This window comes from Streptomyces sparsogenes subsp. cuspidosporus (assembly GCF_039532705.1).
Classification (GTDB): domain Bacteria; phylum Actinomycetota; class Actinomycetes; order Streptomycetales; family Streptomycetaceae; genus Streptomyces; species Streptomyces sparsogenes.
Genome location: NZ_BAAASD010000058.1, coordinates 1 through 43,391, shown reverse-complemented (window position 1 = coordinate 43,391; position 43,391 = coordinate 1). Strand labels below are relative to the sequence as shown.

The window sequence follows — 43,391 nt, the reverse complement described above, 5'->3', positions numbered from 1 at the left end:
ACATCCAGGCCGTCCTCGCCCTCGCCCGGCGCCGTGTCAACGTGCTCTGGGCTCTCATCCGTGACGGACGGTGTTACCAAGTCACACCACCCGTCACGACAGCGGCTTGACATCAGCATTGGGAAGCTTCCCGCGTCGCTCGCCAAGAAACTCAAGAGCGATGTGGTCGCGGGCGACGGGGACAAGGCGAGCACGGACCGGACGCTGATCGTGGGCACGCTCAAGATGCTCAGCAGGGCACTGGCCGTCGGCACGGGGCCGCGCGGCCTGGATCCCGATTCCGTCTTCATGCATCAGCTCAAGGCGGAAGGGCGCGCGGAGCACCGTTTCCCGGGCGGCGGCGGTACGTACCGGGGATATCAGTCGCTGTCGACGGTGCTCGGGATGAGCGACGGCCATCCGCCGTTCTCGCCGCAGTTCATGCGGACGATCGGCCGCGACATGATCGACTTCGATCGGACCCGGCCCGGGCTGAAGCCCCAGCCCATCGTCCCCGGAAGGCCCTACGAGCCCCCGACGTCCACCGACCCCCTGCCCGACCTGGGCGGACTGCTGCACCTGGGCTGGCTGCTCACCCCGGCCACGTACGCCCCCGCCCAGCAGGGCAACGGGCTCGACCGGCCCACCGACTACCTGAACGGCCTGATGAAGGCGGCGGCCTTCAGCAAGGAGGCCTCCCAGGCCCTCCTCAAGGACAACCTCGGCTATCTGCTGCACGACCGGCGCGAGAAGTGGGCGCGGACGGATCACGGCACCACGCTGGGGCTCGCCATGAAAGCGGCCATGTCGGACCGCGACAAGGAGTCCATGAGTCTTTTCGCGGAGGCCAGGAAGGTCCTGGGCAAGGACATCCGCGCCAACGTGAAAGCCGACGGCGGAAAGCTCAAGGTAATGAACCTGGGCCAGTTGGAGCAGCTGTCCGGGCTCAGGTATTCCCTCGGGCTCATCATGGGATCGCATCTCGAAGACATCGACACGAGTTTCGCCGGCAAGAATTCGGCCGCGCAGGACTACGACGCGCTCCTGGCCTATGTCGCCCTGGACAACGAGGCGTTCTGGGCCCTGGCCAACAACCAGATCGCCCGCACCCGCATGGGCCTCGACGCACAGTACTCATCCGGACGCGGGGCGGAAGAGATGCTGGCGCAGCGCATGGGCATGCTCGGGCACCTCTTCGCGCTGCGCCAGGAGATGCTCGGCGCGGTCGGAGAGCAGTACAAGAATCAGTCCGACGCGAAGGGCGACCTCGTCAAGGAACTCGTCGGCACCGGAATCGGATACCTCCCCATCCCTTACGCGAACCTGTTCGGCAAGGGGGTCAAGGAAATCTACGAGGAGGGGGTGAACTACGGATACGGCAAGGCCGGAGACTGGCTCACCCAGCAGGCGCAGAGAATCCTCGAGGACAAGAAGCTCAAGAACCAACCGCTTCCTTCCTTCGAGAACGACCAGGCGGCCGGCGATGAGCTCGTGTACCAGATGCTCAGGTCCACCCTGGTCTCGCATATCACGCGATTCCCCGAGGTCGACCCCAAGGAACTGAAGGAACAGAGCTTCATGAAGAAGCCACCGGAGCAGTGGGGCGACCCGGAGAAGGACGACTTCACCACATACTGCCGGGACAAGAACATCCCCATGGACACCTCGGTGGACAAGGCCAAACTCAGCATGGACAACGCTCATCGCGACGCGGTCAACCACTTCGCCGACCCCAAGGAATGACCGCCATGCGCATCATCTACGACGACGGCCGGTCGGAACAGGAACTCCAGCTCCACCTCGGCCGCCCCGACGCCACCACCGCCGACCTCGCCGCCGCCCTCGGCGAGCCCGGCCACGCCCTGGCCGTCGACGAGCGCCCCACCCAGCCGGACGTGGCGCTCACCGAGTCCGGCATGGTGCACGGCTCGAGGGTCACGCGCACCAGCAGGGTGCCGCTGGCCCGCAGGCCCGCGGCCGTGCTGCGACTGGTCGGCGGGCTGGAGGCGGGCCGCAGCGTGCCGTTGGAGCCGGGGCGGACCGTGGTCGGGCGGGGCGCCGAGGCGGACGTGCGGCTGTCGGCCACCGGTGTCTCCCGGTCGCACGCCGCGCTGGAGGTGCTGCCCGACGGCAGCGTGTCGGTCACCGACCTGGAGTCGGGGAACGGCACGGACGTGGCCGGCACCCGGATCTCGGAACCGGTCCGCGTCCACCCCGACGACCTGGTCTCCTTCGGCGGCGAGGCCCTGGCCCGGATCCTGCCCCCGGATCACCTCGGCCCCGTGCAGCGCGTCAACGCGGTGCGCGAGGCGGGGCCCGCCGGGACCCTGCCGTTCAACCGGGCGCCGCACGGTGGCCGGGCCCCCGAGCCGTCCCCGATCGCCGTGCCCGAGCCACCCCCGCGCGCCGACAAGCCTCCGTTCAGCATCTCCAGCATGCTGGGCCCGCTGCTGATGGCCGGGGCGATCGTGGCCCTGACCCACGACATCCGGTACGCGGCGATCGCCGCCCTCACCCCGCTGATGTTTCTGGCGAACTTTTTCGAGGAGCGGGTGCGCGGCCGGTTCAGCCTGCGCCGTGGCATGCGGGACCACGCCGCCAAGGTGGCCGAGTTCGAGAAGACCGTGGCGGAGCGCCACGCGGCGGAGGTCCGGGCCCGCCGGGCCGCCCACCCCGATCCCGCCGAAGTGGCCCACCGGGCGAAGGCCCCCGGTCTGAGGCTGTGGGAGCGCCGCGCCGACGCGCCGGACTTCCTGCGGGTCGTGGCCGGCACCGCCGATCTGCCCTGGAACCCGTCGCTGGCCATCGGCTCCTCGGGGCAGGCCCCGGAGGCGGCGGACATCCTGGCGGAGCGGGACACGCTGCCGCAGGTGCCGGTGGTCGTCGGGGTGGCGGCCGGTGAGGCGGTCGGCTTCGAAGGGGACCGGCCGGCCGCGCTGGCCGTCGCGCGGGCGCTGCTGTGCCAGGCGGTGGTGGACAGCGGACCGGCTGATGTGACCCTCGCGCTGTTCACCGACCCCGAGCGGCTGCCGGACTGGGACTGGACGAAGTGGCTGCCGCACGGCGCGGACCCGGGCTCGGGGTCGGCCCGCCTGGTGGCCGTGGGCGCCGAACAGACACACACGCTGGCCCGTGCCCTGCTCGCCGCGTCGCGGGGCGAGGTCCCGGACGGCCGCCGGCGCCGCCCGGTGCTGCTGGTGGTGGTCGACGGCGCCACGCTGCTGGAGGGCCGGCCCTGCCCGCTGCGCGAGCTGCTGGCCGGTGGCGCCGTACCGTGCGGCGGGCTGGTGCTGACCAGGCGGCTGCCCGCGCTGTGCACCTCGGTGGTCACCGCCACCGCGGAGGGCGTGGGGCGGGTGCGCGACGTGGCCTCAGGCGATGTCGTCGACAAGGTGCTGCTGAACGGCATGCCGTTCGACCAGGCGCGTGCCACCGCCCGGGCGCTGGCCCGCTTCGAGGACCCGGAGCTGCGGGTGGAGGGCGCCGGGCTGCCGGACCGTATCTCCCTGCTGCCGCTGCTGGACCTGGCCGCCGTCTCGGGGGCCGAGGTCGGCGAGCGGTGGCGCAGGCGCGTCCCCGACCTGCGGGTGCGGGCCGTGCTCGGGGTCAGCGAGCGGGATCTGTTCACCGTGGACCTGGACGACGACGGGCCGCACGCGCTGATCGCCGGGACCACCGGTTCCGGCAAGAGCGAGCTGCTGCGCACCCTCATCGCGAGCATGGCGGTCGACGCCGACCCCGAGCACCTGACCTTCGCGCTGGTGGACTACAAGGGCGGCGGCGCCCTGGACGAGTGCGCCGAATTCCCGCACACCGTCGGCCTGGTCACCGACCTCGACGAGCAGCTCAGCGAGCGCGCCCTGCGGTGCCTGGAGGCCGAGATCCGCCACCGCGAGCTGCTGCTGCGGGAGACCGGGCTCAGCCATGTGCGCGACTACCAGCGGATGCGCGACAACGAGCGTCCCGATCTCGAGCCGATGCCCCGGCTCGCCGTGGTGATCGACGAGTTCGCCACCCTGGTCAAGGCGCTGCCGGACTTCGTCGACTCGCTGGTGAGCATCGCCCAGCGCGGCCGCAGCCTGGGCGTGCACCTGATCATGGCCACCCAGCGGCCCGCCGGTTCGGTCAACGACGCCATCAAGAACAACGTCAAACTGCGCATCGCCCTGCGCCTGGAGAGCGCCGAGGACTCCCGCGACGTGATCGACAGCCCGGCGGCGGCCGGGATCGGCAGCAGGCAGTGGGGCCGCGCCTACTACCGGCTCAGCGCCCGGGAGGTGCTGCCCGTGCAGACCGCGCTGTCCACCGGCGTCACCCCCAAGGCCGCGGTGACCGCCCCGGTGACCCTCGCCCCGTTCCTGCTGGGCCTGCCGGCGGTGGGCCCGGCCACCGAGGAGCCCGACGGCGACACAGACCTGCGCCGCCTGGTCACGGCCGCCCAAAAGGCCGCCGCGGGCGCCGGGTTCGCCCCGCCCCGGCGCCCCTGGCCCGACCCGCTGCCCGCGGTCGTACGCTCCGCGGACCTGCCCGCGGCCGCCGAGCGCGGGCTCCTCGGAGAGGCCACCGGCCTGCCCGCGTACGCGCTCGCCGACGACCCCGACCGCCAGCGGCAGTACCCCGTCGGCTGGGACCCGGCTGAGGGCAACGTCCTGATCTACGGCGGGGGCGGCTCCGGCACCACCACCGCGCTGGCCGCGCTCGCCCTGACGGTCGCCGGCTCCCAGCCGCCCGACCGGTGCCACCTGTTCGTCCTCGACCTGGGCGCCGGGGACCTGGCGCCGCTCGCCGCCCTGCCGCACACCGGGGCGCACATCGGCTCGGCCGAACGCGAGCGCATGCTGCGGCTCGTCCGGCTGCTCCGCCGCGAACTGGACGAGCGCAAGGCCCAGGGCGCCGCCGGCCGGCCCGACTGGCTGGTGCTGCTGGACAACCTGGGCGCGCTGATCTCGGACCTCGACAAGGACGTCGCCGGGATGAACACCCTAGACGAACTCGCCCGGGTCTACGCCGACGGCCCGGCCGTCGGCATCCGCTTCGCGGTCACCGCCGACCGCTCCGGCGCCGTGCCGTCCGCCTGGGCGTCGCTGACCCGGCAGAAGCTGCTGATGCGGCTCGCCGACCCCACCGAGTACGGCTACTTCGACGTGCCGCGCGGCTCGGTGCCCGGCTATGTGCCCGGCCGCGCCGTGGTGGCGGACAGCCGGCAGGTGATCCAGATCGGCTGGCCGGGCGAGGACCTGGCGGCGGCCGTCGCCGACACCGCGGCCCGCTTCCCCGACGCGCCGCGCACCGCCCCGCGGATCGGGCTGCTCCCCACCGACCTGTCCCGCGCCGACCTCGGCGCGGAGCTCTCGGCCGGCGGCGAGCCGTGGTGGATCCCGGTCGGCCTGGACGCGGACACCCTCGGCCGCGCCGGGCTGCGGCTGTACGAGCACGAACACGCCCTGGTCGCCGGGCCGCCGCGATCCGGCCGCAGCACGGCCTTGTGCACCATCGCCCACCTGGCGCAGGCCGCCGCCGAACCGCCCGCCGTCGTCGCCTTCGCCCCCCGCCGCTCCCCCCTGCGGGACCTGCCGGGCCCCACGGTCCTGGTGGACCGCTACGACGGCCTGGAAGAGGCCCTGGCCGGCTGCCCGGGCCCCACCCTCCTGCTGATCGACGACGCCGACACGGTGGACGACGAGACCGGAGTCGTGGACCGCTGGCTGTCCTCGGCCGGCCCCGGCCGCCATCTGGTCGCGGCGGGCCGCGCCGAAGCCCTCCGCCGGGGCTACGGCCACTGGACCCAGCGGGTGCGGGAGAGCCACTGCGGTGTGCTCCTCGTCCCCGACCACGACCTCGACGGGGACCTGTTGGGCGCCGTGCTGCCCCGGCACGACCGGATGGCGGCCCTGCCCGGGCGCGGCTACCTGATCAGCGACGGCGCGGCCGCCGGCGTCCAGGTGGCCCGCTGACCACCACCCCCGCCGTGTCAGCCGGCGCGGCACGGCACCGCGACGGCGCGTGTCCGCCGTGCGCCGGGTGCCAAGGACCCTGCGCCCGGCGCCAATGACACCCCACAGCCCCGGCAGAAGAATTCCTGTCGGACAACATCAGGAAAGAGAAAGAGGAATCGCAGCATGTCAGGAGCAGCAGGAGCGGGCACGGTCAAGGTCGACGAGGCGGCGCACACCGCGAGCCGGAAGTTCCTCACCATCATCGACGGAGGCTTCCAGCACTCGATCGACCAGCTGTCCTCGGCCGGCAGCGTGCTGAGCGACCCGACCCACTGGAGCGGACGCCACGCGAACGAGTTCCGTTCCGCCTGGCAGGGGGCGCAGGCCGACCTGAGGAAGATCAAGCAGGCGCTGGACGAGTTCCAGCGGAAGTTCGACACGGTGCTGAAGGAGATCTCCCGGGCCGGCGGCAACGGCTGAGTCCGCACCAGGCCCGGGACGGCGGCGTCCCCGAACGAACATGGCGTCCCTGAGGAAGATTGATGTCTGAGAGAGCACCGGCCCGGCCCGAGGCCGGGGAGCTGACCGCGGCCGACCTCGAGGAGCTCGGCGCGAAACCGCTGCTGAAGGCGGACCCCGCCGACATCGGCCCCTACCGGGTGCTCGCCCGGCTCGGCGGGGGCGGGATGGGCCGGCTCTACCTCGGACGGGACGCGGGCGACGCCGCGGGCTACCGGGCCGAGTCCCTCGTCGCGATCAAGGTGATCCGGCCGGAGTACGCCGAGGACCCCGGGTTCCGCCGCCGCTTCGAGCGCGAGGTGGAGGCGGTACGGCGGGTCCACGGCACCTACACGGCGGGGCTGCTGGACTCCGGGTTCGACGACGAGGAACGCCTGTGGATGGCCACGGCCTACATCCCCGGGCTCTCGCTGGCCGACGCCGTACGCCGCTTCGGGCCGCTGCCCGCCCCGGTCGTCTGGCGGCTGGCCTGCGAGATCGGGCAGGCGCTCGGCGCCATCGCGGCCGCCGGGATCGTGCACCGCGATCTCAAGCCGTCGAACGTCCTGCTGGGCGGGGACGGTGTGCGCGTCATCGACTTCGGTGTCGCGCACACCGCCGACACCAGCGCGCTGACCATGACGGGCCAGCAGCTGGGCACCCCCGCCTTCATGTCCCCCGAGCAGGCGAACGGACGCGAGGTGGACACCGCGTCCGACGTCTTCTCCCTCGGCTCGGTCCTGGCGCTGGCCGCCGCCGGCACGGCCCCCTTCGGCGAGGGGGCGACCGGCGATGTCGTCCATCGCGTGATCTACGCCCCGCCGGACGAGGCCGTGCTGGCCAAGGTGGCCGAGACCGACCCGGAACTCGCCGAGCTGATCACCGGCTGTCTGGCCAAGACCGCGGCCGAGCGGCCGACCCCGCGCCGGATCGCCGAGCTGGCACGCGGGCACGAGCTCGCGCTCACCTGGCCGGCCCCGGTGGCGCGGGTGATCGAGTCCCGAGCCACCTGGATGGGCCCGACCGCCGCGGTCCCGCCCATGGACCAGCTGACGGTTCTGCGCCGCGCCGCGCCCGAGCGCGCGGCGGGGGAGGCGACCCGGAGCCGGCGCCCGCTCGTGCTCACCGGAGCGGCCGTCGCCGCCGTCGCCGTCGGAGCGCTCGCCTTCGCCGTACCGAGGATGGGCTCCGCCTCCGAGGAGCGGGCCGAGAAGCCGGCCGCCTCCCCGCGGAGCGCGTCCGCCACCCCCTCCCACCCGGCCCCGACCGGCAAGGCGCCCAAGAAGGGCGGGAAGCACCGCACGGAGAGCCCGCCGGCCCCCGGCTCGACCACCGTGATCGTCGTCTCGCCGCCCACCGGCCGGCCGGCGGACGGCGTCCCGTCGGGGGAGGGCGCCTCGCCGCGGCCACAGCCGCGACAGCCGGGCGACAAGGCCACCGCCCCCCACAAGGCCCCGGCCCCGACCGGCGAGCCGCAGCCGTGGAAGTCCTGCGACGCGTACGCGGGGACGGCGCTCACCCAGTTGGGGGACCGGAACAGGCGGGTGGTGCAGGTGCAGTGCATCCTCAAGGGCCGTGGCTACGACATCGGCCCCCACGGGATCGACGGCCAGTTCGGAGCCGACACCCTGGCCGCCGTCAAGAGCTTCCAGCGGCACCACGGGCTCAGGGCCGACGGCCAGGTGGGCGTGCACACGTGGGCCGCCCTGCGCGGCTGAAGGGCATGGGAGCCCGGGGCCCGCGCGCCGCCTCAGGGGCGCGGGTGGCGGCGGTACTCGCCCGGGGGGACCCCGTACGCCTTCCTGAAGGCCCGGCTGAACGCCGCGCCGTCCGGGAAACCCCACCGCCTGCCGATCTCCCCGACGCCCCGCCCGGCCAGCGAGGCGTCGGCCAGGTCCGCCCGGGCCCGCTCCAGCCGCCGCTCCCGGACCCAGTCCCGTACGGTCAGCTCCTCCCGCTGGAACAGCTGGTGCAGATACCGCACCGAGATGTGGTGGGCCGCCGCGATCGTCGCGGGGGACAGATCCTCGCGGCCCAGGTTCCGCAGGACAAACCCCTTCACCTCCCGCAGCAGCGCCTCCTGCCGGGCCCGGGCCGACGGCAGACCCTCCTGGAGCAGCCCCTCGGCCTCGGCCAGATGCGCCAGGAAGGCCACCGCCAGGTCGACCGCCGCCGAGCCCAGCCGCCCCGTCTCGGACAGCCGGGGCCACGCCGCCTCCTCCGCGAACCCCCGCAGAAACCCGCCCAGCAGCGCCCCCGGGCCGGGGCGCGCGGGGATCGGCCGCGCCGTCAGGCTGCTCAGCGCGTGCCCGGGGACCGGTACCAGGTGCTCGGGCAGGTGGAGGATCACCGCCCGCGCGGGCCCCTTGGCGAGCACCGCCGTCGCACCGGACGGCGCGGCGGCGTCGTACAGCAGCAGATCACCGCTCTCGCAGTCGACCGTGTCGCGGTTCCGCTCGAACCTCATCGTCCCGCCCACCACCAGCGCGACCTGCCAGCGCTCGGGCGCCGAGCGCGGGACCGGCTGGGGCACGCGCGGGGACGGGGGCGCCGGGGGACGCAGTACGGACACCCGCACCCCGCCGAGTCGCAGCCGCTGCCCGTCCGCCACACACATGTTCATCGTCTTTCCGTTCCGACCATCTCCCTTGTCGGGAGTCCCCCATCGACGAGATCGAGTTCACCGGCCCCGGGATTGTTCGGCAGCCCCTCCCGCCACACCGAACAACGGCGTGAAACGACTGTTCGGCCCGGGACCTGCGGACCGGGGCACCGCCCGCGCCCTTGCGCCGTCAGGTTCGTCCGATAGTGTTGAATGTCCCGGTTTGGGGAGTGGGGTGGGATGGCGTGGCAGGAGGGCGTGTCATGGCGCGTCGTGAGAGATACGAGCTGATCTTCGTACACCCGGACGCGGCGGCTGGGCCGTCCTCGGCCCCGGCCGCCGAGGACGTCTCCGAGGACGTCGTGGTGGTGCACCGGACCGACAGCAGCGGGCCGGGCGGGCACCCCGTGTACGCGGACGACACCGGCATCGTCCGCGCCGAGATCAGCGACCGCGCCGAGGTGCGGATGCTGGCCAGCGGCGGACACCAGGTGCACTCCTCCACGGTCCGCGCCCGGCCCGTCACCTGAGGGCGCGCACCCCCGCGCACCCCGCCGTACGCCCGCGGACCCGGGCCGTACGCCGGCCGTACGACCGCCGAACGCCGGGCCGTGGGCCTGGCGCCGGGGGATTGTCGTACCCGGCCACTAGGGTGCGGCCATGGGATACCGGAGGGTCGACAGGGGGCCTGGCGATGAGTGATGTGCTGGCGGCGGAGGGCGCGGCCGGGGTCGAGCCGCAGCTCGAGCGGCACCGGACGGAGCTGACCGGTTACTGCTACCGGATGCTGGGCTCGGCGTTCGAGGCCGAGGACGCCGTGCAGGAGACCATGGTGCGGGCCTGGCGCGGCCTCGACCGCTTCGAGGGCCGGTCGGCGCTGCGGTCGTGGCTGTACCGCATCGCGACCAATGTGTGCCTGGACATGCTGAGTGGCAGCCGGCGCCGCGCCCGCCCCATGGACCTGACGTCCGTGGGGACGGCCTCCTCGTCCCTGGGCCCGCCGCTCCCGGAGACCGCGTGGATCGGCCCGGCCCCCGACAGCCGCGTGGTGACGGAGGACGGCGACCCGGCCGAGCTGGCCGCCCAGCGCGAGTCCGTGCGGCTGGCCTTCGTCGCCGCGCTGCAGCACCTGGCCCCCCGGCAGCGGGCGGTGCTGATCCTCCGCGAGGTGCTGGCCTGGAAGGCGAGCGAGGTCGCCGAGCTGCTGGACACCACCGTCGTCTCGGTCAACAGCGCCCTGCAGCGCGCGCGGGCCACCATCGCCGCGAGCGGGATCAGCGCCACCGACCCCGTCCGGCCGCTGGACGAGGAGCAGCGCGCCCTGCTGGCGCGGTATGTCGACGCCTTCGAGCGCTACGATCTCGACTCGCTCACCTCACTGCTGCACGAGGACGCGACGCTGTCCATGCCGCCCTACTCGCTGTGGATGCGCGGCCATGCCGACATCCGCCAGTGGTTCCTGGGCACCGGCATAGGCTGCTGCGGCTCCCGGCTGATCCCGACGGTGGCCAACGGCTCGCCCGCCTTCGGCCAGTACCGGCCCGCCTCGGACGGCGGCCACGAGCCGTGGGCGCTCCAGGTCGTCGAGGTGTCAGCCGGCCGGATCACCGCGCTCAACTCCTTCCTGGACACCGCCCGCCTCTTCCCCCTCTTCGGTCTGCCCGCCCGCCTCGACCCCACAGGCCCCCTCGCCGCCCGGTAGATCCGCCGCCGACAGTACGGCGTCGAGACCCGCCCGGGCGAGGAGGGCTCGCAGCTCGCCGCTCGCGCCGCGGAGCCGTATCCTCCGGCCCAGGCGCCGGGCGGTGAGCCGCAGCCGGGCCAGCGCCTCCAGCACGGCCAGATCGGGGGAGCGCACCGCGCCCACGTCCACGATCACCGGACCGGTCCCCGCGCCCCGCGACGCCAGCTCGCGCAGGCGCGCGCACAGCCCGGGCACCTCGGCGCGGCGCACCGCACGACCGAGGACCAGCACGACCGGGTCGCCCGCCCCACCGGCACCGGGCCCACCGGCAGGTGACCGGCCGGCACCGGGCCCCTCGGTTTCGGCGCCACCCGCCTCCGGGCCCGGGTCGTGCGGCGCCGGCGCCTCGTCATGAGCCGTCACCATCCGCCTCCTCTTCGCGTGTTCACCCTGGGAAGACGGGGCGGCGGAGGGAAACTCATCGCTCCGGGGAGAAGCGCGTCCCCGGGCCCTGGCCGGGCGCGGGGCCCGGCTGGCAGGATCGGCCCATGGCGAGTGATCGGCCCGGAAGGGCGGCGGCCGGGCCCGCCACCGCGGCGCGGAGGCTGCGGGCGGGGCGGGAGGACGAGGCCGAGGCGCTGAGCGAGCTGGCCCTCAGGTCGAAGGGCCACTGGGGTTACGACCGGGGGTTCCTGGAGGCATGCCGGGAGGAACTGCGGCTGTGCCCCGGCGAGGTGGCGGCCCGTCGGACCACGGTCGCCGAGCAGGACGGCCGGATCCTGGGCTTCGCCACGCTGGAGGGCGACGGCCCCGAGGGCGAACTGGGCATGCTGTTCGTGGATCCGGAGGCGATCGGCGGGGGAGTGGGGCGGCTGCTCTACCGGCATGTGCTGGCGGAGGCGGGCCGGCTCGGCTTCACCCGGCTGACCATCGAGGCCGATCCCCACGCCGAGCCCTTCTATCTGGCGATGGGCGCGCAGCGGATCGGCGAGGCGCCCTCCGGATCCATCCCCTCCCGGGCGCTGCCGCTGCTGGCCGCCTGGCCTTGACTGCCACCACCCTCCTGGGTGACGGCGTGGACCGGTGGGGCGCCGGCCGTGCACATCGGGAACGTCGGCGATTTCAACGCCCAGTTCGCCGACGGCTCGCCGCATGTGCGGCGAGCCGGGGGCCATTACTCCTGCCTGGCCGCCTTCTACAGCCCCGAGCCGCGGATCCTGGTCCTCCCGGGGCAGGCCCATGACTTCTGGACGCGGGAGCTGTCGCGGGTCCTGGAGTGGCCGGACGTGGAGGTGTACGACGAGGTCGCGGCGGACGACGGCGGGATGGCGCGGGGGCTGCTGTCCCGGCCGGCGCTGCTGGACCGGATCCGGCGGTCCGGCCTGCCGGTGATCACCTGGGGTCGCACTCCGGAGTCCGAGCGCCTCCTGACGCGATCCGGAGCACGGGACGGGACCGGGGGCGGGCCAGGGGAGGTCTCCGGGGCCGGGCCGGACGGCCTCGGCCGGGCGCTGCGCGTGACGCGCCGTTACGAGTCCAAGGCGACGGCCCACCGGCTGTTCCGCACCCTGGCCCCGGCCCATCCCGGCATCGTCGTCCCCGCGCAGGAGCGGGTGGCCTCGCGCCGGCGGGCCGCCCGCGCGCTGGCCGCCCGCACCGCCGCCGGGGCGGCCGCGGTGGTGAAGACGGAGTACGGGGTGGGCGGCTCCGGCACCCTCGTGGTGACGCCCCGGCAGGTCGCCGAGGCCGGGGGTGCTCGGTCCCTCGCGGGACACCTGCCCCGGGGCCCGCTGCTGATCGAGGATTACGTCGAGGGCGACGGCTCCGGCTCGGGGCTCTGCCGGAATCTGACCTTTGACGCCGTCGTGGACGGTGAGGGGGCGGTCCACCCCGTCGGCGTGGGCGTGATGGCCATCGAGGGGACCGGCTACCAGGGGGTCACGGTCGGCCCGGGCGTCGTCCCCGACGCGCCCGCCGAGGTCGCCGGGCGGTTCGCGTCGGCCGTGGGCCGGGCGCTGGCCGCCGAGGGCTACCAGGGCTGGTACGACGTGGACTTCGTCATGGACGGGTCGGGCCGGCTCGCCCCGGTCGAGATCAACGTCCGGCTCACCGGCCCGGCCGCGGCGTTCGTGATCCAGGCCAGGCTGGCCGGGATCCAGGGCGGCCGGCCCCTCATAAGGACCCTGGACCGGCTGCCGCTGGGCGCCCGGCTCCCCGCCGCGGCACTGGCCGACCACCTGGGCGAGGTGTCCCGACGGTGCCGCTCGCTGGGGGTGACGCTGCTGCCCACGGTGGTGACGGCGGCGTTCGAGCCGGATCCGTACGTCGGGGTGGCGCTCGCGGCCCGCACCCCGGGGGCCCTCGACGCGGCCGAGGCGGTGGTGCGCTCGGCGAACGACGCGCTGGGCCGGATGTTCACGGACCTCGGCGTCAGCTCCGGTCCGCCTCCCGGCTCACGTCCCGGCTCGCGTCCCGGTCGGCGTGCCGGGGCCGGGTCGCGACGAACGCCACGACCACGGCGGCGGCGATCATGAGGGAGACGTTGAAGGTGTAGACCAGGGCTGCCTGCCGCGACCAGTCCGTCTTGGCCGCGAGCCGGTAGTAGTTGTCCTGCGGCCACCACGCGATCAGCAGCCAGGCGACCGCCAGGTGTGCGGCGCTCGTCAGACCGGGGGAGTGGCCCTGGCGGGCCATCAGCGGCCGCCCACAGAACAGGAAGCCCATCCCCAGCCCGAAGGCCAGCGACTCGGCGACGTACAGCCCGGTGAACAGCGCCGCCCAGGGGTGGGGTACCAGCGACAGGTCGGTCGAACAGGGCCAGAAACTGTCGGTGAGAGACCAGGACAGAAGGGAGAAGAACACCGTGAGCGCCATCATGCTTCCCCACGTCCCGCATCCCTCGCCCTCGCCGTGGTCCGCGGGCAGCGCCCCCTTCCCGCTGGTCCGGCGGCGGCCGCCGGCGCGCTGGGCCGGAAGCGGAACGCCGGTCCGGTCGAGCTTGCCGGCCCGGGTCCGGGGCAGCGAGCTCACCGGGACCACCGTCCGCGGGCCCCGGGCGGACGGCAGCCGGGTGGACAGGAACAGCCTCAGCTCCCCCGGGTCCACCTCGCCGCCCTCCACGGGGGTGACATAGGCGGTCAGCGTCTTGTGGCCCTGGGCGTTCTCGACGGCGGCGACCAGGCACTCCCCGACCGCCGGATGGCCGCGCAGCACCGCCTCGGCGTCGGCGTGGGAGGACACCCGGCCGAGGTGTTCCAGCCCCCCGTCCTCGCGCACCCGGCCCAGATCGCCGGTGCGCAGGTACTGGTCGCGCTTGAACGTCGGGCCGTCCCGGTAGCCGCGGCCCACGACCGGGCCCCTGATGCCCAGCTCGCCCCGGGCGCCGCGGGCGGTGGGCGCCCCGTCCCGGCCGAGCACCGCGACGGCGGCGCCGGGGAACGCCGTCCCGATCGGCGAGACCCGCTCGGGGTGCTCGGTGACCGCGGGGCGGTCGGGCAGTTCGAACCAGGTCCCGGACCCGGCGGCCTCGGTCACGCCGTAGACGTTCAGGATCCGCACATGCGGCCCCAGGGTCCGGCGCAGCGCCTGCTGTTCGTCCAGGTGCCAGCTGTCGCCCGAGACGGCGATCAGCCGTACGGCCGCGAGGTCCGCGCCGCGCGACCGCAGGTGCCGGTGCAGGCCCCGGACGGTGGGGACGTCGCACACGACGACGGTGACCGACTCGTCGACGATCAGCCGGTGCAGCGGGGCGGCGTCGCCCGCCCGGTCCGGGTCCTCGTCCCGGCCCGCCAGCACCAGCGTGCCGCCCGAGCACAGCGCGCGGACCCAGTCGGCGGTGAATCCGGCGAACTCCGAAGGGGTGGTCTGCAGATGCCGGTCCTCGGGGGACAGCCGGTAGACCACCCGCCAGCCCTCGTAGGCCCTCACCAGATTGCGGTGCTCGAGCAGCACGCCCCTGGGCATCCGGCCGGCCGTGCCGGAGGTGTACAGCACACACGCCAGGTCCGCGGCGCGGGCCCCGGTGTGGGCGAGCGGGTCCGCGGACCGGTCGGCGATAGCCTCGGCCTGGGTGTCCAGGCAGATCACCGGCCGGCCCGCGCGCACGGTGTCGGACACCATGACCCGCAGCGACTCCCGGGTGAGCACGCCGAACAGCTCGGCGTCCGCGAGGATGTGCCGCAGCACCGACGGCGGCGCGTCCGGCTCGACGGGCACATACGCCCCGCCCGCCTTGAGCACCCCGAGTATCGCGGTCAGGACCTCGGCGTCCCGGCCGAGGCACACTGCCACCAGCCCGCCGGGGGGCAGCCCCGCCTCCCGCAGATGGCGGGCCAACCGGTTCGCCCGCTCGTCCAGTTCACGGTACGTCAGCCGCTGTTCGCCGCTGACGACGGCGACTGCGTCGGGGGTGCGGCGGGCGTGGTCCTCGTAGAACTGGTGGACGCGTCTGGTCGACTCCTGCGGCATTGTGTCCCCCCGGCGGTCGTCGGATCGGCCCTGCGCCTGACCCGTGATCCTGCCCAGGGCGGGGCCCCCGCACAATGGCACGCCCCACGGGTGCCGGGTGGTTGCGCCGACGGGCGGTTCAGTTGTTCTGGATGAACTTCTTGGCCAGCCCGTCGCCGACCGAGACCGCCTTGTCGTGGTTCTCGATGGGCGAGACGGAGGAGTTCTTGAAGAGGATGTACGTCACCCCCGAGTCCGTGCCGCCGGTCTCCGGATCGGGGTCTATCCCCAGCGCGTTGGCCGTCGCGTAGGACGCCTCGCCGATTATCCTGGTGGGTCCGGTGTCGCCGACCACGGCGTACTCCACCTTGTTGTTGTAGATGACCGCGACCACGCCGCCGCCCTTGATGCCCGCCTGGCTGTAGTTCCAGGTGGAGCTGGCGCTCGGCACCACGACGTAGGGCAGCTTGTCGGCGATGAGCGGCTTGCCGTCCGACTGGTGGAAGGCGGTGTCGTCCTGGAACCACGGGTCGGTGTTCCCGTTGCACCGCGAGGTGACCTGGCCGTCGCAGTCGATGTCCATGTCGGCCTTCCAGAAGACCGCTCCATTGGCGCCGCAGACCGGGATGGTGGCCGAGGTCTCCTCGTCGGTGCGGTACTTGCCGTTCGATATCTGCGAGCAGCTCTGCACCTTGGCCAGTAACTGGGCCGCCGTGACCGTGCCTTCGTTGGCCGACGCGGGGGCCGGTGCCGGGCCCCGGGTGGCGGCACCGGCCCCCGTGGTGACGGAGACGGCCAGCAGACCGGCGCCGGCCAGCGCGAACGCGAGTCGCTTATGCATGACACACTCCTTTGTTAGGAACCTTTCCTAACCTCCCCCTGCACTCTGGCGACTTGATAAGCTCATGTCAACAGAGGCGGCAGGAGTAAGTCGGCGCCCCGCCCGGGGCGGAGCGCCGTCAGAGGGTGCGTCAGGGGGCCACGGCCCGCAGCAGCGGGAGCAGACGGGCCACTTCGCGCGCCACCGCCTCGCGGGCCGCCGCGACATACCGGAGCGGGTCCACGGCCTCGGGGTGGGCCGCCAGATGGTCGCGGATCGCCCGCGTGTACGCGACGTTGAGGTGGGTGGCGATGTTCACCTTCGTCAGGCCCGTCTCGACCGCCCGGGTCAGATCCGCCTCCGGCACCCCCGAGGAGCCGTGCAGCACTAGGGCCCGTCCTCAAAGGGGGCGCCCTGCTCACGACGCCGCAGTGACATCAGCCTCCCCCAGCTACCGCTGGGCGGTGCCCCCTGCCGCGGCGGGCGGCACCTCGCTGCGTTGTCGGAGTCGCCCGCCACGCCGCGGTAGCGGCATATTGACCGCAGCGCCCAGTACGAGGGCGATCCTCCGCCTTGCGATGCTCCCCCAGCTACCGCTGGGAGGGGCCCCCTGCACCAGACGCCGCTCGCGGCCGGACGCCCCCTTTGAAGACGGACCCTAGCGGTACGGGCACGGCCGCGCGCAGCGCCGCGACCAGCCCGAGGTCCACCACGGCCTCCTTGACGAGCATGGCGTGGGAGGTGCCCACCGCGACCGCGAGCGCGTCCACACCGGTCGCCGCGACATAGGCGGCGGCCTCGGCCGGGTCCGTACGGGCCCCCGGGGCGTGGACGCCGTCCTTCCCGCCCACCTCGCCCAGCTCGGCCTCCACCCACACCCCGCGGGCGTGGCACTCGGCGGTGGCCGCCACATTGGCGGTGTAGTCCAGCGCCGAGGCGTCGAACATCACCGAGCCGAACCCGAGCCCCACGGCCTCCCGCACCAGGGCCGGGTCGGTCGCGTGGTCCAGATGCACGGCGACCGGCACCCGGGCGGCGGCGGCCACCTCCACGGCCGCCCGCCCGATGGCCGCGAGCGCCCCGTGGTACCGCACGGCGTTCTCGCTGATCTGCAGGATGACCGGTGCCCCGGCCGCCTCGGCCCCGGCCACGACGGCCTGGGCGTGCTCGATCTGGATGACGTTGAACGCCCCCGCGCCGAGCCCGGCCCGCACGGCCGGCCCCACGATCTCGCCAGTCGCCACCAGCGGCATGGCCCGGCTCCTTTCCGCTGTCCCTTGGGCTTTCGCCCGTTCGTCTGGTGCCCGTTGGTCTGTGGCCCGTTGGTCTGTGGCCCGAGGATGTCTTGCCCCGGTGCCTGGTCGTCCTGTGCCGCGAGGCGGCCCGACGCGCCGGGCCGCGCGGTCAGCCGAGGATCACCGAGCGGGTCAGGTGTTGGGGCCGGTCCGGGTCGAGGCCACGCGCCTCGGCGATCGCGACGGCGAGCCGCTGCACCGACACCAGCTCGGCCAGCGGGTCGCGTCCGTCCCCGACCAGGCGTCCGCCGGTGGCCGCGATCTCCTCCTCCAGGCCGGAGGGGCCCTCGCCGAGCCACCACACCACGCTCCGGGGGCCGGTGACGCTGATCGGGCCGTGCCGGAACTCCATCACCGGATAGGCCTCGGTCCACGCCCCCGCCGCCTCGCGCATCTTGAGCGCGGCCTCCTGCGCCACCCCGTACGTCCAGCCCCGCCCGAGGAAGGTGAACTGCTCGGCGTCCAGCAGGCCCTCGTCCACCGGCGCGGCCAGCGCGGCGCGCCCGTCCGCCTCGAGACCGGCCGGCGACGCGCCCAGATGGGCCCGCAGCAGGACCAGTTCGGTGGTCGCGAAGCGGGTCTGCACCACCGACTCCTCGTCGGCGAAGTCCAGCAGCACCACCGAGTCGGCCACCTCGGTGACGGGGGAGCCGGGCACGGCGGTGACCACCGTGATCGGCGCGGTGCCGCGCAGCCGGCCGAGGAGTTCGAGCACCTCGGTCGTGGTGCCGGACCGGCACAGCGCCAGCACCCGGTCGTAGCGGCGGCCCGACGGCATCTCCGAGGCGGCGAACGCGTCCGTCTCCCCCTGGCCCGACGATTCGCGCAGCGCCGCGTACGACTGGGCGATGAACCAGGAGGTGCCGCAGCCGACGACGGCCACCCGCTCACCCTCCCGGGGCAGGGCCGCGCGCACCGGCCCGTCCGGCTCCCGTCCCAGCTCCGTGGCGCGGCGCCAGCAGTCGGGCTGACTGGTGATCTCGGCCTCGGTGTAGCTCATGTGGCTCCCCTCGTCCTGCGTGAAACATGAGGCGACGTGATGCAAGCTGCATCGTACGAGCCGATAATGCGCATGATTTTGCAGTGAAGTCCAGCGCCGATGTCAGGCGCGATAAGGTGAGCCGCGCCGGTCGAGAGACGACGCGGGGTGAGGGAGACGGCGTGAAACGGCCCGAACGCTGGAACGCCCTGCTGGAGCTGCTGGCCCGGGACGGCAGGGTGGACCTCGAACAGGCGGCGGCCGAACTCGCCGTGTCCACCGCCACGATCCGCCGCGACCTCGACGAACTCGCGCGGCAGCAGATGCTCACCCGCACCCGCGGCGGCGCGGTCGCGCACAACGTGTCCTACGACCTTCCGCTGCGCTACAAGACCGCCCGGCGCGCGTCCGAGAAGCAGCGGATCGGCGCCGCCGTCGCGCGCATGGTCGATTCCGGCTCGATCGTCGGCCTCAACGGCGGCACCACCACCACCGAGGCGGCCCGCGCCATCGCCACCCGCACGGACCTGGCCGCCGAGGGCGGCGCGCCCGCCGTCACCGTCGTGACCAACGCGCTGAACATCGCCAGTGAGCTGGTGGTGCGCCCCCAGATCAAGATCGTGCTCACCGGCGGGGTGGCCCGCCCGCAGTCCTTCGAGCTGATGGGCCCGCTGGCCACCGGGGTGCTCGACCAGGTCTCCCTCGACCTGGCCGTCATCGGCGTGGACGCGCTGGACCTCACCCGGGGCGCCACCGCCCACCACGAGGGCGAGGCGAGCATCAACCATCTGATGGCCCGGCGTGCCGAGCGGGTGGTGGTCGTGGCCGACAGCACCAAGCTGGGCCACCGGGCGTTCGCCCGTATCTGCGCGATCGACGAGATCGACGTGCTGGTCACCGACACCGGCGCGCCCGATGAGCTCGTCGCCCGCTTCACCGAGGCCGGCGTCCGGGTCGTCCGGGCCTGAGGCCCGGCACACCCCAAGTGCGGCAACACCCGAAGTCCGGCATTACCCGATGTCCGGCAGGATCCGAGAAGGAGACAGGGATGGCCATGCGCGTCGCGTTGCACTCGGTGCTCAAGGAGGGCCGGGAGGCCGGATACGAGGAGGTGCACGCCACGGTTCCGGCCGACCTGTTGGAGGCGCTGGGCCGGGCCGGCATCACCAACTGGCGGATCTGGCGCAGCGGACGCCATCTGTTCCACCTCGTGGACTGCGAGGACTTCACCGCCGCGATGGCCGCGCTCGACCGGGACCCGGTCAACCACCGGTGGCAGGAGTTCATCGGCGACTACGTCGACCACTTCGAGACCACCGACGGCGCCCCGGCCGGGCCGTCGGCCGAGATGGCGCTCGGGGAGGTCTGGGAGCTGCGCGCGCAGGCCGCGGCCGCGGGGGAGGAGGGCTGAGGGGGCCTGGGGCGCGAGGGCGCGGGCCGAACCGGCGGAGCTTACTCATCCCCGGCGGCCCGCGCACGGGTTTCATCACAGCTTGAGTGGCCCTGAAAACACTGAACCGGGACTTCCGTATGACCGGGTGACCACCGCGCGGGACGTGGAGGAGAACGACGGACACTCCTCCCGCACCCCGGCGCACCCCTACTGGAGGTCAGTGAGTTGAGCCACCGACGTGTGAACAAGCGGACCGTCGTCATAGCCGGCGCCGCCGCGGCCGCCCTCGCGGGAGCGGCGATCCTGCTTCCCCACGCGAACGCGAGCCCGGACAAGTCGGCCGACGCCAAGACGTTCTCGTCGCGGTCAGCCGTGACGCTCGCGACGGCCCTCGCGTCGGACCTCGGCGACAACGCGGCCGGGTGGTACTACGAGGGCGACACCAGGCGACTGGTGATGAACGTCCTGAACGAGGACGCGGCGAACGACGTGCGGGCCAAGGGCGCCGTGGCCAAGATCGTCGAGAACAGCATGGCCGAGCTGAAGGCCACCACCAAGACGCTGAGCGACACCGCCTCGATCCCCGGCACGGCCTGGTCGATCGACCCGAAGACCAACACGGTCCGGGTCACCGCCGACAGAACGGTGACCGGCACCAAATGGGCCACCCTGACCAAGGCCGTCGACGGCCTGGCGGGCAAGGCCACCGTCCAGCGCACCAACGGGGAGTTCAGGAAGTTCGACGGCACCGACGAGACACAGCCCGGGGCCGACGGCGGCGCGGGCCAGGGTGGCGCGGACGACGGGGCCGGGCAGGGCGCTGGCCAGGGCGGCGCCGACGAGGGAGCCGGGCAGGGCGCGGGCGACGGCCAAGGCGCGGGCGACGGCCAAGGCGCGGGCGACGGTCAGGGCGCGGGTGGCGCCGGAGAGCAGGCCGGTGCCCTGGACGGCGGCGACGCCATTTTCGGCGGTGGCGCCCGCTGCTCGCTGGGTTTCAATGTCACGGTCGACGGCGCCCCCGCCTTCCTCACCGCCGGCCACTGCGGCAACATCGCGGAGACGTGGGCCACCGACCAGGCCGGTGCCCAGCAGGTCGGCACCACCGCCGAGTCCCAGTTCCCGGTGAGCGACTTCGCCCTGGTGACGTACGACGACCCGAACACCCAGGCGCCCAGCACGGTGGATCTGCAGGACGGCACCACGCAGGAGATCACCCGGGTCGCGGAGGCGAGCGTGGGTCTCGCGGTGCAGCGCTCCGGCAGCACGACGGGTGTCACCGACGGCACCGTCACCGGCCTCAACGCCACGGTGAACTACGGCAACGGTGACATCGTCAACGGCCTGATCCAGACCGATGTGTGCGCCGAGCCCGGCGACAGCGGCGGCGCCATGTTCGCCGAGGACGCGGCAGTGGGGCTGACCTCCGGTGGCAGCGGCGACTGCACGCAGGGCGGCGAGACGTTCTTCCAGCCGGTGAGTACCGCGCTCGAGGCCACGGGTGCCGTCATCGGCGCCGGCAACCCCTGACCGAGGTCCCGGGCGCCCACTGCCCCAGCGCCCGGGACCTCGTACCACCCCCCACCGGGCCGCCGGCGCCCCACCGCGCCGGCGGCCCGTCCTTCCCCGTGCGGAGACCCCCTACAGCCCGGCCGCCTCCGCCGCCGCGTGGAGCACGTCCCGCAGCATCGCCGGAGTCAGCCGCCCGGTGAAGGTGTTCTGCTGGCTGACGTGGTAGCAGCCGAACAGCCGCAGCGGCGCACCGGCGCCGGCGGCCCGCAAGGTGGCCCGCCCCCCGTGGCCGAACGGCGGGCGCGGGCGGGGCACCTCCCAGCCGGCGGAGGCCAGCGCGGGCAGCGCCGCCTGCCAGCCGAACGAGCCCAGCACCACCACCGAGCGCAACGTCGGGCGCAGCAGCCGCAGTTCCTGGACCAGCCAGGGGCGGCAGGTGTCGCGCTCCTCGGTCGTGGGCCGGTTGGCCGGCGGGGCGCAGTGCACGGGCGCGGTCACCCTGACCCCGCGCAGCTCCAGACCGTCGCCCCGGTGGGTCGAGGTGGGCCGGCTGGCCAGGCCGACGTCGTGCAGCGCCGCGAACAGGAAGTCCCCGGCGCGGTCGCCGGTGAACATCCGGCCGGTGCGGTTTCCGCCGTGCGCGGCCGGGGCCAGACCGACGATCGCCAGCGCCGCGCCGTCCGGTCCGAAGCCGGGCACCGGGCGGGCCCAGTAGTCCCACTCGCGGTAGGCCGGGCGCTTGGTACGGGCGGCCTCCTCGCGCCACCGCACCAGGCGCGGGCAGGCGCGGCAGCCGCTCACCCGCTCGTCGAGGTCGGCGAGGTCCCCCGCGCCGGGCGCTGAACGCGCGGGGTGCTCGGGCTGTTCCGGGCTCTCGGGCTGTTCAGGGTGTGAAACGGGCATACGTTCAGCCGTGCCCGTCCTTGCGCAGAAAACGCCTCAGCCGGGTCAGCGGCCAGGTATTGATCACGTCGTCGGGGGTCAGCCAGCCGCGCTGGGCCGTCCCCACCCCGTAGCGCAGCGCGGCGACGTCGAGCGTGGAGTGCGCGTCGCTGTCGACCGCGAACCTCGCGCCGTGCTCCCTGGCGCGCAGGATGTTCTCGTCCGACAGGTCCAGCCGGTCGGGGTGCGCGTTGATCTCCAGCGCGGTGCCGGTGCGGGCGCACGCGGCGAACACCGCGTCGAGGTCGGCGTCGATGCCCGGCCGCTTCCCGATCAGCCGGGTCGTCGGATGGCCGATGATGTTGACGTTCGGGTTCTCGCAGGCCCGCAGCAGCCGCCGGGTCATCTCCTCCCGCGACTGGCCGAATTGGGTGTGCACCGAGGCCACGCACAGGTCGAAGTCCTCGAGGAAGTCGTCGGGCCAGTCCACGTCCCCCTCGACGTCGATGTTGAGCTCCACGCCGTGCAGCAGCCGCATCCCGCCGCGCCCCCGCGCCCGGTCCAGGTCCCGGATCCGTGCCCGCTGGGCGAGGATCTTCTCGTCGGTCATCTGCTGCATGTACAGCTTCGGCGCGTGGTCGGTGACGGCGTAGTACGCGTAGCCGCGCCGCCCGGCCGCCTCGATCATCTCCTCCAGCGGTTCGAGGCCGTCGGTGAGGTTCGTATGGGTGTGCAGGTCGCCGCGCAGGTCGGACTCCGCCACCAGCCGCGGGAGCCGCCCGTTCAGGGCGGCCTCGATCTCGCCGCGGTCCTCCCGCAGCGTCGGCGGGATCCAGTCCATGCCGAGCCTGGCGTACACGTCCTCCTCGCTGCGCGAGGCGATCTTCCTGCCGCTCTTGGCGTCGAAGAGCCCGTACTCGGAGAGCTTCAGGCCGTGGCGCATCGCGATGGCGCGGACGCGGATGTTGTGCGCCTTGGAGCCGGTGAAGTACTGCAGCCCCGCGCCCCAGGAGTCCAGGGGCAGCACCCGCAGGTCCACCTGCAGCCCCTTGGTGGTGCGGATCGAGGTCTTCTTCTCGCCGCGGGCGATGACCTCGGCGGTGTACGGCAGGTGGGCGAACGCCTCCATGAACGGGGCCGATTCGTCCGCCGCCACCAGGATGTCGATGTCGCCGACGGTCTCCTTCATCCGCCGCAGCGACCCCGCGTACTCGCAGGCCTCACAGCCGGCCACCCGGCACAGCTCGGCCACGACGTCGTCGGCCACGCTCATGGCCACGTTGAGCGGGAACCGGTCGCCGGCGGCCTGCATGAGGGCGATGCCGTGGAGGATGTTCTCCTCCGTCTTCGGGCCGAAGCCCTTGAGGTCGCGCAGCTTGTGGTCGTGGATCGCGTCGGAGAGCTCGTCGATGGACGCGATGTGCAACTCCTCGTACAGCATCATGGCCTTCTTCGGCCCGAGCGCCGGGATGGCCGTCAGCTGCCGAACCCCGGCCGGGATCGCGGCGCGTGCCTCCTCGACGGCGGGCACGCTGCCGGTGCGCAGATACTCCACGACCTTGTCGGCGATCGACTTGCCCACTCCGGGGATCTCGCGCAGGCCCTTCGCGTCGAGCCGCGAGACATCGCGCGGATACCCGGCGATCGCGCGGGCGGCCTTCTCGTAGGCGCGCGCCTTGAACGCGTCCCCGCCGGTGATCAGGAGGAGGTCCGCGTACTCCCGCAGCAGCGCCTCGACCTCCTCGTTGGAGCGAGTCACATCGTCAAGTCTAGGTGGGCCGTGCCGCCGATGGCGCGGCCCGGCGTGCCTGGCGTTCGGGAAGCGGTGGAGGGATCCTGGGGGCAGGAACGGGGCGGGGGCTCCGGATTCCTCCGGGTGCGCCCCGGCTCTCGTGCGTTTCCCCGGGATGGGGGAGGTCATGGACGTTGGATTCCTGAAGCCGCTGTTCGATCGCCCCGGTCCGTGGGCCTGTGTCTACCTGGACACCTCGCGTGCGACCGAGGACGCGCCCAGGCGGCGCAGGCTGCGGGAGCGGTTCGTGTCCGAGCAGCTCGCCCGGCAGGGCGCCGACGCCGCCACGCGCGACGCGCTGGTCGAGCGGCTGGCCCGCGAGCGGACGGGCAGGCCGTCCGCGGGGCGCGCGCTGTTCGCGGCGGACGGGGAGGTGGTCCTCGACCTCCCGCTGGCCGCCTCGCCGCCGGATGTGGTCACCTCCTGGTCGATGCTTCCCCGGGTGGCGCCGCTGGCGTCCCTGCGCGGCGAGTGGCCCCCCTGTCTGGTGGCCCGTGTCGACCGCTCCGGAGCCGATCTGGAACTGCTCGACGACGCCGGTCCGCGCCCCGCCGGCCGGGCGAGGGGCGGCCCGCCCCAGGGGCGCGGCCACCGCTCCGTACCCGCCGACCGGCACGAGTGGCACTACCGGAACCGGGTCGAGAACACCTGGGATCAGACCGCCGACCTGGTCGCCGGCGAGCTCGCGCGGCGGTGGCCGGAGAGCGACGCGCGCCTGCTGGTGCTGGCCGGTGAGCCGCGCGAGCGCCGGGCGGTGCACGAGCGGCTGCCCGAGCCGCTGCGCGCCCGTGCGGTGGAGGCGCAGCACGGCAGCAGGGCCGCGGGCAGCGCCCGGGCGCTGCTGGAGGCGGAGATCGAACGCGCCCGCGAGGAGTACGCGCGCTCCCATCTGGAGGAGGTCCTGGATCTCTTCCGCGCCGCCCGGGGCCGCCCGGGTGAGCCGGGGGTGGGCGGCGCCCACGACGGTTCCGCGTCCGGTGGCGCGGCGGAGGGAATGCCGGCGGTGGTGGAGGCGGTGCGCAGCCACCAGGCGGCCACCCTTCTGCTGGGGCAGACGGGGGCGGACGCCCGCCGGGAGGTGTGGATCGGCCCCGGTGTGGACCAGGTGGCCGTGCAGCGGGCCCAGGTGCGCGCGCTGGGGGTCGCGGCGCCCGAGGCGGCGCGCGCGGACGACGCGCTGGTGCGCGCGGCCGCGGCGGCGGACACCGAGGTGCTGGTGGTTCCGGAGGGCATGGCCGGGCCGGCGGGCGGCCTCGGCGCGGTGCTGCGCTGGCACGGCTGAGCCGGCCCTCGGCCGAAGGTGTGGCCCGGACGGGCCGCCAGGCCGAAGCTGGGCCGGTTGGGTGACCGCCGGCCCGGTGCGCGGATCCGTTCTGCGCCGTCGGCGCGTACACCCGCCACGAGCCGGACATCACCGACCTGTCGCGGCGAACCGTGTGAGCTGAGCGACTTCCCGGCGCGTCCTGCGAATTTCACAAGATCACAATCTTGTATGGTTGCCGTAGCGCGAAGGAGCCCGTGGTCAGCAGCCCGGCGACGGTCGGCGCTGAGGGGCTCCCGGCGTGGACCCGTCAGTGTTCGCACGCTCACGAAAGGGGCTCCACATGCTGTCTACGGAGAATCGTCCCCCGGCCCCCCGCCGCTCCACCGGGCGCTGGCGGCGTTACGGCCGAATCGCGGCGGCGAATTTCGTGCGCGGCGCCTCGTACGCGTGTGGCACCGCGGTCATCGCCCTGATGACCTGGTGGGTGCAGACCCACTGACCGCACGCACCAGGTGATCCCGGCGCCCGGCCGGGGCACGCCGGGCGCCAGGATCCTCTCACCCGGCCGCGGGAGCGCGGCCGCGTCGGGTGCCGGGCGGCGCGTTCAGCTCGCCTCGGCCAGGACCTGCTCGCACACGTTGGAGCAGGTTCGGTTGATCAGGCGGGAGACGTGCATCTGGGAGATGCCCAGCTGCTCGGCGATGCGGCTCTGGGTCATGTCGCAGAAGAAACGCATGTACAGGATCCGCCGCTCCCGCTCGGGGAGCCGCACCAGCCTCGTCCGCACGGCCTCCCGGTCCACGACCCGGTCGTAGGCGGGCTCCCGCTCGCCGAGGGTGTCCATCAGGGCGTAGCCGTCGTCGGCGCCGGGCAGCTGGGCGTCCAGCGAGAGCGGGGTGAAGCTGTCCAGGGCCTCCATGCCGACGCGCACGTCCTCCTCGCACAGGCCGGTGCGCTCGGCGATCTCCTGGAGGTCGGGCGCGCGGTCGTCCAGCGAGTGGGACAGCTCGCGGTGGGCGGCCCGCACCCGGTTGCGCAGCTCCTGGACGCGGCGGGGGACGTGCAGCCCCCACAGGTGGTCGCGGAAGTGGCGCTTGATCTCACCGACGATGGTGGGCACCGCGAAGCTCTCGAAGGCCGAACCGCGCGCCGGGTCGTAGCGGTTGACGGCCTTCACCAGGCCGAGGGCGGCGACCTGCCGCAGGTCCTCCAAGGCCTCGCCACGGTTGCGGTACTGGCCGGCCAGCCGCTCGGCCATCGGCATCCAGGCCTCGACCACCCGCTGCCTCAGCGCGTCCTTCTCCGGTCCGTCCGGGAGTTCCGCGATCCTCTCGAACTCGGCGGACGTGTCGGGCGCGTCGTCGTGCGGGTGGGCCGACGGGCGAGTCTTGGGCTGCACTGCGGTCGTCACGGAACGCACCTCCTGCGGATGGGAATGCCGGTCTCTTGGGGGCCGTCGGCGCTGCTCCGCGGGAGGCTCGGGACCAGGTCACGCCCTGAGCGGCCACACCGCTCCCGCGAGGCGTGCCTCCGGTCCGAAGCACGAGTATCCGCCTGCCCGGGGCATCGGGGGGTAAACCGGCTCCGCTCGCGGGCATCCTTCCTTTGCCGCCCCATTGCTCCGGAATCTCCCGGGTCGACCCGTCCGCTCCCGCGCGGGCGGCGGCTACCGTATGCACCTGACGCCATGCACCTGACGCCGGGGCAACCGGACGGGTACGCACGACGAACGAGGGGGCGATGAGCGAATCGGTGTTCCTCGGTGTCGACATCGGCACCGGATCCTCCAAGGGGGTGGCGGTCCGCGCCGACGGCCGGGTGCTCGCCCGCGCCGCGCGCCCGCACCGCACCGCCACCCCCGCGCCCGGCCGGTTCGAACACGACGCCGAGGCCGTGTGGTGGGCCGACTTCACCGGCATCGTCCGGGAACTGCTGGACACCGACGGCGTGGACCCCGGCGCGGTGGCCGCGGTCGGCACCTCCGGCATCGGACCGTGCCTGCTGCCCGCCGACGCCGCCGGCCGCCCGCTTCGCCCCGCCATCCTGTACGGCATCGACACCCGCGCCACCACCGAGATCGCGGAGCTGACCGCCGAACTCGGCGCGGCGGAGATCCTCGTGCGCGGCGGCTCCCCCCTCACCAGCCAGGCGGTCGGCCCGAAGCTGCGCTGGCTGGCCCGCCACGAGCCGGACGTGTGGCGGGCGACCCGCCGCTTCTTCATGGCCTCCAGCCTGCTGGTGCACCGGCTGACGGGGGAGTACGTGCTGGACCACCACTCCGCCAGCCAGTGCGACCCGCTCTACGACCTCGACGCCCGCCGCTGGAGTGACACCTGGGCCCAGCGGGTGGCCCCCGGCCTCGAGCTCCCGGCCCTGGCCTGGCCCGGGGAGGTGGTGGGCACCGTGCACCGGGCCGCCGCCGCGGCCACCGGCCTGCCCGCGGGGGTGCCGGTACTCGCCGGCACCATCGACGCCTGGGCGGAGGCCGCCAGCGTGGACGCGCTGTCACCCGGCGACGCCATGGTGATGTACGGCTCGACGATGTTCCTCACCGTCATGGGCGAGCGCCCGATGCGCCACCCCGCCCTGTGGGGCACCACCGGAGTGCGCCCGGGCAGTTACTGCCTCGCGGCGGGCATGGCCACCTCCGGCAGCCTCACCGACTGGCTGCGGGAGCTCACCGGCTCGGACTTCGCCACCCTGCTGGCCGAGGCCGAACGGGTGCCGCCCGGCTCGCGGGGCCTGCTGATGCTGCCGTACTTCGCCGGGGAGCGCACCCCGCTGTTCGACCCGCGAGCGCGCGGCACCGTCATCGGCCTGACCCTGGGCCACGGGCGGGCGGAGCTGTACCGGGCGGCCCTGGAGGCCACCGCCTTCGGCGTGCGCCACAACCTCGAGGCGTTCGCCGACGCCGGGGCCCGCATCGACCGGCTGGTCGCGGTGGGCGGCGGCGCCCGTGGCCTGTGGACGGCCATCGTCTCCGCCGCGACCGGCCTGCCGCAGCAGATCCCCGCCGAGACCATCGGCGCCTCCCTGGGAGACGCCGCCCTCGCGGCTCGGGCCCTCGGCGTGGACACCGGCGGCTGGAACCCGATCACCGCGACCGTCGAGCCGGACGAGGCCTGGCGCCCGGTCTACGACGACCGCTACCCCCTGTACCGGCAGCTCTACGACGCGACCCGCCGGATCAGCCACGCCCTGGCCGCGTCGACGCCCTGATGAACCTCTGGACGCCTCGATGAACCTTTGAAGGGGGCCCCGCCACGGGCACGGGAAGCGGGGAGCGGCGACCCTGGGAGAGGGGCTCGCGGAGCCTCGGACCCGGATCGGTCGGAAAGGCAGGACACACACCATGGACCCCATGGAGGCGCTGGACCGGATCGCGTTCCTCCTGGAGCGCGCCCAGGCCCCGACGTACCGGGTGCGCGCCTTCCGCACGGCCGCCGAGGTGTTGGCCGGGCTGCCCGCCGAGGACGTGGCACGACGGGCGGCCACGGGCACCCTCGAGTCGCTCAAGGGGCTGGGCCCCACGACCTCCCGGGTGGTCCGGGAGGCGCTGGCCGGACAGGTGCCCGGCTATCTGGAGAAGCTGGAGACGGAACAGGACGGGGACACCCGCCCGGAGGAGCGGCCCGGAGCCGCGCTGCGGGCCGCCCTGCGCGGCGACTGCCATCTGCACTCGGACTGGTCGGACGGGGGCTCACCGATCGAACTGATGGGCCGCACCGCCGCCCGCCTCGGCCACGACTGGGCCGTGCTCACCGACCACTCGCCCCGGCTGACCGTGGCCCGCGGCCTGTCCGCCGACCGGCTGCGCGCACAGCTGGAGGTGGTCGAGGAGCTGAACGGACGGCTCGCCCCCTTCCGGCTGCTCACCGGCATCGAGGTCGACATCCTCCTCGACGGCTCCCTGGACCAGGAGCCGGAACTGCTGGACCGGCTGGACGTGGTGGTGGCCTCCGTCCACTCCAAACTGCGGATGGACCCCCGCCCCATGACCCGCCGGATGGTCGCGGCGGTCGGCAACCCGCTGGTCGACGTGTTGGGGCACTGCACCGGGCGGCTGGTCGGCGGGCGCCGCCCGGAGTCCCGGTTCGACGCCGAGGAGGTGTTCGGCGCCTGTGCCGCCGCCGGCACCGCCGTGGAGATCAACTGCCGGCCGGAGCGCCTCGACCCGCCGCGCCGGCTGCTGCGCCAGGCCGTCCAGGCGGGCGTCTTCTTCTCGATCGACGCCGACGCGCACGCCCCGGGGCAGCTCGACTGGCAGATCAACGGGTGCGCCCGGGCCGAGGAGTGCGGCGTGCCCCGGGAGCGGGTCGTCAACACCTGGACGGCCCGCCAGCTGCTGACCTGGACCCGCACCCGCCGGGCCCCGCGCGCGCGGGTACGGAAGGACTGACGGCCGCCGGCCGCGCCCGGCGGCCACCCCCTCGCCTACCCCTTCACCGCGCCCGAGGTCAGCCCCTGGACGATATGGCGGCTGGCGAAGGCGAACAGCACCATGGTCGGCACGATGGTGAGCACGGCCGCCGCGGACATCGAGCCCCAGTCGATGTTGAAGCTGGAGATGAAGCCGTTCAGCGCCGTGGGGATGGTCTTGTTGGCGTCGCTGTTCATCAGGGTGACCGACAGGAACAACTCGTTCCAGCAGTTCACGAAGTTGAAGATGAACGCCGCCACGATGCCGGGCTTCATCACGGGCAGCAGCACCCGGAAGAGCGCCCCGAAGCGCGAACACCCGTCGATCATCGCCGCTTCCTCCAGCGCGTCCGGGATGTTCTCGAAGAACCCGCGGAGCATCACGGTGCTGAACGGAATGCACACCGCGATGTACACCAGGATGAGCCCAAGCCGGTTGTCGACCAGATTCAGCTGGGTCATCATCATGTACAGCGGCCCCAGCGCGATGAAGGACGGAATCATCTGGGTGACCAGGGCGGCCATCAGCAGCGCCGACTTGCTCCGGAACTCGAAGCGCGCCAGCACATAGGCCGAGAGCACGGAGATGGCCGTGGCCACCGTGCCCGCGACGGTCGCGACGACCAGGCTGTTGCTCAGGTAGTCGCCGAACCGTGCCTTGCCGAACAGCCCGCTGTAGTTCTCCAGGGAGAAGTTCTTCGGCCAGTAGGCGATCGGGAACGCGAAGATGTCGCCGGGCGCCTTGAACGAGGTGATGGTGATCCAGTACAGCGGGAACACCGTGATGACCAGCCAGAGCGTCAGGAAGGCGACGCGGGTCACCCGCCCCGCGGCGGACTCCTTGCGTATCACGACCTCGCTCCCTTCTTCTCGCGGGTGGCCATGAGGTAGAAGACGGAGAACACCATGAGCAGCGCGACGACGACCAGCCCGAGCGCCGAGGCCTTCCCGTAGTCGCCCTGCTGGGTGATGGTGATCATCCAGGTGGTCACGATGTGCGTCTCGTTGGACGGTCCGCCACCGGTCATCCCGAAGATGATGTCGGGGAAGTTGAAGATCCAGATGACCCGGAGCAGCACGGTCAGCGCCAGCGTGGCGCGGATGTACGGAATGGTGACCTGGAACAGCGTGCGGACCTTGCCCGCCCCGTCGAGTTCGGCCGCCTCGTACAGCTCGTCGGGGATCGACTGCAGCGCCGCCAGGATCATGATGGCGAAGAAGGTGACGCCGTACCAGATGTTGGCGATGACGACGGCGGCCATCGCGGTCTTCGGCTCCGCCAGCCACGGGACCGGCTCGTCGATCAGCCCGGCCTTCGACAGCAGGTCGTTGACGACGCCGAATTCGCTGTTGAACATCCAGCGGAACAGGATGCCGATGAGGAATCCCGAGATGGCCCACGGGAAGAAGACCAGCGCCTGGTAGAGCCCCCGGAAACGGAAGCGCCGGCGCAGCCACAGGGCGATCGCGAAGCCGATCACCAGCTGGGGGACGAGGGAGGCGACCACCCAGATGAGGGTGTTGTCGAGCACGGTGTAGAACACCGGGTCCCGGAAGATGGCCTGGAAGTTCCTGATCCCCACCCATGAGGTGTCGGTGAGGTCGTTGAGATTCCAGTTGCGGAACGCCATCTGGCTTCCCGAGACCATCGGGTAGTAGGTGAACACCGCGACGAACAGCACCGCCGGAGCCATGAACCCGGCGATGGCCAGGCCCCGGCGGACCGTGAACGCCGGTTTGCGCGAGCGGGGGCGGGGGCCCGCCGTCTTGACGGGCGCGGGCCGGGCGCCCCGACGGGTGGGGCGCCCCGCCTCCTTGGAGGTCGACAGGCTCACGTCCGGCTCTTCCACTTCTTCGTCCAGTACGCGTCCCAGCCGGCCAGCAGCTCCTCGGGCGTCATCTTGCCCAGCAGCAGTTTCTGCAGCTCGGCGTCGGACTTCTGGACCCACTCGGTCCACCAGGAGGCGTCACGCGGCTGGACCACGGTGAGGTACGTGTCCGGGTTCTCGGTCATCGTCACATAGCTCGCCCACGGCCCGGTCCGGTAGAACGAGTCCTCGCCCGCGCCCTTGAGGATCGGCACGAGGCTGTTCTCCTTGGTGAAGGTGGTCGAGGCGTCCCCCTGCGAGAGGAACTCGACCAGCTTCACCGCCTCCGCCTTGTGCTTGCTGCCCGCGGCTATGCCCCAGCCCGCGGTCGCCACCGGCTGGACGGCCTTGCCACTGGGGCCGGCCAGCAGGGGAGCCGTGGTCCACTGGCTCTCCTTGATGGACTTCGACTGCCGCACCGTGGCGATGACCTCGGGGTCCTGCAGCAGGAAGGCCGTGGAGCCGTTGGAGAAGCCCTCCACCATCTCCGGGTAGCCCCAGGCGACCGACGAGGGTGGCGAGGCCTTCTTGAACAGCTTGAGGTAGGTCTTCATGGCGTCGAGCGCCTCGGGCGCCGAGAAGATGGTCTTGCCGTTGGTGAGCCTGAACCCGTTGTCGTGGTCGATCCGGTCCGCCACATACGCCTCGATGACCGCGACCGCGTTGCTGTTGGCGTTGGTCCCGCCGCGGAACGCGTAACCGTACTGGCGCTTGGCCGGGTCCTGGATCGCGCTCGCCTGGTTCAGCAGCTCGTCCCAGCTGGCCGGCGGCTTCTTGAAGCCCGCCTCCTTGACCAGGTCGGTGCGGTAGAACAGGCTCAGCCCGTAGAAGCCGTAGGGGATGTAGTACGTCCGGCCCTTGGCGTCCTTGGCGTACTTGGCCGCGTTGTCGGTGAGGTCCTTCCAGCCCGCCCAGCCCTTGAGGTCCTTGCTCATGTCGTAGAGCCAGCCGTTGGTCGCCCAGGGACCCGCGGTGATGTCCCGCACCTCGAGCGCGTCGACCCCGCTGCCGGACTGCAGCATCTGCTGGATCTTCTGGTCCGCCTGATCGGTCGGCGGCGAGATGAGATCCACCTTGATCTTCGGGTTCTTCTTCTCGAAGTCCGCGATCAGCTTCTTCAGGACCGCGGTACGGCTGGGATTGGTCAGGCTCTCGACCATCTTGAGATGGACCTTGCCGTCACTCACCCCGGCGGTACAGCCCGTCATGGCCGTCATGACCGTGGTGGCGGCCAGGCCGAGGGCGATGACTGCCTGCCTTCTTCTCATCCTTGTCCTCTTCCATGGATGTCGGCGCGCGCCATGGCGCCGTGGCGGATCACGGAGATGTGCCGGGCGCCGCTACGGCGCGCCGCCCGGCGTGCGGGCCCACTCGGCGAGCTTCGGCACGCAGTGCTCGGCGAAGTACTCGAAGTCGGCGGCCGTGTTGTACACATGCGTCGACAGACGGAAGTAGCCGACCCCGCCGAAGCTGGTGAAGGCCACTTCCACATCCAGCTCGCGCGCCACCCGGTCGCGCAGCGCGTCGGCCTCCAGCCGGGTGGTGCCGAGCCCCGCCGGCAGCCGCACCAGGCGCATCGGGCCCACCGGCATGCCGACGTCCACGGCCGCGCTCTCGCCCATGACCTCGGCGAAGGCCTCGCCGATGACACGCTCCGCGTAGTCGGCCAGTTCGCTCATATAGGCGCGGGCACGCTCCCAGCCCCAGGTGGCCTCGATGAAGTCCAGGGCCGTCGGCGCCGCCAGGTAGGAGGTGGCGTCCACCGTCCCCTGGGTGTCGAAGCGGTCGGGGAAGGGCTCGCCGGCGCCCCAGGAGTCGATCAGAGGGCGGAGGGAGTCGCGCAGCGGGCCCCGGGCGACCAGGGCGGCGGTGCCGCGCGGCGCACAGCCGAACTTGTGCAGATTGCCGGTCCAGAAGTCGCAGTCCACCCCGTCCAGCGGATCGGCGAGCAGGCCGGGCACATGCGCCCCGTCCACCAGCAGCGGAATGCCGCGCTCCCGCGCCACCGCGCCGATCCGCCGCACCGGCATGCGGCGGGCGGTCGCCGAGGTGATGTGGTCCAGCACGATCAGCCCGGTGGCCTCGCTCAGGGCGGCCACCACGGCCGCGCTGGCCCGTTCCTCGTCCGCGTCGAGCGGCACATGGACCGTACGCACCGTGGCGCCGTGACGCCGGGCCAGCCGCTCGGCCCCCATGGTCACCGCCCCGTACCCGTGGTCCGTGACCAGCACCTCGGCGCCGGGCCGCAGCGTCAGGTTGGCGTACACCACACTCGCCCCGCCGCTCGCGTTCGGCACCAGGGCACAGTCCTCGGGCGCCACCCGCAGGAACCCGGCGAGGGCGGTCCGGGCCGCCGCCACCCGTTCCGGAAGCGTCGCGAACCACAGCACCGGCGAACGGTCCATCTCCTCGCGCAGCCGCTGCTGTTCGCGCTGCGCCACCACCGGCACCGCCCCGAAGGACCCGTGGTTGAGGTGGCGCTGCCCGGGGTGCAGGGACCATGCCCGGGCGGCCGGGCGGCCGTCGGCGAGAAGCAGGGGGCGCGGCGCTGTGCTGACGTCGGTCTCGCTCACGTGACTGGACATCTCCCAGGAATCGGCCGATACATCAGACACTCGCTGGCAAGAGGTCTGATGACTTGGTCGGTGACTTGGCCCCGGATCCTCACACAGCGGCCATGATGAAGGCAATAGGTGTACGGCTCCGATAAGTCATCTAATGATTTGCGGTTGCCTCGGGGGAGAGATCTGATGACTCGATAGAGTGAGAACCTGAGACACGGCGTCGTCGCCGAGTCACGGGGAGTGGGGAAGAGAAGCGATGTCCGCAGTCGACAAGGCCTTCCACGGCCTACGGCACATGATCGCCACCGGCCGGCTGGTCGCCGGGCAGCGCATTCCGCCCGAGAGCGAGCTGTGCGAGGAGCTGGGGGTCTCCCGCGGGTCCCTCCGCGAGGCGGTGCGCATGCTGGCGGCCCTGCGCGTCATCGAGCCGCGCCACGGCTCGGGCACCTATGTCTCCCAGCTGCGTCCGGAGGACATCGTCGGCAGCCTTTCGCTGACCGTCGACCTGCTGCCGCTGGAGGGGCTGCTGGAGATGTTCGAGCTGCGGCGCGTCCTGGAGTCCCACGCCGCCGCGCAGGCGGCCGCGCGGATGACACCCGAGACGCTGGCCAGGCTCTTCGAGTACATCGAGGCCATGGAGGCCACCGAGGACCCGACCGAGGTGTCCGAACTCGACCACCGCTTCCACGCCGAGATCGCCCGCGTGGGCGGAAATCCCACCCTCGGCTCGCTGCTGGGGGTGTTCCGCGCCCGCTCCCGCGCCTACCAGGTGTTCACCCTCCCCGAGGGCCCCGGCATCAAGCGCGCCAGCGACGAGGACCACCGGGCGATCGCGGACGCCCTCGCCCGCCGCGACCCGACCGCCGCCGCGGGCGCGGCGGCCACGCACGTCGCCCACACCGAGAAGTGGCTGCACGCGTTCCTGCCGACGGACCAGGGCCGGCAACAGGACCAGGGCAACCGGCAACAGGACCAGAACCAGGACAAGAACCAGGACCAGGACAAGAGGAGAGCGGGCGGATGACACGCGGAGAACTCACCACGAATCGCCCCGCTGTGTAACAACTCCGTCTCGGAAACGGTGTCCGGTGGCGTGATCAAGCTTTACTGGTGCGCCGTAGCGAGGACATGTCATACGGGAGACTCGAGCGAGATGGGCCGACACAGCCGCCCCACCCCTGCGCAGCAGGCACGTGCCACAACGATCAAGGCGGCCGCCGCCCTGGGGGTGGCGGGCACCATCGCCCTCGCTCTCCACTCGTCGATCGGCGGCGACAAGACCGTCCAGGCGCGCGCCGACGTCAGCTCCCAGCCGGACGGGACGCCCGAGGCCGGCCCCGGCGGCTCGGACCGGTCCACGGGCTCCGACCGGCCGACCGGCCCGGACCGGTCCACCGACGCCGACCGGCCCGGCGGCACCGGGCCGGCCCCCACCGCCTCCGCCAAGCCCAAGCTCGTACGGGACGCCGACGGCGCCTCCCGGGCCGACACCTCGCGCACCCGCGAGCCCTCCGGCACCTCCACGGCCGGCACCCCGTCGACCGCGCCCACGAGCGACCCCGACGCAGAGGCGCCCTCGGCGTCCGAGCCGGACACCACCAAGCCCACCTCGCCCGCCGAGGATCCCACCACCCACCCGGCCGACCACGGGCACGAGTCCGGCGGGCACCAGGACACGGGCCAGGGGAGGGACAAGGACCACGGCCTGGTGGGCGGTGTGATCGACGGCGTCGGCGACACGGTCGACGGCGTGCTCGGCGGCCTGACCGGCGGCCTCCTGGGCGGCTGAGCAGCCGGGTCCCGGGCGCTCCCGTACCGCCGTGACGTCGCTGTTCCGGCCGCCTTGCGCATACACCGGCGCTCCCCAGGAACCCGGCGGGTATGGATCTTCTGTCAGGTGTGTCGCACGCCGCCCGCGTGGTGCGTGCGGAGGCCGGGGTGGTGATGGCCGCCCTGCGGCGGGCACGGCGGGGCCCCGGGCGCGAGCGGGACTTGCTCGTCCAGTCCTTGAAGGCGGCCGGCGCGGCCATCCTCGCGTGGTCGATCTCCGGGTGGTGGCTCAGGGACCCGGTGGCCCTGATGGCGCCGTGGGTGGCGGTGGTGCTGGTCCAGGCCACTGTCTACCGTTCCGTCCTCAAGGGCCTGCAGCAGCTCGCGGCGATAGCCGCCGGCACCCTGGTGGCCACCGCGGCCGTCGCCGTCACCGGTGACACGCTGGCCGCCATCGCCGTGGCCCTGCCGGTCGTCATGCTGCTGAGCAACTGGCCCAGATTCGGGGACCAGGGCATCTACGGGCCCACCACCGCCCTGTTCACCCTCACCTCCGCGCCGGTCTCCGACGTCACCGTCACCCACCGGCTGCTGCAGGCGGCCCTCGGTGCCGCCATCGGTATCGCGGTCAACGCGCTGATCCTGCCTCCGGTCCATCTGCGCGACGTACGGGAGAACCTGCGCGCGCTGGCCGAGAAGGCCGCCGAGACGCTCCGGGCGATCGGCGAGGGGCTCGTCGAGGAGCGGTGGGACGTGGGCACCGCCGCCGACTGGACGCGCCGCTCGGAGGACCTGCGGCAGCGGCTGGAGAGCCTGCGCGCGGCGCGGCAGTGGAGCGGTGAGAGCCTGCGGCTGAACCCCGGGCGGCGGCGCCGGCTGCGGCGCGGGATGACCGATGTGCCGTCCGAGGAGGAGGACGAGCGGTGGGCCCGGATCGTGGCCCACCTCTCCGCGCTGGTCCGCACCCTCGCCGACATCGCCGACGAGAACCGCGCCATCGAGCTCCCCGACGCCCGGGCGCTGTGCGACCACGGCCGGCTGCTGGGCCGGCTGGCCGACGCCTGCCGGGCGCACGCCACCCTGCTGAGCGGCCCCGCCGCGCCCGAGGCGGCGGCCGCGCGGTCCGAGCTGGAGGAGGCCCTGTCGCAGGTCGCCAGGTTGCACACCTCCCTCCAGGAGAACCTGGTCGAGGGCGGCGGCCGCGGTGGCACGCCGAGCATCGCCGCGTTCGGGGCGCTGCTGGTGCAGGCCCAGAACATCTGGCACGAGGCCTGCCTGGACGACGACGGCACCGCCCCCACCGACCACAGGCCATGAGAAAAACTCGCAAGTCCGGTTTTTTGTAGCATTGAGCATAAATCGGATCACTCTGTGAAGGGCTCCCGTCCCGCAGGAGAGGAGTGTTGAGATGACCCGCGCAGTCGGTATCGACCTGGGGACGACGAACTCCGTGGTGTGTGTCCTGGAGGGCGGCGAGCCGACCGTCATCACCAACACCGAGGGCGCCCGCACGACCCCCTCGGTGGTGGCGTTCGCCAAGAACGGCGAGGTGCTGGTGGGCGAGGTGGCCAAGCGTCAGGCCGTGACCAACGTGGAGCGCACGGCGCGGTCGGTCAAGCGCCACATGGGGGACGCGGGGTGGCGCTTCCCCGCCACCGGGGACGTGGACGGCAAGCGCTACACCGCGCAGGAGATCTCCGCGCGCGTGCTGCAGAAGCTCAAGCGCGACGCGGAGGGCTACCTTGGCGAGGACGTGACGGACGCGGTGGTCACCGTCCCGGCGTACTTCAACGACGCCCAGCGGACCGCCACCAAGGAGGCGGGCGAGATCGCCGGCCTGAAGGTGCTGCGGATCATCAACGAGCCGACGGCCGCCGCCCTGGCGTACGGCCTGGACAAGGAGAACGACCAGACCATCCTGGTCTTCGACCTCGGCGGCGGCACCTTCGACGTCTCGCTGCTGGAGATCGGCGAGGGGGTCGTCGAGGTCAAGGCCACCAACGGCGACACCCACCTGGGCGGCGACGACTGGGACCAGCGGATCGTCGACCACCTCGTCACCCGGTTCAAGGGCGGCTACGGGGTGGACCTGGCCAAGGACAAGATGGCGCTCCAACGGCTGCGCGAGGCCGCGGAGAAGGCGAAGATCGAGCTGTCCGCGGCCACCGAGACCACCATCAACCTGCCCTACATCACGGCGTCCGCCGAGGGCCCGCTGCACCTGGACGAGAAGCTCACCCGCTCGCAGTTCGAGCAGCTGACCGAGGACCTGCTGGAGCGCTGCAAGGGGCCGTTCCACCAGGCGGTCAAGGACGCCGGGATCAAGGTGTCCGACATCGACCATGTGATCCTGGTCGGCGGCTCGACCCGGATGCCCGCCGTGACCGGGCTGGTCAAGGAGCTGACCGGCAAGGACCCGCACCGGGGCGTCAACCCGGACGAGGTGGTCGCGGTCGGCGCCTCGCTCCAGGCCGGTGTGCTCAGGGGCGAGGTCAAGGACGTCCTGCTGCTCGACGTCACCCCGCTGTCCCTCGGCATCGAGACCAAGGGCGGCATCATGACCAAGCTGATCGAGCGCAACACGACCATCCCGACCAAGCGCTCCGAGATCTTCACCACGGCCGAGGACAACCAGCCGTCGGTGCAGATCCAGGTGTTCCAGGGCGAGCGCGAGATCGCGGCGTACAACAAGAAGCTCGGCATGTTCGAGCTGACCGGCCTGCCGCCGGCCCCGCGCGGGGTGCCGCAGATCGAGGTCGCCTTCGACATCGACGCCAACGGGATCATGCACGTGTCGGCGAAGGACCTCGGCACCGGCAGGGAGCAGCGGATGACGGTCACCGGCGGCTCCGCGCTGCCGAAGGACGACATCGACCGCATGATGCGTGAGGCCGAGCGGTACGCGGAGGAGGACCACAAGCGCCGCGAGGCGGCCGAGACCCGCAACTCGGCCGAGTCCCTCGTCTACAACACCGAGAAGCTGCTGCGCGACCAGGGGGACAAGGTGCCGCGGGACGCGCGGCAGGAGACCGAGTCGGCCGTCTCCGAGCTGAAGGACGCGCTCAAGGGCGACGACGCCGGCCGGATCCGGGCGGCCACCGACAAGGCAGCCGTGGCCGCGCAGAAGATCGGCACGGCCATGTACGCCCGGGCCGGGGCGCAGCAGGGTGAGGGCGGCGGCTCGGCGGGTGGCGCGGGCGCCGAGGGCGCGGGCGCGGGCCAGGGAGCCGAGGAGGAGGTCGTCGAGGCGGAGATCGTCGACGAGGACAAGCCCAAGGGGGACGCCGGATGAGCGACTCCCGGCCGCCCGGGGAAGGCGGGCCCGAGGGCGGGGCCGACCGTCCGGCGGGCCCGCCCTCGGACCCGCCGGACCATCGGCGCGCGTCGAGCGGCTTAACGGGCGGGAGCGGCCCGGACCGGCCGGGCGGCGCCGACCTGGCGGCCGCCGTCGCGCTGACCGTGGCGACCGGCTCGATGGACGCGGTCGCCTTCCTCTCCCTCGGCGGCGTCTTCACCAGTGTGATGACGGCCAACCTCTCGCTGCTCGGCATGTCGGCGGGGACCCGCGACCCGCAGCTCGCCGGGAACGCCGCGCTCGCGCTCACCGGCTATGCGCTCGGCGCGCTGGTGGGCGGCCGTATCGTCCACGGCCCGAGCGGCAGCCCGGGCAGGAGACGGCCGGCCCGCCGCGCCCTCGCCGTGGAAGTGCTCGCGCTCGGTGCCCTGTGGGGGCTGTGGGCGGCGGCCGGGGGACACCCCGGCGGCGGCCGGCGGACGGGGCTGCTGGCCCTGGCCGCCGTGGCCATGGGAGGGCAGAGCGCCCTGGTGCGCGCCGTCGCCCCGCCCGGGATGTCCACCACCTACTTCACCGGCATGCTGACCAACCTGCTGGCCGACCTCGCCGCCACCGGCAGGGTGCGCTGGGTGACGGCGACGCTGCTGGCCGCCCTGGTGGCGGGGGCCGCCGGGGGAGGGCTGCTGATCACCCTGGCCCCGCCGGCCGCGCCCGCGCTGCCCACCGGGCTGGTCGCCGCGGTCTGGCTGGGCTCCCTGGCGAGCGCGGCGCGAACCGGCCCGCGCGGGCGGGGCGGGCGGGGCGGGCGTGACGGGCGGGGCTGACCCGGCTCAGGGCGGAGCGTCGAGCTGGTCGGCCAGAGCGGCCAGGTAGAGGGCGAGCGTGGTGCGGTGGTCGCGCAGCGGGCGGCCGCTGATCTGCTCGATCTTGTTCATCCGGTAGACGAGGGTGTTGCGGTGGATGCGCAGCGCCGCGGAGGCGCGCACCAGGTTGAAGCCGTTCTCGCACCAGGCCACCACGGTGTCCCGGAGCACCGGCCAGTCCGGCTGCTCGCGCAGGTCCGCCGCGGTGAGCGCCAGCAGCCGGTCGCGGGCGTGGTGGCCGGTGGCCGCGAGCAGCTGGTGGGCGCGCAGGTCGGACACCAGGTGCACCGGCAGCTCGGGCGCCACCCGGGCCCCCAGCCGCAGCGCGTCGCACGCGTCCTGGTACGAGTCGTGCAGACCGCCGACCGAGGTGGCGGGCTCCCCGACACCGACCCGGGCGGCCACGCCGTGCCGACTGCCCACCAGACCGGCCAGTCGCTGACACGCCGTCATCACCCGGCTGACGGAACCCTGTTCGGGTAACCGGTGCAGCACCCCGATCCACCCCGGCGCCGCCCCCGCCACCACGTCCTGCGGATCGTCGAACACCTCCCGCACGGTGCGCAGCAGCTCCGGGCGGACCAGCGCGGTGTCCGGGGCGGGCGGGTCCGCGCGGTGGCGGGCGCTGCCCACGGCGCCGGGCGCGGTCACCTCGACGGCCACCGCGATCCGGCGCAGACGCAGGTCGAAGCCCACCTCGGCGGCGCGGAAGACCACGAAGTCGGGCTCCACGACCTCCGCGTCGTACGTGGCCACATCGGCGAGCAGATCCTCCAGCACCCGCTCCCTGAGCACCCGGGAGCGCAGCACGGACGACTCGCGCAGCAGGATCTCCGTCTGCCGCTTGACCACAAGCCCGAAGCGCCGCACCTGGGCGGGCGTCCCGGTGATGCCGACCGTGCCCACCGCGTGTCCGTCCATGACCAGCGGCAGGGTCACCCCGGCCCGCACCCCCTTGAGCTCCTGCGCCTGCGCCGCGGTGTGGGTGGCGGGCTCCCGGGTGCGCATCACCTCCACCGAGGCCTCGTGGAAGGTGCCGACGCGGCTGGTGTCACCGCTGCCGATGACGATGCCCTCGCTGTCGGTGATGAGGACGTTCAGACCGATGACCGCGGAGGTCTCCCCGGCGATCTCCTGGGCGAGTGAGGGGCTGAGCACGAACGGGATCCTCCGGCCGGTGGGCTGGACGCACCGTACAGCCCACCGGCCCCGACCCGCCACACGTTCATACGGGGTGACCAATGAACACGCGACTTTGGAACGCTCATATGATGCTCCGTAAGATGCCGCGGTGATCAAAAAGAAACGCCTGGCGACAGGCGCCCTCGGGCTGCTCGCGGCCGTGGTGTGCGGCCTGTCGGCCCCGGCCGTGGCCGTCGCCGACGAACCGGACCAACCGGACCGCGAGTCCCCCAAAGTCGAACTCGTGCTGGACGTCAGCGGCTCGATGCGCGCCCGCGACGTGGACGGCATGTCCCGCATGGCCGCCGCCAAGCAGGCGTTCAACGAGGTGCTGGACGCCGCGCCCGACGAGATCCGGCTCGGCATACGCACCCTCGGCGCCACCTACCCGGGCAAGGACCGCGAGACCGGCTGCCTGGACAGCAAGCAGCTCTACCCCGTCGGCCGGGTGGACCGCACCGAGGCCAAGGCCGCCGTCGCCACGCTGCGCCCCACCGGCTGGACACCCATCGGCCTCGCCCTGCGCGGCGCCTCCAAGGACCTGGCGGGCGGCGACGCGACCCGCAGGATCGTGCTCATCACCGACGGCGAGGACTCCTGCGGACAGCCCGACCCGTGCGACGTGGCCCGGGAACTGGCCGCCCAGGGAACCCACCTGGTCGTCGACACCCTCGGGCTGACCCTGGACCGCAAGGTCCGCGAACAGCTCAGCTGCATCGCCGAGGCCACCGGCGGCACCTACACGGCGGTCCAGCACACCGACCAGCTCTCCACCCGCATCAAGCAGTTGGTGCGGCGCTCCGCGGACACGCCGGTGCAGACCCCGACCGCGGTCCAGGGCGCCGAGGAGTGCGCCAAGGCCCCCGTCCTCGGCGCGGGCCTCTACAACGACCGGGAGGGCTTCGGCGAGCACCGCTGGTACCGGGTGAGGGTCGCCCCCGGCCAGGAGCTGCGGGCCTCGGCGAGCGTGGGCGCCGACCGCGCCGTCGACCCCGACTACGGCGTGCTGCTGCGGGCGGTCAGCCAGCGGGGCCGCGAGCTGGTGCGCGGCAGCGAGGCGGGCAGCGGCCGCACCGACGTGATCTCGACCGGGCTGCGCTACCCGGTGGCCGAGGGCCGCGAGGTGGAGGACGACACGCCGCGCACGGTCTGCCTCGAGCTGAGCCAATCGTTCTCCGCGCCCGCGTCCGTCAAGCGCACCCCCGGGCTGCCCGTCGAGCTGTCCGTGAACATCGTCGACGCCGGCGACCCGCCCGGTGACGTGGCCGCCTTCGGCCTCGGCCGCGGCTGGGTGCTGCTGGTGGTGCTCACCGTGACCGGACTGCTGGTGGGACTGGTGTGGGGCTGGCTGGCCCGCTGGCGCGTGACCGTCTGGAGGACCAACTGATGCGTGTCCTACGTACCGCGGGCGCCGCGTTCGCGCTGTGCGCCGCCCTGCTCGCCGGCGCGCCCGTGGCGGCGGCCGACGCGTCCCCGAGCGCGAGCGCGGACGGCGACGACGGCCCCACCGAGGCCGGCACCGGCTTCCGGACCGCCACCGCGATCGAGCAGGGGCAGACCGCGACCGCCTCCGCGTCGGCCGGCGACTACCTCTACTGGGTGTTCCCCGCGGCGGCCGGGCAGGTCCCCACCGTCGAGGCGAACATCAAGCTGCCCGAGGCCCAGGCGCGGCACGGGAAGACCACCTGGCGGCTCGACGTCTACGACGGGCTGCGCCGCCGCCAGGCCTGCACCTCGGGCGCGCAGACCGCGACCGCGGCCCCCGAGGACGCCTCCCTCGACCTCGGCTGCCGGATCCGCCGGGTGCGCCCCTGGTCCGAGGCCTGGGCCAACGAGCCGCTGCCCGGCTCCTACTACATCCGGCTGACCGTCGTGGACCTGCCGGAGCAGGACCTCGGGCTGCCCTTCACCACCGAGGTCACCGCCTCGACCCGGGACACCGGCGGGGCGCACGCGGAAGGCGGCGAGCTCTCCCCGCTGACCCCGGCCGTGCGGGCGGGCGCCACCCAGGCGCCGGACGCCGGGGCGAGCCCGGAGGCGACCGAGTCGCCGACCGGATCCCCGGGCGGGGACGACTCCTCGTCGGACACCACGGCCGCGGCCGAGCCCGACGGCGGCTGGGGTTCGGGCTGGTGGTCCGACCGCTGGGTGTGGACCGTGGCGGGTGGCGCCCTGGGCGCGCTCGCGGGGGTCGGCGGCTACGCGCTCTCCCGGGGGCGCCGCTCCTTCCGCCGCCCACCGGCCGCCGAGTGACGCCGCGCCGGGCCCCTCCCGGCTGTCCGGGGGAGGGCCGGGGCGGGGGGCGGGGGGGGGGGGGGGGGGGGGGGGGGGGGGGGGGGGGGGGGGGGGGG

36 protein-coding genes and 1 pseudogene are annotated in these 43,391 nt (G+C 73.3%); 22 read left to right on the top strand and 15 right to left on the bottom strand.

Features of this window, described 5'->3' with window-relative positions:
* Window positions 1-60: 60 nt before the first annotated feature.
* From ABFY07_RS38795 to ABFY07_RS38780, 4 genes are all read left to right on the top strand, one after another.
* On the top strand, window positions 61-1,722 hold the full coding sequence (locus tag ABFY07_RS38795; RefSeq protein ID WP_346178979.1) for a hypothetical protein: 1,662 nt from the start codon (window positions 61-63) through the stop codon (window positions 1,720-1,722).
* 5 nt (window positions 1,723-1,727) lie between these two features.
* Window positions 1,728-5,933 carry an FtsK/SpoIIIE domain-containing protein gene (locus ABFY07_RS38790; RefSeq protein WP_346178978.1) on the top strand — a complete coding sequence of 1,402 codons (4,206 nt, stop codon included), beginning with the start codon at window positions 1,728-1,730 and terminating at the stop codon, window positions 5,931-5,933.
* Window positions 5,934-6,098: 165 nt separating this feature from the next.
* Window positions 6,099-6,395 (top strand): hypothetical protein, encoded by a 297-nt coding sequence (locus ABFY07_RS38785; protein ID WP_065967398.1) that lies wholly within the window; start codon window positions 6,099-6,101, stop codon window positions 6,393-6,395.
* A gap of 62 nt (window positions 6,396-6,457) precedes the next feature.
* Window positions 6,458-8,131: a protein kinase domain-containing protein gene (locus ABFY07_RS38780; RefSeq protein WP_346178977.1), complete on the top strand. Its 1,674-nt coding sequence runs from the start codon at window positions 6,458-6,460 to the stop codon at window positions 8,129-8,131.
* Between the two features lie 32 nt (window positions 8,132-8,163).
* On the opposite strand, the gene ABFY07_RS38775 is transcribed toward ABFY07_RS38780, so the two are convergent.
* Window positions 8,164-9,036: a helix-turn-helix domain-containing protein gene (locus ABFY07_RS38775; protein WP_346178976.1), complete on the bottom strand. Its 873-nt coding sequence runs from the start codon at window positions 9,034-9,036 to the stop codon at window positions 8,164-8,166.
* A 242-nt stretch (window positions 9,037-9,278) separates the two neighbouring features.
* Here ABFY07_RS38775 and ABFY07_RS38770 point away from each other — a divergent pair, with 242 nt between their 5' ends.
* A complete protein-coding gene (locus tag ABFY07_RS38770; protein ID WP_065967395.1) occupies window positions 9,279-9,545 on the top strand; it encodes a DUF6296 family protein in 267 nt (88 codons plus the stop codon).
* Between the two features lie 164 nt (window positions 9,546-9,709).
* On the top strand, window positions 9,710-10,717 hold the full coding sequence (locus tag ABFY07_RS38765; protein ID WP_346178975.1) for a sigma-70 family RNA polymerase sigma factor: 1,008 nt from the start codon (window positions 9,710-9,712) through the stop codon (window positions 10,715-10,717).
* On the opposite strand, the gene ABFY07_RS38760 is transcribed toward ABFY07_RS38765, so the two are convergent.
* Window positions 10,607-11,125 (bottom strand): STAS domain-containing protein, encoded by a 519-nt coding sequence (locus ABFY07_RS38760; RefSeq protein WP_346178974.1) that lies wholly within the window; start codon window positions 11,123-11,125, stop codon window positions 10,607-10,609. The genes ABFY07_RS38765 and ABFY07_RS38760 overlap by 111 nt on opposite strands.
* Window positions 11,126-11,247: 122 nt before the next feature.
* Here ABFY07_RS38760 and ABFY07_RS38755 point away from each other — a divergent pair, with 122 nt between their 5' ends.
* Window positions 11,248-11,748: a GNAT family N-acetyltransferase gene (locus tag ABFY07_RS38755; protein ID WP_346178973.1), complete on the top strand. Its 501-nt coding sequence runs from the start codon at window positions 11,248-11,250 to the stop codon at window positions 11,746-11,748.
* A gap of 48 nt (window positions 11,749-11,796) precedes the next feature.
* On the top strand, window positions 11,797-13,233 hold the full coding sequence (locus tag ABFY07_RS38750) for a hypothetical protein (protein WP_346178972.1): 1,437 nt from the start codon (window positions 11,797-11,799) through the stop codon (window positions 13,231-13,233).
* Here the strand turns inward: ABFY07_RS38750 and ABFY07_RS38745 are convergent.
* The 5 genes and pseudogenes from ABFY07_RS38745 to ABFY07_RS38725 all read right to left on the bottom strand — a co-directional run bounded on the left by ABFY07_RS38745 (window position 13,130) and on the right by ABFY07_RS38725 (window position 18,260).
* Window positions 13,130-15,166 (bottom strand): AMP-binding protein, encoded by a 2,037-nt coding sequence (locus ABFY07_RS38745; RefSeq protein WP_346178971.1) that lies wholly within the window; start codon window positions 15,164-15,166, stop codon window positions 13,130-13,132. The two genes, ABFY07_RS38750 and ABFY07_RS38745, sit on opposite strands and share 104 nt — an antisense overlap.
* Window positions 15,167-15,284: 118 nt before the next feature.
* Window positions 15,285-15,986 (bottom strand): glycoside hydrolase family 75 protein, encoded by a 702-nt coding sequence (locus tag ABFY07_RS38740; protein WP_346178970.1) that lies wholly within the window; start codon window positions 15,984-15,986, stop codon window positions 15,285-15,287.
* A 130-nt stretch (window positions 15,987-16,116) separates the two neighbouring features.
* Complete coding sequence (locus ABFY07_RS38735; protein WP_428837083.1) at window positions 16,117-16,353, bottom strand: class II fructose-bisphosphate aldolase; 237 nt, start codon at window positions 16,351-16,353, stop codon at window positions 16,117-16,119.
* 220 nt (window positions 16,354-16,573) lie between these two features.
* Window positions 16,574-17,218 (bottom strand): annotated as a pseudogene (locus tag ABFY07_RS38730) (class II fructose-bisphosphate aldolase); the annotation flags it as partial.
* A 151-nt stretch (window positions 17,219-17,369) separates the two neighbouring features.
* Window positions 17,370-18,260 carry an SIS domain-containing protein gene (locus ABFY07_RS38725; protein WP_346178968.1) on the bottom strand — a complete coding sequence of 297 codons (891 nt, stop codon included), beginning with the start codon at window positions 18,258-18,260 and terminating at the stop codon, window positions 17,370-17,372.
* 161 nt (window positions 18,261-18,421) lie between these two features.
* Between ABFY07_RS38725 and ABFY07_RS38720 the strand changes: the two genes are divergently transcribed.
* The 3 genes from ABFY07_RS38720 to ABFY07_RS38710 all read left to right on the top strand — a co-directional run bounded on the left by ABFY07_RS38720 (window position 18,422) and on the right by ABFY07_RS38710 (window position 21,159).
* A complete protein-coding gene (locus ABFY07_RS38720) occupies window positions 18,422-19,207 on the top strand; it encodes a DeoR/GlpR family DNA-binding transcription regulator (protein ID WP_346178967.1) in 786 nt (261 codons plus the stop codon).
* A gap of 80 nt (window positions 19,208-19,287) precedes the next feature.
* On the top strand, window positions 19,288-19,650 hold the full coding sequence (locus tag ABFY07_RS38715; protein ID WP_346178966.1) for an L-rhamnose mutarotase: 363 nt from the start codon (window positions 19,288-19,290) through the stop codon (window positions 19,648-19,650).
* A 222-nt stretch (window positions 19,651-19,872) separates the two neighbouring features.
* Window positions 19,873-21,159 (top strand): S1 family peptidase, encoded by a 1,287-nt coding sequence (locus ABFY07_RS38710; protein ID WP_346178965.1) that lies wholly within the window; start codon window positions 19,873-19,875, stop codon window positions 21,157-21,159.
* A 111-nt stretch (window positions 21,160-21,270) separates the two neighbouring features.
* Here the strand turns inward: ABFY07_RS38710 and ABFY07_RS38705 are convergent, their stop codons facing one another.
* Entirely contained in the window at window positions 21,271-22,044 is a 774-nt protein-coding gene (locus ABFY07_RS38705; RefSeq protein WP_346178964.1) for a uracil-DNA glycosylase, read from the bottom strand.
* 4 nt (window positions 22,045-22,048) lie between these two features.
* Entirely contained in the window at window positions 22,049-23,782 is a 1,734-nt protein-coding gene (gene polX / locus ABFY07_RS38700; protein ID WP_346178963.1) for a DNA polymerase/3'-5' exonuclease PolX, read from the bottom strand.
* Between the two features lie 160 nt (window positions 23,783-23,942).
* On the opposite strand from polX, the gene ABFY07_RS38695 reads away from it, so the two are divergent.
* Window positions 23,943-25,097 carry a baeRF2 domain-containing protein gene (locus ABFY07_RS38695; protein WP_346178962.1) on the top strand — a complete coding sequence of 385 codons (1,155 nt, stop codon included), beginning with the start codon at window positions 23,943-23,945 and terminating at the stop codon, window positions 25,095-25,097.
* Window positions 25,098-25,419: 322 nt separating this feature from the next.
* A complete protein-coding gene (locus ABFY07_RS38690) occupies window positions 25,420-25,578 on the top strand; it encodes a hypothetical protein (protein ID WP_346178961.1) in 159 nt (52 codons plus the stop codon).
* A 105-nt stretch (window positions 25,579-25,683) separates the two neighbouring features.
* Here the strand turns inward: ABFY07_RS38690 and ABFY07_RS38685 are convergent, their stop codons facing one another.
* The gene (locus ABFY07_RS38685; protein ID WP_346178960.1) at window positions 25,684-26,490 is read right to left on the bottom strand and encodes a SigB/SigF/SigG family RNA polymerase sigma factor; all 807 of its coding nucleotides are present in this window, start codon (window positions 26,488-26,490) and stop codon (window positions 25,684-25,686) included.
* A gap of 329 nt (window positions 26,491-26,819) precedes the next feature.
* On the opposite strand from ABFY07_RS38685, the gene ABFY07_RS38680 reads away from it, so the two are divergent.
* Both ABFY07_RS38680 and ABFY07_RS38675 read left to right on the top strand, forming a co-directional pair.
* A complete protein-coding gene (locus ABFY07_RS38680; protein ID WP_346178959.1) occupies window positions 26,820-28,298 on the top strand; it encodes an FGGY-family carbohydrate kinase in 1,479 nt (492 codons plus the stop codon).
* Window positions 28,299-28,431: 133 nt separating this feature from the next.
* Window positions 28,432-29,478 carry a PHP domain-containing protein gene (locus tag ABFY07_RS38675; RefSeq protein WP_346178958.1) on the top strand — a complete coding sequence of 349 codons (1,047 nt, stop codon included), beginning with the start codon at window positions 28,432-28,434 and terminating at the stop codon, window positions 29,476-29,478.
* A 35-nt stretch (window positions 29,479-29,513) separates the two neighbouring features.
* Here ABFY07_RS38675 and ABFY07_RS38670 read toward each other — a convergent pair whose 3' ends face one another.
* The 4 genes from ABFY07_RS38670 to ABFY07_RS38655 all read right to left on the bottom strand — a co-directional run bounded on the left by ABFY07_RS38670 (window position 29,514) and on the right by ABFY07_RS38655 (window position 33,939).
* On the bottom strand, window positions 29,514-30,350 hold the full coding sequence (locus ABFY07_RS38670) for a carbohydrate ABC transporter permease (protein ID WP_346178957.1): 837 nt from the start codon (window positions 30,348-30,350) through the stop codon (window positions 29,514-29,516).
* The gene (locus ABFY07_RS38665; protein ID WP_104531471.1) at window positions 30,347-31,333 is read right to left on the bottom strand and encodes a carbohydrate ABC transporter permease; all 987 of its coding nucleotides are present in this window, start codon (window positions 31,331-31,333) and stop codon (window positions 30,347-30,349) included. Before ABFY07_RS38665 ends, ABFY07_RS38670 begins: the two co-directional genes overlap by 4 nt.
* Window positions 31,330-32,634 (bottom strand): ABC transporter substrate-binding protein, encoded by a 1,305-nt coding sequence (locus tag ABFY07_RS38660; RefSeq protein ID WP_346178956.1) that lies wholly within the window; start codon window positions 32,632-32,634, stop codon window positions 31,330-31,332. The genes ABFY07_RS38665 and ABFY07_RS38660 overlap by 4 nt, the downstream gene beginning before the upstream one ends.
* A 72-nt stretch (window positions 32,635-32,706) precedes the next feature.
* Window positions 32,707-33,939, bottom strand: a complete 1,233-nt coding sequence (locus tag ABFY07_RS38655; protein WP_346178955.1) for an aminotransferase class V-fold PLP-dependent enzyme — start codon at window positions 33,937-33,939, stop codon at window positions 32,707-32,709.
* Window positions 33,940-34,186: 247 nt separating this feature from the next.
* Here ABFY07_RS38655 and ABFY07_RS38650 point away from each other — a divergent pair, with 247 nt between their 5' ends.
* From ABFY07_RS38650 to ABFY07_RS38630, 5 genes are all read left to right on the top strand, one after another.
* Window positions 34,187-34,954 carry a FadR/GntR family transcriptional regulator gene (locus ABFY07_RS38650; protein WP_346178954.1) on the top strand — a complete coding sequence of 256 codons (768 nt, stop codon included), beginning with the start codon at window positions 34,187-34,189 and terminating at the stop codon, window positions 34,952-34,954.
* Between the two features lie 129 nt (window positions 34,955-35,083).
* Window positions 35,084-35,719, top strand: coding sequence for an extensin (locus ABFY07_RS38645; RefSeq protein ID WP_346178953.1), 636 nt, complete (start codon window positions 35,084-35,086; stop codon window positions 35,717-35,719).
* A 92-nt stretch (window positions 35,720-35,811) separates the two neighbouring features.
* Window positions 35,812-37,017, top strand: a complete 1,206-nt coding sequence (locus ABFY07_RS38640; protein WP_346178952.1) for an FUSC family protein — start codon at window positions 35,812-35,814, stop codon at window positions 37,015-37,017.
* Between the two features lie 91 nt (window positions 37,018-37,108).
* Window positions 37,109-38,992: a molecular chaperone DnaK gene (gene dnaK, locus ABFY07_RS38635; protein ID WP_346178951.1), complete on the top strand. Its 1,884-nt coding sequence runs from the start codon at window positions 37,109-37,111 to the stop codon at window positions 38,990-38,992.
* A complete protein-coding gene (locus tag ABFY07_RS38630; RefSeq protein ID WP_346178950.1) occupies window positions 38,989-39,819 on the top strand; it encodes a YoaK family protein in 831 nt (276 codons plus the stop codon). Before dnaK ends, ABFY07_RS38630 begins: the two co-directional genes overlap by 4 nt.
* A gap of 6 nt (window positions 39,820-39,825) precedes the next feature.
* On the opposite strand, the gene ABFY07_RS38625 is transcribed toward ABFY07_RS38630, so the two are convergent.
* Entirely contained in the window at window positions 39,826-41,016 is a 1,191-nt protein-coding gene (locus ABFY07_RS38625; protein WP_346178949.1) for a CdaR family transcriptional regulator, read from the bottom strand.
* 133 nt (window positions 41,017-41,149) lie between these two features.
* Here ABFY07_RS38625 and ABFY07_RS38620 point away from each other — a divergent pair, with 133 nt between their 5' ends.
* Complete coding sequence (locus ABFY07_RS38620; protein WP_346178948.1) at window positions 41,150-42,427, top strand: VWA domain-containing protein; 1,278 nt, start codon at window positions 41,150-41,152, stop codon at window positions 42,425-42,427.
* Window positions 42,427-43,293, top strand: a complete 867-nt coding sequence (locus ABFY07_RS38615) for a hypothetical protein (protein WP_346178947.1) — start codon at window positions 42,427-42,429, stop codon at window positions 43,291-43,293. Before ABFY07_RS38620 ends, ABFY07_RS38615 begins: the two co-directional genes overlap by 1 nt.
* The last annotated feature ends 98 nt before the right edge of the window (window positions 43,294-43,391 follow it).

Bases quoted from the DNA above. Each gene is read 5' to 3' on its own strand.
- ABFY07_RS38715 (WP_346178966.1), top strand. From the start codon at position 19,288: ATGGCCATGCGCGTCGCGTTGCACTCGGTGCTCAAGGAGGGCCGGGAG.
- ABFY07_RS38675 (WP_346178958.1), top strand. From the start codon at position 28,432: ATGGACCCCATGGAGGCGCTGGACCGGATCGCGTTCCTCCTGGAGCGC.
- ABFY07_RS38630 (WP_346178950.1), top strand. From the start codon at position 38,989: ATGAGCGACTCCCGGCCGCCCGGGGAAGGCGGGCCCGAGGGCGGGGCC.
- ABFY07_RS38645 (WP_346178953.1), top strand. From the start codon at position 35,084: ATGGGCCGACACAGCCGCCCCACCCCTGCGCAGCAGGCACGTGCCACA.
- ABFY07_RS38705 (WP_346178964.1), bottom strand. From the start codon at position 22,044: ATGCCCGTTTCACACCCTGAACAGCCCGAGAGCCCGGAACAGCCCGAG.
- ABFY07_RS38650 (WP_346178954.1), top strand. From the start codon at position 34,187: ATGTCCGCAGTCGACAAGGCCTTCCACGGCCTACGGCACATGATCGCC.
- ABFY07_RS38680 (WP_346178959.1), top strand. From the start codon at position 26,820: ATGAGCGAATCGGTGTTCCTCGGTGTCGACATCGGCACCGGATCCTCC.
- ABFY07_RS38760 (WP_346178974.1), bottom strand. From the start codon at position 11,125: ATGGTGACGGCTCATGACGAGGCGCCGGCGCCGCACGACCCGGGCCCG.
- ABFY07_RS38615 (WP_346178947.1), top strand. From the start codon at position 42,427: ATGCGTGTCCTACGTACCGCGGGCGCCGCGTTCGCGCTGTGCGCCGCC.
- ABFY07_RS38770 (WP_065967395.1), top strand. From the start codon at position 9,279: ATGGCGCGTCGTGAGAGATACGAGCTGATCTTCGTACACCCGGACGCG.
- ABFY07_RS38785 (WP_065967398.1), top strand. From the start codon at position 6,099: ATGTCAGGAGCAGCAGGAGCGGGCACGGTCAAGGTCGACGAGGCGGCG.
- ABFY07_RS38725 (WP_346178968.1), bottom strand. From the start codon at position 18,260: ATGAGCTACACCGAGGCCGAGATCACCAGTCAGCCCGACTGCTGGCGC.
- ABFY07_RS38695 (WP_346178962.1), top strand. From the start codon at position 23,943: ATGGACGTTGGATTCCTGAAGCCGCTGTTCGATCGCCCCGGTCCGTGG.
- ABFY07_RS38755 (WP_346178973.1), top strand. From the start codon at position 11,248: ATGGCGAGTGATCGGCCCGGAAGGGCGGCGGCCGGGCCCGCCACCGCG.
- ABFY07_RS38775 (WP_346178976.1), bottom strand. From the start codon at position 9,036: ATGAACATGTGTGTGGCGGACGGGCAGCGGCTGCGACTCGGCGGGGTG.
- ABFY07_RS38740 (WP_346178970.1), bottom strand. From the start codon at position 15,986: ATGCATAAGCGACTCGCGTTCGCGCTGGCCGGCGCCGGTCTGCTGGCC.
- dnaK (WP_346178951.1), top strand. From the start codon at position 37,109: ATGACCCGCGCAGTCGGTATCGACCTGGGGACGACGAACTCCGTGGTG.
- ABFY07_RS38640 (WP_346178952.1), top strand. From the start codon at position 35,812: ATGGATCTTCTGTCAGGTGTGTCGCACGCCGCCCGCGTGGTGCGTGCG.
- ABFY07_RS38690 (WP_346178961.1), top strand. From the start codon at position 25,420: ATGCTGTCTACGGAGAATCGTCCCCCGGCCCCCCGCCGCTCCACCGGG.
- ABFY07_RS38660 (WP_346178956.1), bottom strand. From the start codon at position 32,634: ATGAGAAGAAGGCAGGCAGTCATCGCCCTCGGCCTGGCCGCCACCACG.
- ABFY07_RS38780 (WP_346178977.1), top strand. From the start codon at position 6,458: ATGTCTGAGAGAGCACCGGCCCGGCCCGAGGCCGGGGAGCTGACCGCG.
- ABFY07_RS38790 (WP_346178978.1), top strand. From the start codon at position 1,728: ATGCGCATCATCTACGACGACGGCCGGTCGGAACAGGAACTCCAGCTC.
- ABFY07_RS38765 (WP_346178975.1), top strand. From the start codon at position 9,710: ATGAGTGATGTGCTGGCGGCGGAGGGCGCGGCCGGGGTCGAGCCGCAG.
- ABFY07_RS38745 (WP_346178971.1), bottom strand. From the start codon at position 15,166: ATGCCGCAGGAGTCGACCAGACGCGTCCACCAGTTCTACGAGGACCAC.